A 55,630-nucleotide genomic window follows, 5' to 3' on the forward strand; every position below is an offset into this window, starting at 1 on the left:
GCACCTCGCTCAGAACGGGTGCATCGATTTTAATTTTGGAAGAGCGAGACTGGAAGTCTTTTCACACAGCCTCGGCCGACTGTAGCCTGTCGGCTACTTGGCGCTTCGGGCCCGAAGCGGCTGTACGCTCTCCTCCGAAGCCGACGTTCGGTGGAACGGCAACCGTTGCACGTGCAGTCGAAAAGTCATTGGGGGTGATGCTCCCGTGCGAGCTTTTCGTGCGAGCAGCCATCAACGGCACGGAATGCAAAGTTGATTCCAGGCCAACCGCAGACTGCTTGGTCGGAGACAATTCAACATGACCCCGCCGGCTTCATCCACTTTGCGACAGATTCCGGCGGGGGTCTGGGTACTGGGTTTTGTCAGCATGCTGATGGACATCTCCTCTGAGATGATTCACAGCCTGCTTCCCTTGTTCATGGTCACGACGCTCGGTACCAGCGTGCTTGCGGTCGGGCTCGTGGAGGGGCTGGCCGAATCGACCGCCCTCATCGTCAAGGTCTTCTCCGGCGCCCTGAGCGACTATTTGGGCAAGCGGAAAGGCTTGGCAGTAGCAGGCTATCTGCTCGGAGCCATCAGCAAGCCCTTGTTTGCATTGACGACAAGCCTCGGCGTGGTCGTCACGGCGCGCTTGCTAGACCGGGTCGGCAAGGGAATTCGAGGCGCACCGCGGGATGCTCTGGTGGCAGACCTCACCCCCAAGCACATGCGGGGAGCAGCATTCGGCTTGAGGCAGTCGCTCGATACGGTCGGCGCGTTCGTTGGTCCGTTGATTGCCGTCGGCCTAATGCTGCTCTGGGCCAACGATTTTCGAGCGGTGTTCTGGGTCGCGACGATACCCGCACTCCTCGCCGTAGCGCTCCTGTTGTTTGGACTGCGCGAGCCAAAGCGCGATGAGTCGCTTCCCAGAACCAATCCCATTCGCCGAGAGAACATCAAACGGCTACCTAAGGCCTACTGGTGGGTGGTCGGGGTCGGCACCATTTTCACGCTGGCACGATTCAGCGAAGCGTTTCTGGTCTTGCGCGCCCAACAGAGCGGCATACCGCCCGCGCTAGTCCCGCTGGTGATGGTCGCCATGAGCGTCGTTTACGCTGCGTCCGCATATCCATTCGGAAAACTGGCGGACGCGATGAGCCACCGCCGGCTCTTGGGCCTAGGCCTCCTCGTGCTATTGGCCGCCGACCTCGTCCTCGCCAGCGGCATGAACTGGATTGCCCTGTTCAGCGGCGTTGCACTGTGGGGAGTTCATATGGGCATGACGCAAGGCCTGCTTGCCACCATGGTGGCTGACACTGCACCTGAGGATTTGCGCGGTACCGCATATGGAGTGTTCAACCTCGCCGTCGGCCTTGCGATGCTTGCAGCCAGCACACTCGCAGGCGTCCTGTGGGACGCCTTTGGAGCGGCCTCGACCTTCTATACCGGCGCGGCAATCTGCTTGGTTGCGTTGTCTGCCATAGGCTGGCATGCTAAGGAACGCTCGGAACTCGTCTAAGCGACGTACTACGCTGTCGTTGTTACGTGTGCGATGCCAGTGAAATGTCCGCTGCTGGCCGAGGCTGTGTGAAAACTCGATTCGCTGGGCATCACTCCGAAACTCGACCTCTCAGATAGGCGCAGGCTGCGCTTTTTCGAATGCGCCAAGGGGTCAAGGACCCCTGAAAACATTGCCCAACAGGGTTTTCACACAGCCTCGGCCGAATTTTGCCTTTTTGAACGCCCGCCGTGCGGGCGTCGCGAACATCATGCGTCAGTTTGCTCGGCCATCTCCAGCGCATCTTCCACCTCGATGCAGAGGTAGCGCACGGTGCTTTCCAGCTTGGTATGTCCGAGCAAAAGCTGAACTGCGCGCAGATTCTTGGTTCGGCGATAGACCAGTGAGGCCTTCGTGCGCCGCATCGAATGCGTGCCGTAGGCCGCCGGATCCAACCCGATCTCCTCGACCCATCCGTCGACTATGCCCGCGTACTGGCGTGTTCCAGGGTGCGGAGATGTACTCACCCGGCTCGGAAACAGAAAGTCCTCGGCGCGAAGGTGGGCGACCTTCATCCAGTTCGCTACAGCTTCTCTTGTTGGGTCCGTAAGCTCGAATTGAACAGGACGCCCGGTCTTTTGCTGGATCACGCTGGCCCGTGCGGCAGCACGGTCACCGGTGGCAACGTCGCGCACACGTAGCTTGACCAGATCGCATGCTCGAAGCTTGCTGTCAATGCCCAAGTTGAACAGCGCCAGTTCGCGGGTTCGGCAGGAAAGCTGCAAGCGCACGCGGATCGCCCAGATCTCCTTGAGCTTGAAAGGCCTCTTCTGTCCGACGAGCTTGTCCTTGTTCCATGGAGGGCGGGGTGTTGAGACGGTCGGGGATTCCATGTCGGTCTCCTACGCAGTTTGGGGACCGACACTTTGCCCCTGCCCACATGGCTTCGCTGGGCCCAAGGCGGTCCGTCACCTCATCATCCGGTTCGCAGCCGAAAAGCCGACACCCGGAACATGCGCTGATGGACGCGAGCCCTTCGCTCAATATTTTCTGGGCTGAGTGAATTCACTCAGCCCCCCCCCTGACAATCCCTGCCCAACACCAACTTGTGTCGTTGATATCCATGAGTCGCCTTCCTGGTCTGGACCTGCTTCGTGCCATCGCCATCGTTTGGGTCATGTTTTTCCATTCATTCCTGGTTGGCGGGATGGGTCCAGCCTTCGAGTGGCTTTCGCGTTTTGGCTGGGCCGGCGTGGATATTTTTTTCGTACTCAGCGGCTTCTTGATCGGCACGCAGGTGCTCCGGCAGCTGCCGCGGAGCGCAGCCTTTTCAGTGCGCGACTTTTACGCGCGACGTGCTTGGCGCATCCTGCCGCCCTTTGCCGTGGTGTTGGCGCTCTATGCGTTCTTCCCGACTCTGCGCGAAGCGCCAGGGCTTCAGCCGTGGTGGCAGTTCGCTACGTTCACGATGAACTTGCTGATCGACTACGACCGCAACCAGGCGTTCTCGCACGCATGGTCCCTCTGTGTGGAGGAACACTTCTATCTCGTCTTTCCGCTTCTGGCGTGGTGGCTGACGAGGCGAGCATCCGCGTCGCGATTCCTAGGCGCTTGCGCGACCGCGGTGATACTTGGCATTGCACTGCGGGGCGCAACTTGGCTGCACTATACGGCGATCGATCCGCCGCGCAACTGGTTCATTGAGGAACTCTACTACCCCACGTGGATGCGCTTGGACGGCCTGCTAATGGGCGTGATGCTGGCAACCCTGCGGGTGTATCGGCCGCAGATTTGGACACGTCTGCAGCTACGTTCCAATGCCTTCTTGCTGGGAGGAGTGGTGGTGTGCTGCCTGGCGTTCTGGTTGTTTCGCGACCGCACGGGTCTTCTCGCCAATACGCTCGGCTGGCCATTGCTGTCATTCGGGTTCGGGCTGCTGGTGTTTGCCGGTGCAGATCGCCGTAGTCTTATCGGCCGTTGGCGGGCGCCAGGCGTGGGCTGGATTGCCACAATCTCGTACAGCCTCTATCTGAGCCACAAGATCGCTTTTCATGTCGTGCACGCGGTGGTCGCACCGTCGATGCAGGGTTACGATGTACTCCTGTTTCTGACATATTCGCTCGCCGCTCTTCTGCTTGGGGCAGCTCTGCACTACCTCGTCGAGCGCCCGTTCTTGCGCTGGCGCGATCAGCGGGTAAACGCATCAAAATCCGACCCGAAGCCCGCTACGGTGTAACACGGCCAGTGTTGGATCCCGCCTCAGTTCGCGGCGCGACATGACTGCAAAACATCCAGCCTCCGATGCGACAGCCCCGGGGGTGAACCCTGGCGGGCCGTGCCGCGACGCCCGCCCGGAAGCTGCCCATCGCCACCGACCGTTGATGGCCGAATTTTGCCGGTCGCCTCAGGGACTGCTCGCGTGGTCGAACGCTTTGGGCTCCGAGCCGTTCCTGTCTCGGTAGGCGGTGATGACCTCTTGGGCCTGAACGCGTTCACCCGCAGCCATCCTCCGCACGAAAGGTACGAGCCAGCCGGCATCAGCGCTCTCGAAGTGTGCGGCCCATGACGGCTCAAGAGCCTCGGCGGCGGCAAGGAAGGCCGCAGCCGCTCCGTGTCCAACCCCTTCCGCGACCCCGACCGGATGCTGCGCGCCCTCGAACGCCAGTGAAACCTCGTAGGGCCACAGAAAGTCCCCAGATGTCGGAAGCGGCTTGGTCGCGGTGGCAAGGACGTAGTAGGTAGCCATGGGCTTCAGTTGTAGCGAATTGAGAGGCTCTGTCGAATGGCCGGTTGTGGCCGAGAGCAGCCATCGCATTTACGATTGCCATTCCAGGACTTCATCACAATGGAAATCAAGATCAAGGCGAAACCGGACAGAGATGACTACTCATCGCTCCGGTATAGGGTGACCCCGTTCAGCGCTGCGGGCCACTACCCGCGGGGCATCTTCAGTTTTCCAACTGCCGCATTCGTCGCTGACGAAGAGGTCGTATTTGCTGTCACACATTGCTCAACCTGGCGCTCGCAGGAAGATCTCCCGTACAGCGAAGTCGATTGGATGAAGCCGGAGATCGTTCGACTGCTCGGCTCACTCATGTTCTGCGAGAGGTTCACCGAGCGTCGCTGCTGTTTCTATCCTCGAGTTCACGCTGATGTGATTCTCGGCAACGATCACTTGGATTTGCAGGATCATGGCTGCATCAGTCAGATCAAGGCCGCCGTCATCGGCGACAAGCGCTTCACGTCTCCGGCACTCTCTAAGAGTGAATGGCAGGGCGTCGGGGCGGAAGGCTACCTGTTCGATCCAGGTGAGTTGAACATTGATCTATGCGACGCCTATGCGCCGCAGGTGGTGCGCGACGCGATGCAGCCCGTCATCCAGCAGGTGCTGGCCCAGCGCAACCAGGCGCTGCTAACGATCGGCGTGCTCGCCACGCTGTGGACCGCATCGTCCGGCATGCAGGCGGTGCGCTCGGCGCTGAACCGTGCCTACGGCATCGAGCGGGGCCTGCCGTTCTGGAAGGCGCGCATCAAGTCGACCCTGTTCACGGTCGTCGTGGGTGCCGGCGTGCTGGCCGCCTTCAGCTCGGTGGTGGTCATGCCCTATGTGTGGGCGTTGCTCGAGAAGAGCGTCGGTGCCGGGCAGGACACGGTATGGCTGCGCAACAGCGTGCGCTACGGCTCGGCCTACGTCGTGCTGACGGTGCTGTATGCGCTGCTGTACGGCTGGCTGCCCGACATCCGCCAGCGGATCTACACCGTGATGCCGGGCGCCCTGATGGGCGCTGCGCTGTGGGTGGCGGCCGCCGCGACGCTGTCGTACACCCTGCGCAGCGCCGGCAAGCTGGCCTTGCTGTACGGCAGCTTCGCGGGCGTGGTGGCCACGCTGGTGTTTCTCTATATCAGCGCGACCACGCTGATCTTCGGCGCGGAGATCAACGGGGTGCTGCGCGAGAAGGTGGGGGGGCCTTCGCATGCGAATCCATGAACTCAAGCAGCGGCTGCGCGCGGCCGGCGCGGGGCCCAGCCATGAGCAGCGCATCCTCCGGCTGTGGTCGCATGCGCTGCCCCGCAACAGCGGCCGGCGGCTGCCCGCGAGCTTCTTCCCGTCATCGCTGATGGCAGTCCTGCCGGCCATCGAGGCCGAGCTGGCCGGGCTCGCACGCATCCAGTCCGTGCATCCGGGCGACGGTGGCGCCGAGCGACTGCTGGTCGCGCTGGCGGACGGGCAGACGGTGGAGAGCGTGCTGCTGCCCGGCGGCGGGCTGTGCGTCTCGTCGCAGGTGGGGTGCGCCGTCGGCTGCCGCTTCTGCATGACGGGCCGCGACGGCTTGCTGCGCCAGGTCGGCAGCGCCGAGATCATCGCCCAGGTCGCGCTCGCGCGGCTGCGCCGGCCGGTGCGCAAGGTCGTGTTCATGGGCATGGGCGAACCGGCCCACAACCTCGACAACGTGATGGAGGCCATCGAGCTACTGGGCACGGTGGGCAACGTCGGCCACAAGAACCTGGTGTTCTCCAGCGTCGGCGACCCGCGCGCGTTCGAGCGACTGCATCGGGAGCGCGTCAAGCCGGCGCTCGCGCTGTCGCTGCACACGACCCGGGCCGAACTTCGAAGAGAACTGCTTCCGCGCGCGCCGGCCATGACGCCCGAGGAACTGGTCGACGCCGGCGAGCGCTATGCCCGCGCCACCAGCTACCCGATCCAGTACCAGTGGACGCTGCTCGAAGGCGTCAACGACGGCGACGACGAGATCGAGGGCATCGTGCGGCTGCTGTCGGGCAAGTACGGCGTGCTCAACATGATTCCGTTCAACGCCGTCGATGGCGTGGCCTTCAGCCGCCCCGCGCTGGCGCGTTGCGAAGGGATGGCCCGCACGCTGCACGCGCGCGGCATCCTCACGAAGCTGCGGCACTCGGCCGGGCAGGACATCGACGGCGGCTGCGGTCAATTGCGCGCGCGCGCCGGCGAGGTGCCGATCGCGTTTCGCCGAGGTGTCGCGGCCCCGCCGATCGCCCGCTGAGGACCCGGTTGCACCCGCATCGCGCGCTGGCGGCAGCGGCGACTGTCACGCCATCTACGCGTAAACGCTGTACCGTGCCCGATTGTTGCTAGGGAAGAATTCCCGACGCACCGTCGCACTGGAATTCCGGCACAGCATGACCTCCTTCCGCGTTACCTCCGCCGTCGCACGCACCCTGGCGACCGCTGCCCTGACCCTGGGCGCGCTCGTTGCCGCGCATGCCGCGGCCAATCCGCCGATCCGCATGGCCGACGGCGTCGAATACATGTGCGGCGGCGCGGACAAGACCGAGGCGCAGTTCCTGCAGATGGTGTCGCCGCGCTGGGCCGCGACGCTCGAATTCGCCCTGGGGCAGGGCGCGCACGGAACGCTGCCGTCCGACGTGCAGGTCCTGGTGCGCGACAAGTACAACGGCAAGCTGGTGATGGAAACCACCGCCACCGGCCCGCTGATGCTGACGCGGCTCGAGCCTGGCTCTTACGACGTCGAAGCGACCCTCGGCGGCATCACGCTGACCCAGCAGGTGAACGTGTTCAACGGCATGCCGGTCAAGGCGCGCTTCGTCTGGCCGTCGAACATCGACGTGCCGCCGCTGGCCGGCAGCACCATCGTGACGCAGGACGCCTCGGCCGCGCGCCGCTGACGCACCGAAGGGGTCCGCCGCGGCGACCCAACCCGGGCACCCACACGCTCCCCGGCGCCTTCCTGGCGCCATTCTTCCCACCGCTCCCCTCGACGCTGGCACGGGCCTTGAATGCGCCCCTGCCGCCTCGCATCTGCGCCCCCTCGGGTTTCTCCCTTGCGCCACCCGCGCACCGCTCCGTCTCGTTCGCCGTCTCCGATCGCTCCCGCATGCCGCTACGCCCCCTGTCCATCCTCACCGCCCTGCTGCATGTCTACATCGGTCTGCGGCTGCTGCCGGCGCTGGCCGCGCTCACGCCGGTCGGGGCGCTGCTCCTGCTGGCCGCACTGGTCGTCTCCGCGGCGACCATCCCGCTGCCCTTCGTGGGCCTGCGCACGGCGCGGCCGCCGCTGCCCGATGCCTGGCGCTGGCTCGGCCTGATCAGCATGGGCTGGTTCTCGTCGATGTTCGTCCTCACGCTGGCGCGTGATGCGGGGCTCGCGCTCACCTGGGGGGGCCAGTGGGCGGCCGGCGGCCAGGTCGACTGGCCGGGCACGCAGGGGTGGAGTGCCGTCGCCGTCGTGCTGCTGGCCACGCTGGTCACGACGATCGGCTTCTTCAACGCACGCCGCACCGCGCGGGTGCGGACGGTCGAGGTGCCGATCGACGGCCTGCCGCCGGCCCTCATCGGCTTCACGATCGCGCAGCTCAGCGACATCCACGTCGGGCCGACCATCCGGCGCGGCTACATCCAGCGCATCGTCGACGCGGTGAACCGGCTGGAAGCCGATGCCATCGCCATCACCGGCGACCTGGTGGACGGCAGCGTGGCCGAGCTGCGCGACCACATCGCGCCCCTGGCCGACCTGCGCGCGCGACACGGCACCTTCGTGGTGACCGGCAACCACGAGTACTACGCGGGTGCGCACGCCTGGATCGACGAACTGCGCCGGCTCGGCCTGCGGGTGCTGCTCAACGAGCATGTGCTGCTGGCGGCCCGGCGCGCCAAGGGGGCGCAGACCGATGAAGAGGTCGGCGCGATGACGCTGGTGCTCGCCGGCGTGACCGACTACACCGCAGTGCACTTCGACGCCGCGCATGCCAGCGACCCGCAGGCCGCGCTCGCCGGCGCGCCCGACGCGATCACGACGCGGGTGCTGCTGGCGCACCAGCCGCGCAGCGCCCCGGCCGCGGCGGAAGCGGGCTTCCAGCTGCAGATCTCCGGCCACACGCACGGCGGCCAGTTCTTTCCCTGGAACCTGTTCGTGCCGCTGCAGCAGCCCTTCACCGCTGGCCTGAACCGCCTGGAGGGCATGTGGGTCTACACCAGCCGAGGCACCGGTTACTGGGGACCACCGAAGCGTTTCGGCGCGCCGTCGGAGATCACCTTGCTCCGACTGGTCGCGCGCTGATCAGGCCTCGGGCTGGGCGCCGAGCCGCCGCGCGTTGGCCGTGGCCTTGGCGTGGATCGGCTTGAGCCCGCGCTGCACGACACGCGCACTGGCACTGCTCACCTGCGTGGCCGTGGCGATGGCGCGGTGACCGGCGTTGAACAGCTCGTGGCTGTGCACGGCGGCCTGCGCCGGCGTGACACTGGTCGCCAGCCCTGCCCAGGCGGTCGCGCCACTGAGCCAGTGGCGTATCGAGCGGTTGAGCAATGCATAGCCCGTGGTGTGCATCTGGTTGACGATGGCCGTGCCGGATTCGCTCGCGGCAGCGAGTTTTTCCTGGCCCATCAACTGGAACTCGACCAGGTCGTCCTCACTCGGCGTGAGGCCGGCCCGGGCCATGCGTTCGGTGCGAATCTGGATGACGGAGCTGGAGGACAGGAGCATCTCCTGGGTCTTGAGCGCAACGTCGACCCACAGCATGAGGGGATTGAAAAAACGCGAGGAAAACGAGGAGGACATGGGCGTTTTTGCGGTGGCGAAGGGGCCACTATAGGCCGCGCCCGCCTTTTTTGCTGCGGTGCAGCATTCAAAAGGCGGGCGTCCTACGCATGCCTCGGCGAATCGCCAATTTTTTCGCGTTTTGCGATCGCATCGGGCATTCGCGGCAGCGGTCGGTCGCCTGCTTCAGCGGGGCCAAGGCTTCGACGGGGTCGGATGACAGGGTCCTGATGCAGCCAGGGCCTGCGCCTCGTCGGGAACGCCGGCCGCAGCGCGCTGCAGCGGCTGGTAGCAGGTGAGCCACGGCGCCTCGCCCGCATCGGGCGGCGGTGCATCCTCGCGCCGTGCGCCGGGGCCGATGTCGAGGTGGCCACCCTTGGCATCCTCACCGCCGTCCTCCGGCGGGAACCAGCGCGCCGACCGGCGCGGTGTGAGGATGGCCCAGTGCATCTGCGTGAAGCGCCGCACGAAGAAGGGCGCCACCGCCTCCACGATGTGGTGCTCGGGCTCGAACCACGCGATGTGCAGCGGCGGCAGCCCCTCGCCTCGGGCAAGGGGCCTGAAGCGCACGAAGGCCTTCATCTTGTGCATCTCGCGGCGCACCGCCTGCGCCATGTGCTGCGCACGCACGCGCTCCGCGTCGAGCGGGTCGTGCCGCAGTCCGGGCTCGTACACCAGACGCCACAGCAGACGGTAGAGCATGCCGAAACGGGCCGGGTCCGCATGCAGCACCACGATCTCGCACAGCCGAACGAAAGCCGGTGGCACGACGGCGGATGCACTGCTGTGACCGACCACGGTGCGTCGCGCCTCCAGCGCGGCGAAGAGGTCGCCCTCCGCGCTGGCCCGCGTGTGCCAGACGACCGCCTCGGGCGGCACCTGCCGCGCCAGCAGGCTCCGCGCTTCGTTGCGGAAGCCGGGCCAATCGGTGTCGCCTGCGAGCGTGACGGTCTGCGTTGTCATGCAGGCAATCTCGCGTGCGTGCCGCGCGCGCCTTGTAGGCGCTCAGGTGGAAAAGAGCGAGGCCTGCACCGGCGCGGCGCGCAGCGATCCATCGCTCGAAGCCGACGGCCGCCGTGGTGGGCACGCTGATCGAACCGCTGGTGGCCGCCCTGCCGGCCTGGCTGCTCGGGGCCGCGCCGATGCGGCCGCGTCAGTGGGGAGGCGCCTTGCTGCTGGGGGTTGCGATGGGGCTGCTGGCGCGGCGCGCGCGCAGCTCCATCGCCACGTAGGCGACGGTCGCGATGGCGAGCGGGGCCAGGTAGTAGAGGGCGCGATACCCGATGAGCCCCGCGAGGATCTGGCCCTGCGGCAGCCTGTGCGACAGCAAGGCCACGAACACCGCCTCCAGCACGCCCAGGCCGGCCGGCACGTGCGTGATCACGCCGGCCACCGCGCCGACCAGCAGCACGGCCAGCACCTCGGGATACGCCACCTTCTGCTGCAGCAGCAGCCACACCACGCCGCCCATCAGCGACCAGTTGGCACACGACAGGACGAGCTGCAGGAGCGCCATGCGCAGCGTGGGCACCTCCAGCGCGTGGCCGCGCAGGCGCAGCGTCTTTTCGTGCGCGGTGGCGCAGAGCACGAGGTAGCCGATGCCGATCGCGAGCAACACAGCGCCGAGCACACGCAATCCGCCGCTGCCGATCTTCCAGTCGGCCGGCAGCTCGAGCGGCCAGAAGCAGAAGGCCGCGCCAGCCACCACCAGATAACCGAACCAGTTCGTCAGCATGCTGAAGCCGAGCACGCGGGTGATCGTCGGGGTGTCCAGCCCGAGCCGCGAGTAGAGCCGGTAGCGGAAGGCGACGCCACCGACCAGCGACCCGAGGTTGAGGTTGAAGGCGTAGCTCACGAAGGTCACGCTCATCACCTTGGCGGCGCCGAGGGGGTGGCCGGTGAGGCGGCGGCCCAGCAGGTCGAAGGTGCTGTAGAGCGCGAAGCTGGCCGCGGCCAGTCCGGCCGCCAGGGCGAGCGTACTCGTCGGCAGTTTCGCGAAGGCGCGCAGCACATCGTCCCAGTCGATGCCGCGGGCCTGCTTCACCAGCAGCCAGACGACGAGCGCGAAGAAGACCCAGGTGCCGATGCGCTTGACCCACGGCCACCAGGGCCGCCGGCCGGATGAGGTCGTCTTGGCGGCGGCAGCGACCGGGGCCGCGGCCATCACGCGGCCGTCTCGGTGTGCGTGGCACCGCCGGCCGGCTCGGGCGGCGGATCGAGCGGCTTGAGCCGGGGCGCGTGGCGCGGCAGCCAGCCCGTGAGCGAGGGGTACCAGCGCAGGATGTGGAAGATGACGAAGCTGCGCACCAGGCGCCAGGCGCTCCACTCCGTGAGGTCTTCGGTCTGGATCTGCTTGCAGCCGTGTTCCATGAGGTGATCGAGCCGCTCCGACAGCACCTGGTTGAAGGCGCGGTCGCGCACGATCACGTTGGCCTCGAGGTTGAGCGACAGGCTCAGCGGGTCGAGGTTGCTCGAGCCCACCGTGCTCCAGCGGTCGTCCATCAACGCCACCTTGCCGTGCAGGGGACGCTCGCCGTATTCATAGATGCGCACCCCCGCATTCAAGAGGTGGTGGTAGAGCAGACTGGCCGCGGTCTTGACGATCGGCATGTCGGGCTCGCCTTGCAGGATGAGGCGCACATCGACGCCCCGACGCGCGGCGCGCCGCATTTCCTTGATGAGCCGGTAGCCGGGGAAGAAGTAGGCGTTGGCGATGACGATGCGCTCGCGCGCCGTGCGGATGGCCGCGCGGTAGTGGCGCTCGATGTCGTTGGTGTGGCGCCGGTTGTCGCGCGTGACGAGCTGCACTTCGGCCTCGCCGACGGGGCTGTTCAGCGCCTCGTGGTGGGCCGCCTTCAGGCGCCGGCGGAACCAGCCCGGGCCCTTGCCGCCGACGGCGATGGCATGGAGCACGAAGCGATGGATCTCGGCGACGATCGGGCCCCGAAGCTCGACCGCATAGTCCTGCTTGGCCTTCGGCCCGAAGTCCATCAGGTGGTCGGCCGAGTAGTTGATGCCGCCGACGAAGGCGCGATGCCCGTCGACCACCACGATCTTGCGATGCATCCGGCGGAACACGTTGAGGCGTTGGCCGAAGAATCGCCGGCCCGGGTCGAACACGCGCACCCTCACGCCCACCGACGTGAGCCCGCCGATGAACTCGGGCGACAGGTCGGGCGAGCCGAAGCCGTCGATCATCAGGTCGACCTTCACGCCGCGCTGGGCCGCCGCGCGCAGGACCGCATGCAAGCCTTGCCCGACCTTGTCATCGAACAGGATGAAGGTCTCGACGACCACCTCGCGCTGGGCCTCGCTGATCGCCTGGAAGACACGCGGGAAGAACTCCTCGCCGTTCTCGAGCAGCGCGAGCGCGTTGCCGCTCAGCCATCGCCGCGCGTTCACAACTCGATCTCCGCCACCAGGGGCGCATGGTCCGACAGGTGCGACCAGGGCTTGCGCGGCAGCACGATGGGCGCGTGCACGCCGGCGTTGCGCACGTAGATGCGGTCCAGCGGCAGCAGCGGGAACCGCGCCGGAAAGGTCTTGGCGGCCGCGCCGTGGGCGTGCACGAAGACTTCGCGCAGGCTCGCGCCTTCGGCCAGGACGTCGTGCGCCCGGCCGCGCCAGTCGTTGAAGTCGCCAGCGACCACCAAAGGCGCGTCCGCCGGCACCTCGTCGCGCACGATGTGGCAGAGCAGCTCGAGCTGCTGCTGCCGGTGCGACTCGGCCAGACCGAGGTGCGCGCAGATCACGTGCACCTCGCCCACGCGCCCCGGCACGCGCAGCGCGCAGTGCAGCAGACCCCGTTTCTCAGGCCCGGCGATCGACACGTCGTGGTTCGTGTAGCTCGCGATCGGGAACTTCGACAGCACGGCATTGCCATGGTGCCCCTTCGGATAGACCGCATTGCGCCCGTAGGCGAACTGCGGCCACATGGTGTCGGCCAGGAATTCGTAGTGCGGCGCCTCGGGCCAGTTGCTGTGCTTGCGAGCATGGCGGGCATGCGTGCCCTGCACCTCCTGCAGGAAGACCACGTCGGCACCGACCGTCCGCACCGCCTCGCGCAACTCCGGCAGGATGAACCTGCGGTTGAGCGCCGTGAACCCCTTGTGGGTGTTCACGGTCATGACCTTGAGCGACAGGGGCATGCGCTGCTCGGGGTTCGGGGGGGCGTCGCTCACGGCAGCAAAAGAGAAAAAGGCATGGCTTCGTTTGTAGGGCGATGCCCTCTCTCCCGCTGTAGGACGCCCCAGCGTCTTCGCCCGACCGATGCCCCGTCCTACAGGCCCGCGCCCCGACGCCTCACAGCGTCATGCAGCACCGGCTTCTACGGTGGGCTTCAACGGCGCGAAGAAGCTGTCGACACCCATCCCTTTCATCACCCTTCAAGGAAGACAACCATGACCAGAACCCTGACCCCGGCCATCGCATTCGCCGCCCTGCTGAGCGCAGGCGCCGCCTTCGCACAGGCGCCCGCGGCGGTGATACCGCCTTCGACCGCCGGCCAGGCCAGCACCGAATCGCGTGCCGGCGTGCCCAACCCCACCCAGCGGCCGGACGGCAGCATGCCCGCCTCGCGCGACGCGGTGAAGGCCGAGGCCCGCGCGAACAACCGCAACCCGGCCAACACCGCAACCCCGGGCGGAGAGCCCAGCACCCGGATGAACAACCAGCCCAACACCATGCCGCCGATGATGAGCGGAACGACCCGCGCCGAGGTGCGCCAGGACGCCGTGAAGCCCAAGCCGCAGTTCGGCCAGAAGGGCGAGCGCCCGGACGTGCCGACCAACCCGAAGAATTCGACCGGCACGCCCAAGTAAGCACGACGCCCCCGTGAAAAAGCCCGCGGCATCGCTGCCGCGGGCTTTTTCGTGGGTGCCACCGGCCGCAGGCCGGCGTGTCGATCAACCCTTCGCGGGCGGCTGACGATGGCCGTGCGGGCCCTGGTGCGGGCCGTGCTCGCCGTGGGCGCCGCGCGGACCGAAGCGCATCGCTTCCGCGTCGAAGGTCTTCTGCTGCGCCGGGTTGAGCGCCGCGTAGAAGGTGCGCGTCGCATCGGCACGCTGTGCGAAGCGCGCGGCGCGTTCGCTCTGGCGGGCCTGCATGCGGTCCAGGCGCTGGGGCGTCGTCAGCTTCTCGAACTCGGCGCGCATGGCGGCACGGTCCGGGCGCTGTGCGGGCGGTGCCGGCGGCTGGATGGCGCTGGTGAAAGCCGACCAGGCGCCTTCCTGCGAGGCCTCGATCTTCAGCTTGGTCTTGAGGTCGGCCAGGTGCTTGGCGCGGCGCTCCTGCATGCGCTCGAAGCCCTTGCCGTCACGCGGCTGGTGGCCGCGCACCTCCGGCTGGGCCGGCGAGGCGGCCTGCGTGATGGCGGGCGGCACATTGGAAGGCGGCGGCGTCTGGGCCGATGCGGCGAAGGTGGCCGAGGCCAGCAGGCTGGCCCACAGGATGCGTTGACGTGCGGTGATCATGAGAGCGTTTCCTTTCAGAGTGAGGACGCTGGCCTGCCGCGGGATCGTTCATCGAGGCTGCGGCGCCGGGGTCCTGCCTGTCGCCGTTGGGCAGCAGGTGAAGGGAAGTGTGGCGTCCGGATGTTTCGCCGGCTTGCCGCTGCGGTCAACGCTCGGTCAGCGCGCGTAAAGATGCGTGAACGGCGCTCAGCCCGCAGCGATGCGCGCCAGGGCGTCGCGGATGGCGGCCGGGTCGGTGGGCCGCACCAGCCGCTCGACCTCCTGGCCGTCGCGCAGGAAGACCAGCGTGGGCCACAGCTTGACGCGGAAGCTCCGGCCCAGCGGGCGGCCGCTGCCATCTTCGACCTTGAGGTGACGCACCTCGGCGTGCGCGGCGAAGGCCGCGTCGACCAGCGGCTGCGCCGCCTGGCAATGGCCGCACCAGTTGGTGCCGAAGTCGACCACGGCGGGGCCGCGCCATTGGTCGATGTCGGCGCGGGTCTCAGTTTCGGGGGTGTAGGGTGTGCTCATACGCGCTCCGTGTTCCCTCGATGGTGGCACGGGTGGCCTGCCCCCGTTGTCGGCCAGGATCTGAACGCCCGGGTGGCGCCGGTCATTCGAGCGCGGTCATTTCCCACGACACGTTCTGCCAGGCCACGCCGAAGCGTTCGTCGGCCCCGGCCGTCGTCTTGCGGCGCAGCGCGTCGAGCGCCCATTCCGCGCCAGCCTGCACGCTGTCGATCAGCGGCACCGGCACCTGCGACGCGATGTCCGCCGCGATGCCGGCCAGCCCGGCGCCGCCGAGGATCACGGCCTGCGCCTTGAAGCGCTCGGCCGCCTGGCAGCAGGCGTCGGCCAGCAGCTGGCGCGCGCCGGCCGGGTCGGCCATCAGCTGCGCACCGGTCGGCGCGACCGTGTGGATGCCCGCCAGCGTCTGCGTGTGGCCCAGCGCGCCGGCCAGGCGCGACAGCATCGGGCGCCAGCGCTCGCCGCCGGTCACGATGGCGAAGCGGCCATGCCAGGCGGCCGCCGAGAAGGCCGCCTCGGCCAGACCGCCCACCGGCACACCGGCGCCTTCGCGCAGCGCGAAGAGACCCGGGTCGCCGAAGCAGCCGATCAGCACCGCGTCGGGCTTGCCGCCGTCCTTGGCGACGGTGGCCGCCCAGGCGTCGATCACCGAGTGATTCGCCACCGCGTAGGTGGCCTCGGACGAGATGTACGGCGCGCCGAAGCGGGCCGTGACGCTCTGCACGTCGACCGCTGCACCGACCGCCTTCTGCACATGTTGCTGCAGCAGGGCGGTGACGGACGCCGAGGTGTTGGGGTTGATGACGAGCAGGCGCGGCACGGGAACCCTTCAGCGACGGCGGGTGGCGCGACGGCGCAGCAGCGAGGCCGCGCCGAGCGCGGCCGCCATCACGCCCAGCGAAACCACGGTGGTGACCGTGCCCAGCGCGTAGATCGACGGCGTGGTCACGGTGGAAGTCAGGCCCTGCAGCTCGAGCGGCAGCGTGTTGACGTCGCCGATGGCCTGCGAGGTCCGCGCGATCTCGTCCCAGCTCAGCGTGAAGCCGAACATGCCGATGCCGACGATCGACGGCCCGATCAGCGGCAGCACGACGTGGCGGAAGGTCTGCCAGGGCGTGGCGCCGAGGTCGCGTGCGGCTTCCTCGTAGGCCGGGTTGAAGCGGTTGAACACCGCGAACATGATGAGCAGGCCGAAGGGCAGTGTCCATGTCAGGTGCGCGCCGAGGGCCGAGGTGAACAGGCCGAGCGCGGTGCCGTAGTTCTCGAGCGTGCTGGTGGCGTCGATGGCGGTCAGCGCCTCCTTGATGCCGGTGTCGAGCAGGCGGAACTGCAGGCCGATGCCCAGCGAGATGATGATCGACGGCATGATCAGGCTGGCCACCGTGACGAAGAAGAGCAGGTTGCTGCCCGCGAGCTTCTTGCGGAAGGCCAGGCCCGCCAGCACCGACAGCACCACGGTGAAGGCCATCACCACCGCGCCCAGCGCCAGCGAGCGCCGGAAGGCCGCGCCGATGTCGACCGTGCCCAGCCCCTCGGCCAGCTTGTAGAACCAGTGCAGCGACACGCCGCGCAGCGGGAAGGTCAGGCCGCCTTCGGGGCCCTGGAAGCTGAGCACGAAGATCGTGATCATCGGGCCGTAGAGGAACAGCACGAAGAGCGCGAAGACGAGCGCCAAAGGCCAGAAGCCGGCTGCGCGTTTTTCGCCGATGCGGTTGCTCATTTTTCTTGTACCCGGTTGGCGCGTGCCGAGGCCACGGGGTATCCCCCTCCGCGAATGTCCCCCGCCGACTGCGTCGGCTCCTCCTTTATTTCGCTGCGGGGGACACCCCATGCCCTCGGCACGGGACGCGCTGCGTCGTACTGGCCGTGGATCAACCATCGCCGTGACGGATCGCGTCGATGGCGTGCTCTGCGCAGCGAAATAAAGGAGGAGGCCGCAGGCCGGGGGACATTCGCGGAGCAGAGGACGCCGTCGGCGCGATCCCGCCCACAGTCGATCGAAGGACTCCGTCGCACCTAGAGCTCCTTCCGAATGTCAACGAGCCGCGTCAGGCCCCAAATGATCATCAGCACCACCGCCAGCAGAATCATCGCGTTGGCCGCCGCCAGCGGGAACTGCAGGTAGGACGTCTGCACCTGGATGATCTTGCCGATGGAGGCGATCTGCTGGCCACCCATCACGCCGATGGTGACGAAGTCGCCCATGACGATCGTGATGACGAAGATCGAGCCGATCAGGATGCCGGTGCGCGAGAGCGGCACGATCACGTTCCACAGCGTCTGCCAGCCGGTGGCGCCCGAGTCGTTGGCGGCTTCGAGCAACGAACGGTCGATGCGCATCATCGAGTTGAAGATCGGCACGATCATGAACATCGTGTAGAGGTGCACGAAGGCGAGCACCACCGAGAAATCGGAGAACAGCAGCCACTCGACCGGTTCGTTCACCAGGCCGATGCCCATCAACCCCTGGTTGACCAGCCCGTTGCGGCCCAGCAGCGGCACCCACGAGATCATGCGGATCACGTTCGACGTCCAGAAGGGCACGGTGCACAGCACGAACAGCACCGTCTGCATCGTCGACGAGCGCACATGGAAGGCCAGGAAGTACGCGACCGAGAAGCCGACGAGCAGCGTGATGCCCCACACCAGCAGACAGAACTTGAGCGTGCTGAGGTAGGTGCTGAGCGTGACGCACAGGTCCCCGTTGTCGGTGAGCTGCGAGCAGCCTTCGAACAGGCTGAAGTAGTTGCGCAGCGTGACCGCGGGGATCAGCTCGTACTCGTTGAAATTCCACAGGCTGACCATCGCGATCAGTGCCAGCGGGATCAGGAAGAACAGCAGGAACACCAGCGCGAACGGCGCCGCCTGCCACCACGCCTTGACGGCATGGACAGAGGGGCTGGGCGCGTGCGCGCTGGTGGTGGGGGCGCTCACGGGATCAGGCTGCGACGAACTCGTTCCACTTGCGGACCATGTACTCGTTCTCGTCCATGACGGCGTTCCAGCAGGCGATGCTGCCCATGCGCTTTTCGTAGCTGCCGCCGTCGCGCACCGAACCGGCCTTGGCCAGCACGTCGCCGTTCGGGCTCTTGATGTCCTGCGAGGCGGCCTTGCCTTCCATCCAGTAGGCCCACTCGTAGGCTTCCATCTTGGCCTTGGCGGTGTCGAGCACGGCGCTGTAGTAGCCCTGGCGGTTGAGGTAGGCACCGGCCCAGCCGTCGAGGAACCAGTTGATGAACTCGTAGGCGCCGTCGAGCTTCTTGCCGCTCAGCGTGGCCGGCAGGCCGAAGCCGGCGGCCCAGGCGCGATAGCCTTCCTTGAGCGGCTGGAAGTTGCAGGCGATGCCCTTGGTGCGCACGGCGGTCACGGCGGGCGACCACATCGATTGAATGACGACTTCGCCCGAAGCCATCAGGTTGACCGACTCGTTGAAGTCCTTCCACAGCGCGCGGAACTGGCCCGCCTTCTTGGCTTCGATCAGGGTCTTGATCGTCAGGTCGATCTCGGCCTTGCTCATGTTGCCCTTGTCCTTGTACTTGTGCAGGCCCTTGGCTTCCACCACCATCGCGGCGTCCATGATGCCGATCGACGGGATGTTCAGAATCGCGGCCTTGCCCTTGAACTCGGGGTTGAGCAGCTCGGCCCACGATTCGATCGGGCGCTTGATCAGGTCGGGGCGGATGCCCAGCGTGTCGGCGTTGTAGACGGTCGGGATGAGCGACATGTACTGCGTCGGCGCGGTCGCGAACTTCTTGCTCTTCTCGCCTTCGAGGTAGATCACCTTCTTGGGCGCGGTGCCCTGGTCGCCCACGGCCTTGCCGGCGACCATGCCCTGCGTGAACAGCGGCGTGATCTTGTCGGCGTTCTTGATCTTCTTGGTGTCGATGCCCTTGAGGTTGCCCGTCGGCACGATCTTCTTGAGCGAGAAGAACTCGGTGTCGATCAGGTCGAAGCTGTTGGGCGCGGTGACGGCGCGCTTGGTCACGTCGTCGGTGGTCACGGCGACGTACTGGATCTCGATGCCGGTGTCGGCCTTGAACTTCTCGGCGATCGCCTTGTCCTGGTTCACTGCGGTGCCCAGGTAGCGCAGCACGACCTTCTCTTGCGCGTGGACGAAGGGCGCCATGCCGCTGGCCAGGATGCCGGCCAGGCCGGCGCCGCCTTGGATGAGGGTGCGGCGCTGCAGGCCTTGGCTGGACGTGTCGATGGGTTCGGACATTGGGAGGTCTCCGGTTGCGGGTTTGAGAAGAATGGGGGGCTCAGAACGTGTGAAGGAACCGTCGCGAGCGCCCCGAGCTTGCGTTGAGGACCGGAGCCGCACTCGCGTGCGGTGAGGACCGCAGATGCGAGATCGGGGGGCGCAGCAGGTTCATTCGCACGTTCTCAGGCCACGAAGGCGGCGATGGCCGCGGTGTCGTCGCGCGCTGCCGGTGCAGCGGCCGCCCGGTCGGGCGGGCGCTGGGCGCCGGGGCCGAGCACCCGCGCGTCGGCCTCGGCCCAGCTCAGGCGCACCGCGTCGCCCGACGCATAGGGCCGCGCCAGGAAGGCGGCTTCGCCGAGCAGCACCGAGACGGTCTGGCGCGCCTTGGCCACACCGTCGAGCGCCAGGCCGAGCAGCACGTAGGTGCCCTGGTATTCGACGTCGGTCACGCGTGCGGCAAGGCCTGGGCCGGCGCCGTCGGGCGTGATCTGCATGTGGTCGTTGCGCACGGCGATCGGGCCGGCGGGCGTGTCGAGCACGTTGTGGCCGCCCATGAAGCGCGCCACGAATTCGCTGGCCGGGTGGTTGTAGACCGCGTGCGGCGAGCCGACCTGCTCGATCAGGCCGTGGTTCATCACGACCATGGTGTCGGCCAGCGCCATCGCCTCTTCCTGCGAGTGCGTGACGTGGATGAAGGTCAGGCCCAGTTCCTTCTGCCAGCGGCGCAACTCGGCGCGCATCTGGATGCGCAGGAAGGGGTCGAGCGCCGACAGCGGCTCGTCGAGCAGCAGCACGCGCGGCTCGGTGATGAGGGCGCGCGCCAGCGCCACGCGCTGCTGCTGGCCGCCGGAGAGTTCACCCGGCTTGCGCTCGGCCAGATGGCCCATGGCCACCCGTTCGAGCAGGTCGCCGGCGCGCTTCTGGCGCTCGGCCTTGCCGACGCCCTTCATCTTCAGGCTGAAGGCCACGTTGTCGAGCGCCGAGAGGTGCGGGAACAGCGCGAAGCTCTGGAACATCATGGCCGTGCCGCGCGCGGCGGCGGGCAGGTCGGTGATGTTGCGGTTGTCCAGCAGGATGTCGCCGCTCGACACCGACTCGTGGCCCGCGATCATGCGCAGCGTGGTGCTCTTGCCGCAGCCCGAGGGGCCGAGCAGGCAGCAGTAGCTGCCGCTGCCGATGCGCAGGTCGATGCGGTCGACCGCGGCGGGCGTGCCGGCCGCGTAGCGCTTGGTCAGCGCGATCACTTCGACGGCGGCGGGGGGCGGGGTGACGGCGTCCATGCTGGCACTTTCGCAAGACATGTGCCAGTCGGGCGCGCACCGAGACGGTGCGCAAGTTTCAGTTCAGATCGACTCGTTACCATCTGCATCTTTCACTGCCGACCCCGGGCCCCTCGGCATCCGACCTGCCCCCGCAGCGCACACCCATGGACCTCCAAGCGATGATCGGCCTCGGCCTGCTGACACTGGTGCTCGGAGCCATCGCCGTGATGGGCACCCACCCCGAGAACCGCGTGCCCTACGCGATCCACATCACGCTCGTCACGAGCCTCGCCTACATCGTCTCGCGGCTGGGTTGAGCGACCGTCAACGCGCTCACGACGGCGCCGCGAACCGCGCCGCCGCCGCCCCCCGCAGCAGCGCCTCGCGCTGCGCCCGGCTGATCCCGCGGATGCCTTCGGCCACGCGCTTGAAGCGCGCCGCATCGATGCTGCCCGTCGCCTGCCACTGCGACAGCTCGGCCGACGGCTTGTGCAGCATCGCGGCCATCCAGGCCGCCTGCGCCGGCTCCAGCGTGCGGGCGCTGCGCCCGAAGTAGCGCCGGGCCGCAGCCTCGGCGCCGCACAGGTTGCCGCCCCAGGGGGCGTTGTCGAGGTAGAGCTGCAGGATGCGCGCCTTGCCCAGAGTCTGTTCCATCTCGACCGCGTAGAGCATCTCGCGCAGCTTGCGCTCGCCGCTGCGCTCCGAACCGGTGATGGCCAGCTTGGCCAGTTGCTGGGTCAGCGTGCTGCCGCCGCGCTCCACGCCACCGCTCTTCTGGTTGGCCGCCAGCGCGGCGCCGAGTTCTTCCAGGTCGTAGCCCGGGTGCTGGAAGAAGCGCTGGTCTTCCGCAGAGATGACCGCTCGAGCGAGCCAGCTGTCGGCCGCCAGACGGGCCGAGGGGCCGCAGCTGCTGCGCGCGCCGAGCAGAGCCTCGGAGCCCAGGCCCTCCACGGTGAAGGCCGCGATGCGCGGACGCAGCGCGATGGCGCCCTCGGGCAGGCCGAGTTCGGCGTGCAGACCGAGCGTGCCGCCGATGCGCGCCTGCTTCAACTCGGGCAACGACGGAGCAATGACCCGGTACCAGCGGGCGATCGGCGCGTCTTCGGCGTCGAAGGCCAGCTGCAGGCCCTTCTGCGACAGGCGCCCGTCCCAGCGGCCCGCGAGCGGCGGCTCGGCGTCGCCGGCGGGCGTGGCCTCGAAGCGCCCGTTGAGCAGATGGCCGTCGCGCCGCACGGTCGCGCTCAGCTGCGCGACCTGAATCGGCTGCGCGCCGAGCGCGGGGACATCGACGACGCAGGGTCCGCAGCGCAGCGCCAGGCTTTGCGTCGCCTCGCTCCAGTCGAAATGCAGGGTGCCGTGCGCGGTGGCGATCGAATGGCCGGCGAGGTGCGGGGCAAACCAGGGCGAGGTCGCCAGGCGCACGGCGGTTGGCACGCCCACGGAGAGGCGCAGCGCCTGCGGCCCGACGCTGGCCACCCATTCGCCGGTGGACGGTGCCAGCACGAACTTCACGATCAGCGCGAGTGCGATGGCAGTGGTCACGACCAGGGCCAGCAGGCTCAGCAACAGCAGGCGCAATGCTCTTTTCACAGCGAATGACTCACAAATCTCCCCTCGATCGTGCCACGGTCACGGCCTGCCAGGGCCCGGGCGATTGCCCGGCCGCAGCGGCCCAGTACCAGGCCGAAGTGTCGGTGAAAGCGCGGCCCTGCGCGTCGACGATGCGCTCGCACACGCGCAGGGTTTCTCCGTGCTTGCGTACCGCCGAGAAGCAGCGCCACAAGCGCTGCTGCGCATCGTTCTCCAGCCGGACCTGGGCCACACGGTAACCCAGCGCACGGTAACAGTCGGCCGCCGGGTGGAGCATGCGTGTCGGCGACGCGACATGGCGCAGCACGAAGACGCCTTGCCCGTCGGTCATGCGCGCGATGGCGCCCGGGAAGCGCTGTGCGAAGCGGTGTTCGACCTCGCTGAGCGCCAGCGGCCGCAGCGGCGCGTCGTCCCAGGTCGAGGGCCATTCGTGGAAGGCCTGCGCCGGCAGCGATGCCGGGGCCTGCCAGGCCTGCGCCACCGAGGCGACCGCGCACACCGCCATCGCGACGCCGAACAGCGCCTTGTGCGCGATGCGGTGGACAAAGCGGTTGGCCAGCCAGCGTTCCAGCCAGGGCATCGACAGCCCCCCATGCGACGCCGATGCGTCGGCGGGCGTGGCCCGCCCCATCGCCCGGGCGATGCCGGCGCAGACCAGCGCCAGCACGAGCAGGCCCAGCGCATCGTGCAACCAGGGCGCCGGGGCCCGGCCCGCGCCTTCCAGCGCCACCAGCGCGCTGTTGCGCACGACGTTGCCGGCCAGCACCAGCAGCCCCACGATCGGCAGGCGCGCGGCGAAGCGGCGGTCGCTGCGACGCGCCCACAGCGCCACCGCGCAGGCGGTGAAGTAGCCCAGCCACACCATCTGCACGCCGGAGCAGGGCGCATCGACGATGACGAGCCGGCCGTCGACCCACAGCGTGCTGCCTTCGCGCGACACGTCGAAGCCCGGCATCAGCAGCCAGCGGCTGGCCTCCGCCGTCAGCACGCGCAAGGGGTAGCCGGCATAGAACTGCAGCGACGACAGCAGCGGCAGCGCCAGCACGGCCAGGCCCGCCACGGGCAGCGCCGCCACACGGCGCGGCAGGAAGGCCAGCAGGCCGCAGGCCCAGGCCAGCACGGCCACCAGTCCGGACAGCAGCGGCGGCAGCACGCCGTGCAGCGCCGTGGCGGCCAGCGTACCGAGCGATGCCAGCAACAGCCAGCCGAGCCGGGGCGCCGCGCGCAGTTCGCCACGCAGCGACACGACCAGCGCCACGAGCGCGGCGACGGCCAGCAGGCCCAGCGGGTCGTCCGACCCGTCCGCCACGCGGCGGGCCATCCAGGTCCACGTCGGCCACAGAGCCACGGTCTGCAGGGCCAGCCAGGCGGCGGCCGGTACGCGGTCGAGGCGGATGCCGCCGTCGATGACGCGCGGGTGGGCGGAAGCGATGTGCGCCAGGTTCATGTCAGTTCTCCATCGTGCAACGACTGCGAAAACCGGCGCAGCCAAAGACCAGGGATACCGCGGAACCGGCTTCGCCGGGCCGCCGGTATCGCCCCCTTGAGGGGGAGGCGCCGCAGGCGCATCGGGGGTGTTCCACTTCAAGCGGTGAAGCGGCGCACGTTCTGCCGACGCGCCCGGCGGCGCAGCATGGCCAGCATCGACAGCACCACGGCCACCGCGCCGAGCATCTCGGGTTCGGGTGTGCTCGGCACCTCCGCGCCCAGCGCCTGCCCGACGGCGAGCTCGCTCACGCCCTGGGGCAGCGGCGAGGGCTGATCGACGCTCGCCGCGTTCTGCGGCGCGACGTTGCGCACGATCTTGTCCACGGCGATGAAGCTGGTGTACTGCGTCAGCAGGCTGTACTTCAGGCCGAGTTCGGTGATCGCCTTCGCGAAGCCGTCGCCGCCTTCCAGGGCTTCCTGGTCGCTCAGCGCCGCAATGCGATGGCGTGCCCACAGCGCGCGCAGCGCGGCGGCGTTCTGCGGCGTGCGGCCGTCGATGGCGATCTCTTCGCGGTACGGGCCGCTCGCGCTCTGGCCTTCGATCACGACACGGCCCTGGGCCTCGCCACGCCATTTGCCGAACACGATCACCGGGCGCTCGCCCAGCACATCGGGCAGCACCACCGGCTCGACGTCGTACACGTCGAGGCCGCCGAAGGTGGCGCGCACGTTGGTCAGCACCGGCGACTCGACCATGCGGCGGAAGCGCGCGGCCTGCTCGGGCGCCTGGATCGGGTCGGTGATGATGAAGGGCTCGCCCATGCCGGCACGAGCCAGGCCTTCCATCAGATGGCGGTTGACGGACGAGCCGATGCCGAAGGCGAACAGGTTGGCTTTCGACAGGTTCCGGCGCACCAGCTCGAAGGCTTCGCGCTCGACCGTGACGTAGCCGTCGGTCACCACCACCACCGTGCGCGACACGTTGGGCGCCTTGGGTTCGGCGTACACCCGCTTCAACGCAGGAATCAGCTCGGTGCTGCCGCCGCCGCTGTAGTTCTGGATCGTCGCCAGCGCCTGTTCGATGTTGGCGCGCGTGGCCGGCACCGACTGCGGCGACAGCATCTTGTTGCTGCCCGAGAAGAGCAGCACGTTGAAGGTGTCGCTCGGGCGCAGGCCGCCGATCAGGCGCTCCAGCACCGTCTTCGCCGTGTCGAGCGGAAAGCCATGCATCGAGCCCGAGATGTCGACCACGAAGATGTAGTCGCGCGGCGAGATCGCGCTGGCCGCCACCGACTTCGGCGGCTCGACCATCGCAAGAAAGAAGTTCTCCGCGCTTCCATCCGCGTTCTGGCCCTGGCCCTTGTAGAGCATCAGGCCCGACTCGATCTTCTCGCCCGCCAGGCGGTAGTCCAGTACGAAGTCGCGGTTGGCCGCCGGCTCCGGCGTGGGCGTGAGGGCGACGCTGGCATGGCGGTCCTCGTCGCTCTTCTTCACGTCGATCGCGTGGGTGGCCGAGCGCACTTCCTTCAGGCCCATCGGCGTGTCGAGCGCGACCTTCAGCTGGAAGCCCGCCTTGGGCGGCACACCGGCACGCAGCACCGGCTGCGCCACCCACTTCGCATCGGCCTGTTCCGACTGCGGGCTGTTGTAGCGCGGTCCGACCACCGTCGGGAACACGAACTGATAGTTCCCCGCGTTGGGCACCAGCAGCTCGGTGTAGCGCAGCTCGACCTTCACCTCGTCGTTCGGCAGGATGTTCGCGACGTTCATCTGGAACACGTTGGGCAGGTGCTGCTCGAGCAGCGCCGCCGTCTTGCCTTCCTTCTTCGCGGTGTCGTACTCGATGCGCGCCTGCTGCTTCTCGCGGATCTGCGCCGTGATGAGCCGGTCGGCCAGCCGCACGTTGAGCCCGCTGACGGCGGCCTTGGTGGAGCCGGGGAACACGTACTTCGCCTCGATGGCGCGCTGGCCCTCGTTGCGGTAGGTCTGCGTCACCGTCACGTCGGCGATGACGCCGGAGATCTTCACGTCGACCGCGGTGTTCTTCAGCGGCAGCGCATCGACGCCGGGCTCACTGCTCTTCACAAAGAAGTACGGGCTCTCGGTCTTCAGGCGCGGGCCCGTGGCCTCTTCCGCATGGAGCGGCCGTGCGGTAAGTGCCAGGAAGGCAGTGGTGGCCAGGGCCAGGGTGCCGGCCCAGAGCCAGGGGCTCCAGCGGCCCGGCTGCGCGGTGGTGTGTTGCATGGCGTTCGTCCTTTTGTTCCCGTTGCTCCGCGAGATGCGGGATGCACGGGAAGGACTGTCGAAGCGCTGCGCGAAGCCGGTGCGAAGCGAATTCGTGCTGTGTGAAGTCTGTGTGAAGTCCGTGTGCGCGAAGCCGCCGCCCGACTTCATCGGGCCTTCGAACGGGCGCGCGAGCATCGGTGCTCCGCCACACGGCCCATGCCCTTCAGGGACAAAAAAATGCTTCAGATGCTTCGCAACTCCATCGTCATCAAGGTGCTCGGCCTCGTCGTGCTGACCTTGCTGCTGTGCATTCCGCTCGACCGCATCGATGCACTCATCCGCGAGCGAGGCGAGAGCCAGCGCGAGGCCGCCGCCGAACTGGCCAGCACCTACACCGGCGCGCAGACCGTGATCGGCCCGGTGCTCGCCGTCCCCTATGTCGAGCGCTGGATGGAGACGCAGCGCAACAGCAAGGGCCAGGTCACCGGCGTCGAGCCGCGCAGCGAGGAAGGCCTGCACCTGGTGTTCCCCGACACGCTGAACATCGAAGGTTCGCTCGCGCCGCAGCAGCGTTACCGCGGCATCTTCCGCATCCCCTTCTACACGCTCGATGCGAAGCTCGACGGGGGCTTCGGTGCCTTCGATCCCGACACGGTGGCGCGCAGCGTCAGCGGTTCGAAGCTGGAGTTCCGCACGCCCTACGTCGTGTTCAACCTGAGCGATCTGCGCGGACTCGACGGTTCGCCCGCGCTGAGCATCGGCGGCGCGACGCTGCGCTTCGCGCAGCGCATGCCGGGCCTGTCGGAGCAGACCTTCGGCAGCGGCATCCACGCGCCGTTGGAAGGCACGGCGCTGTCCGCCTGGCTGGCCGGCAAGCCGCTGCCCTTCGAGATGAAGCTGGCCCTGGTCGGACAGGAGACGCTGTCGATCGCTCCGATCGCCGACGAGACCACCGCGCACCTGCAGTCGCCGTGGGCGCATCCCAGCTTCGGCGGGCGCTTTCTCGCGGCGGAACGCCGCATCGATGCGCAAGGCTTCGACGCACGCTGGCGCGTCTCGTCGCTGGTGACGTCGGCGCGCGACCAGGTGCGTGCGGGGCTGCTCGACCCGGCCGCCACGGCGTTGACGTCCGACAGCGCGGCGGTGCGGATCGATGCCGCGCGCCCGGCTTCCGCCCGCCGCCAGGCCGTGGCCGACGGCCCGCTGCAGACCTTCGACGTGTCGCTGGCGCAGCCGCTCAACGTGTATTCGATGTCCACCCGCGCGGGCAAGTACGGCGCGCTCTTCATCGCGCTGGTGCTGATGGCCGCCTTCATGTTCGAGCTGTTCCGCACGCTGCGTCTGCACCCGGTGCAGTACGGCCTGGTGGGCCTGTCGATCGCGCTTTTCTTCCTGCTGCTGCTCGCACTGTCGGAGAAGATGACCTTCGCCGCCGCCTATGCTTCGGCCGCAGCCGCCAGCGTGCTGTTGCTGGGCGTCTACTTCAGCGCCGTGCTCGGCGGCTGGCGGCGCGGCCTGTCGTTCGCGGCCTTCGTGGCCGTGCTGTACGGTGCGCTGTATGGCCTGCTCGCCTCGGAGAGCAATGCGCTGCTGCTGGGCGCGCTGCTGGTCTTCGGCATGCTGGCGTTGATGATGCTCGCCACGCGCAAGGTCGACTGGTACGCCCTTTCCACCACGGCCGGGGCCACCGCCACCGTTGCGGAACCGATGCCCGGCATGGTGGCTCCTACCCCTTCGAACGCTCGCTGATCACCCATGTCCTCCTTCCCTCGCTTTCCTCGACTCTCGCAGCGTGCGCGCCGCCTCGTGCGTATCGGCCTTCTCTCGGGCACCGCCCTGGCGGTGGTGCTGCTGTGCGCCGGCGGCGTGGCCGTCGCGGTGATCTCCGCCCGCCTGCCCGACGTGTCGGCCCTGTCGGACTACCGGCCCAAGCTGCCGCTGCGCGTGTACACCGCCGACGGCGCGCTGATCGGCGAGTTCGGTGAGGAGCGGCGCCAGCTCGTGCCGATCGACCAGGTGCCGAAGGTGCTCAAGGACGCGGTGCTGGCGGTCGAGGACACGCGCTTCTACGAGCATGGCGGCGTCGATGCGAAGGGCATCGCACGCGCCATGCTGTCGAACCTGCAGCACGGCACGCGGCAAGGCGCGTCGACCATCACGCAGCAGGTGGCGCGCAACGTGTACCTGAGCTCGGAGCAGACCTACTCGCGCAAGCTGTACGAGGCCCTGCTGGCGCTGCGGCTGGAGCGCCAGCTGAGCAAGGACCAGATCCTCGAGATCTACCTGAACCAGATCTACCTGGGCAACCGTTCCTACGGCTTCGCCGCCGCATCGGAAGCCTATTTCGGCAAGCCGTTGAAAAATCTCAGCATTGCCGAGGCGGCGATGTTGGCCGGATTGCCGAAGGCACCGCGCACCGGCAACCCGGTGAGCAACCCGCGGCGCGCGCGCACACGGCAGCTGCATGTGATCGAGCGCATGCGCGAGACCGGCGCCATCACCGTCGCGCAAGCCGACGAGGCGAAAGCCGAAGCCCTGCACCTGCGCGACCCCGCCGACCCGAAGCAGCTGCATGCGGAACACGTCGCCGAGACGGTGCGCCAAACGATGGTGGCGCAGTACGGCGAGAGCGCCTACACGCGCGGCTTCAAGGTCTACACCTCGCTGATCGCGACCGACCAGGCCGCGGCCTACCGCGCGCTGCGGCGCGGCATCATGGACTACGAACAGCGCCAGCCCTACCGCGGCCCGGAGAAGTTCGTGAGCTTGCCGGACGACCCGGCGGCGCTCGACGAGACGGTCGACGATGTACTGGCCGACCGGCCCGACAACGGCGACCTGATGTCCGCCGTGGTGCTGTCGGCCACGCCGCGCGAGGTCGTGGCGGTGCGCGGCGACGGCGACCCGATCACGATCACCGGTGCCGGCCTGCAGATCGCGCGCGTGGCGCTGTCCGACAAGGCCGCCCCGACCGTGAAGCTGCGGCGCGGTGCGGTGATCCGCATCGTGAAGGGCGCGCGCGACAGCTGGACGATCACGCAGCTGCCCGAGGTCGAAGGCGCCTTCGTCGCGCTCGACCCGCGCGACGGCGCCGTCCGTGCGCTGGTAGGCGGCTTCGATTTCGAGAAGAACAAGTTCAACCATGTGACACAGGCCTGGCGCCAGCCGGGCTCGAGCTTCAAGCCCTTCATCTACTCGGCCGCACTCGAGAAGGGCTTCACGCCCGCCACGGTGGTCGACGACGCTCCGCTCTTCTTCGATGCGGCGACGACGGGCGGCCAACCCTGGGAGCCGAAGAACTACGACGGCACCTTCGAAGGCCCGATGAGCCTGCGCAGCGCGCTGATGGCCTCGAAGAACATGGTGTCGGTGCGGGTGCTGCAGTCGATCGGCGCACCGTATGCGCAGGACTGGATCACGCACTTCGGCTTCGACCGCGACAAGAACCCCGCGGTGCTGCCGATGGCGCTCGGTTCGGGTTCGGTCACGCCGATGCAGATGGCCTCGGCCTATGCGGTGTTCGCCAACGGCGGCTACCGCGTGGCCCCGCGGCTCATCACCCGCGTGACCGACCACCGCGACCAGGTGCTGACCGAGTACGCCGCACCCGCACTCGACGAGAGCGCACGCGCCATTCCCGCACGCAATGCCTTCGTGATGAACACGCTGCTCAACAGCGTGATGAAGGGTGGCACCGGCACCAAGGCCTGGCAGGCGCTCAAGCGCGACGACCTGTACGGCAAGACCGGCACCACCAACGATTCGCTCGACACCTGGTTCGCCGGCTTCCAGCCGTCGATGGTCGGCGTCGCCTGGATCGGCTACGACACGCCGCGCCGCCTCGGCGTGCGCGGCGAGACCGGCGGCAGCCTGAGCCTGCCGGTGTGGACCGACTTCATGCGCACGGCCCTGCAGGGCGTGCCCGTGGCCGAGCCGGCCGCACCGGACGGCGTAGTGCAGGTCGACGGCACCTGGTACTTCGACGACTATGCGCCGGGCCGCGGCATCGCGTCGCTCGGCGCGGAGAACGGCGAGATGCCGCCGGCCGAAGCGCTCGCCGGCCCGCCGGTGGGAAAGATGCCGACGCCCGAGGAGCGCAAGAGCATCCTCGACATGTTCCGGTAGGGCCTGTCAACGCGGGCCGAGCGGCAGCGAGAGCGTCGCCAGCGCACCGCCGCCCTTCGCGTTGACCAGCTCGATGCGCCCGCGGTGCAGTGCGGCGATCTCCTTCACGAAGGCCAGGCCGAGCCCGGTGCTCTTGCGCTTGCTGTGCGGCCGGGCCAGCGAATAGAACTTCTCGAAGACCTTCTCGCGCGCGTAGTCCGGAATGCCGGGGCCGTGGTCGCGCACGACGATGCGCGCATGCCGCGCGTCGGCCTCCAGCCCCAGAAGCACCGCACTGCCCGACGGTGCGAAATCGATCGCGTTGTCGAGCAGGTTGCTGACCGCTCGCCGCAGCAGGAAGGGGTCGCCTTCGACCGTCGGCTGCGCGCGCAGATCGAGTGTCACGCGCACCTCGCGCGCGGCGGCCGCCGCCTGCGCACCGGCCGCCACGTCGTCGAGCAGCGTGGCCAGCGCCACCGGCTGCGTGCGCTGCAGGACGCGCCGCGTCTCGAGCGCGGTGAGTTCCATCATGCGGTCGACGATTTCCTGGATGCGCTGCGTCTCGCTCGCGATGTTGGCGAGGAAACGTTCGCGCTCGGCCTGCGGCATCGACGGTTCCTGCAGCAGCTCGGCCGCGCCGCGGATGGCCGACAACGGGCTCTTCACCTCGTGGGTGAAGGTCTGCACGTAGTCCGAGACATAGTTGCGTCCGGTAAGCGCGTCGCGCATCTCGCTGAAACCGCCGCGCAGCGCGTCGAGCACACGCCGCGCCATGCGGCCGACGCTCAGCGTCTTCTGCGCGCGGGCCCAGGCGATGTAGTCGGAGATCAGCCCGAAGGGCCGCACCAGCCACACCGACACGATGATGGCCAGCACCAGCAGCGCGAAGGCCGAGCCGACGCCGACCCACAGCGTGCGCGCCCGCGCGTCCTCGACGAACTGGCCGAAGCTCTGCACCGGCTTGCCGACGCTCACCATGCCGACGATCTCGTTGTTCCAGCGGATTGGCGCGCCGACGTACATGACGGAGGTGCGCGGGTCCACCTCCACGTCGCGCGAGGTGCGCGCGCCATAGAGTCCCGCGAGCGAGCGATTGACGTCGGCCCATCGGGAATAGTCCGCGCCGACGGCACGGCCGAGCGAATCGAACAGCACCCGGCCGCTGCGGTCGGTCACGTACACGCGCAGCTCGACGCGGTTCTTGTGCAGGTTGTAGATCTGCGCCGAAAACTGGCGCGCATAGACCGAGCGGAACAGCGGCTCGAGCCGCGCCGTGTTGATGGCGCCGGCGATCACGTCCTGCTCGACCAGGCTGGCCATGAACTGCGAGCTTTCGACCAGCGATTCTTCGGCCGACTCGCGGTAGCGCGGATCGATGTCGCTCACCACGCGGTACAGCAGGAAGGCGATGCCTGCGGCGTAGATCAGCAGGATGCCCAGGAAGATGCGCGAGCGCTTCGTCACGTCACGCCGCGTCAGGCCGCGGTGGGCAGGTCTTCGTTCAAGGCGTAGCCGGTGCCGCGCAGCGTGCGGATCGGCTCGACCTCCGGCGCCACCGCCTTCAGCTTGGCGCGCAGCGTCTTGATGTGCGCGTCCACCGTACGGTCGAAGCTGTCGCCGGGGTCGTCCCAGACCATTTCCAGCAGTTCGTCGCGGGTATAGACCCGGCCCGGCCGCTGCACGAAGAGGCACAGCAGGCCGTATTCGTAGCGCGACAGTTCCAGCGCCCGGCCGTAGTAGCGGATCTGTCGCCGCTCGCCATCGATCAGGAAGGGCTGTGGCGGCTTGGCCGCCGCCGGGGCAGGGGGGGCCACGGGCGCGGCCGCGGCGGCCCGCACGCTGCGTCTGAGCACCGTCCTGACCCGTGCCACGAGCTCCCGCGGGGAAAAAGGTTTGGCGATGTAGTCGTCCGCACCGAGTTCCAGGCCGACGACCCGATCGATCTCGTCGCTGCGGGCGGTCAGAAAGATCATCGGCACGTCGGCGCCGCCCGGGAGCGCCTGCAGCCGCTTGAAGAGTTCGAAGCCGTTGAGGTCGGGCAGACCGACGTCCAGGATGGCCAGCGCCGGGCGCTGCTGCGCGAACGCGGCCAGCGCCTCTTGCGCGGTGGCGCACCACACGGGCGTGAAACCGTCGCTGCGCAGCACGTACTGCACGGTGTCGGCGATGCCGGACTCGTCTTCCGCGATGAGGATGCGGGGGTGGGGGGCCGGGACGGGAACGCTCATGCGGGAATGGTAGCGATGCGGCAGCGAGCCGATTCGGCCTTTTTCCGGCAGCGCCGGTCACGGGGCGGCGGGGGCCTGACGGCCACACTCGCCAAAGATTTCTGCGAAACGCGCGGCGTCTCTATCTTCTTCTTATCTCTCTTATTCAAATTAGTAGTAGTAGATAGGGGTCGCGCCTTTCTGTGGACAGGGCACTATTTCATTGGTGTGACAAGGACTTGCCGGTGCCCGACCCATGTGCGCACCCCTGCTTCTCTGCTGTCGCGCGCGCAGGGACAACTTCGGCGCTTCGAACCGGCCTGTGGACAACCTCCTGCTTGTGCCGGAACTCTCCCCAGAGTTGTCCTTTGACAGGGTCGCGGAAATCTGGGAAAGGAGGGTCGCGCGTGAAGACATCCACTGCTCAATAATTGGGCAGAATGTTGTTTCTCTTTTAAAAACAATGAGTTAGGAGGCCTTTACAAGAAAGTGCTTGAGTTATTCACAGAGTTACCCAAGGTTTGTGGGGAGAAGGTTCGACGTCGCGCGCTTCGGCGTCAACATCGGCCGAATCGCTTCGAAGAACCCAACATCCGAAAAAGGAACGTCCCGTGAGCCCCTCCGAAACCCGTGCCATCGTGACCCTGAGCCTGCTGGCCGCCTTTGTCGATGGCGACAAGCACGAGCGCGAACGTGCCGAGATCAAGCGCATCGCCGAAGGCCTGTCGCAGGCCGATGGTGTGCATCTGCCGACGCTCTACCAGGATGTGCTGATGAAGCGTGTGTCGCTGGCCGAAGTGGGCACCGCGCTCACCAGCACCGAATCACGCCAGCTCGGCTACGAGATGGCGGTGTGCGTGTGCGACGCCGACGGCGCCCAGTCGGAAGCCGAACGCCACTTTCTCGCCGACCTTCGCACCTCGCTGGGCCTCGACGCGCCGACGGCCGTGCAGTTCGCCGAGCAGGCCGAGGCGATCGTCACGACGCCGCTGGCGAATACCGCCACGGTGGCGGCCGCCGCGGCGCCGTCCGTCGACAACGCCGAACTCGACCCCTCCATCCTGAACGCCGCCATCCTCAACGGTGCGCTCGAACTGCTGCCCGAAACCCTGTCGACCATGGCGATCATTCCGCTGCAGATGAAGCTGGTCTACCGCATCGGCAAGGCCCACGGCTACGAACTCGACAGCGGCCACGTGAAGGACTTCATCGCCACTGTCGGTGTGGGCCTGACCTCGCAGTACCTCGAGCAGGCCGGCCGCAAGCTGCTGGGTGGCTTGCTGGGCAAGGTGGGCGGTGGTCTGCTGCGCGGCCTGGGCAATCAGGCCGTCAGCTCGGGCATGAGCTTCGCCACCACCTATGCGCTGGGCCATGTGGCCAAGCGCTACTACGCGGGTGGCCGCACGCTGTCGACTCAGATGCTCAAGGAAGCGTATGCCAGCGTGACGAAGGAAGGGCAGGGGCTGCAGACGCGCTACCTGCCGGCCATTCAGGAGAAGGCGCGCACCTTGAACCCCTCGCAGATCCTCTCGATGGTTCGCGGGGCCTAAGCCCGTGTCATCGCCTCGGTACCCGCCAGGTCTTCCAGGATCGGGCAGTTCGGCCGTGCATCGCCATGGCAGCAATGCACGAGGTGCGACAGCGTGCGCTGCATCGCCTGCATGTCGGCGATGCGTTGTTCCAGTTCGCCCAGGTGCTTCTGCGCGATGCGCTTGACGCTGGCGCTGGTGCGCCGGCGGTTGTGCCAGAGGCCGACCAGCTCGGCGATTTCTTCCATCGAGAAGCCGAGGTCGCGCGAGCGTTTGACGAAGCGCAGCGTGTGGATGTCGGCGGCGCTGTACTGCCGGTAGCCGCTCTCGGTGCGCGCCACCGCCGGCAGCAGGCCCAGCCCTTCGTAGTGGCGCACCATGCGGGCCGAGACGCCGGAGCGGCGCGCGGCTTCGCCGATGTTCCACGGTCCGGCGCTTCGGGGGGGTGTCATCTCACTGGACTTTGTAGCCGGCGTTCTCGATGGCCGCCACGATGTCTGCGCGCGGCTGTTCGCTCAGCACGTCGACGTGGCCGGTGGGCAGGTCGACCGTGACCTGCGCTTCGGGGTCGACGGCCTGCACCGCGTTCTGGACGGCGCTCGCACAATGGCCGCACGTCATGCCGGCGACCTGGAATTTCTGGCTCATGGTTTTGCTCCTTGCAAGGGGAATGTCGGATGAAGAGAGAACACCGCAGTGTGAACCTTGACGCTGTGGCAAGGTCAAGTGCCTGGGGTCTTGACCTTGCCACGATGTGAGGCTTTAGGCTCCCGACCATGAACGATGCACACACCCTTTCGCCGCACACCGTCGATCTGTCCGTCGGCGGCATGACCTGCGCGTCCTGCGTGGGCCGCGTGGAGCGCGCGCTGCAGCAGGTGCCCGGCGTGCGCGAGGCCAGCGTGAACCTGGCCACCGAGAGCGCCCGCATCGTGGTCGATGCCAACGGCGACGAGGGGATCGACGCGCGCCTGCGCCGGGCCGTGCGCAGCGCCGGGTACGAGCCCCGCAGTGCCGAAGCCGCGCAGGCGGCGGCCGATGCATCGTCGTGGGAAGGCTTCCTGCCCGTGGCGGCGGGCCTGGTGCTGTCGGCGCCGCTGCTTGCACCGATGTTGCTGCAACCCTTCGGGGTGCACGCGATGCTCTCGCCGTGGTGGCAGTTGCTGCTGGCCGCGCCCGTGCAGTTCTGGCTGGGCGCGCGCTTCTACCGCGCGGGTTGGCACGCGGCGCGCGCGCTCACCGGCAACATGGACCTGCTCGTGGCGCTGGGCACCAGCGCGGCCTTCGGCCTGTCGCTGTGGCTCTGGTGGCGCGCCGTGCCGGGCGAGATGCCGCACCTGTATTTCGAGGCGTCGGCGGTGGTCATTTCACTCGTGCTGCTGGGCAAGTGGCTGGAGGCGCGCGCCAAGCGCCAGGCCACGTCGGCCATCCGCGCGCTGCAGCAGCTGCGGCCCGAGGTGGCGCACCTGGTCGGGCCACGGAAGGAAACCGACGTGCCGATGGCGGAGGTGATGAAGGGCGACACGCTCGCCGTGCGCCCCGGCGAGCGCGTGCCCGCGGATGCGCGCGTGCTCGAAGGCCGCTCGGAGGTCGACGAGTCGATGCTCACCGGCGAGCCACTGCCGGTGGCCAAGGGGCCGGGCGATGCGCTCACCGGCGGCTCGGTGAACGGGGCGGGCCGGCTGGTGGTCGAGGTGCGTGCGGTGGGTGCCGAGAGTGTGCTGGCCCGCATCATCCGGCTGGTGGAAGACGCGCAGGCCGCCAAGGCGCCGATCCAGCGTTTGGTCGACAAGGTGGCGGCGGTCTTCGTGCCGGTGGTGCTGGGCATCGCGCTGCTCACGCTCGTCGCGTGGTGGATGGCCGGCGCGGGCAGCGAAGCCGCGCTGGTGCATGCGGTCGCGGTGCTGGTGATCGCCTGCCCCTGCGCGCTGGGTCTGGCCACGCCGGTGGCGGTGATGGCCGGCACCGGTGTGGCGGCGAAGCACGGCATTCTCATCAAGGACGCGCGCTCGCTCGAGCTGGCCCACAAGGTCGACACCGTGGCCTTCGACAAGACCGGCACGCTGACGCTGGGCACACCGGCCCTGACCGAACTGGTGCCGAACGGACTACCGCGTGCCGGTGAGGCGACGAACGACCTGCTCGCCGTGGCGGCGAGCCTGCAGCGCGGCAGCACGCATCCGCTGGCGAAGGCGGTGCTCGATGCGGCGGCGAAGGCGGGGCTCGACGCTGCCGCGGCGCGCGACCTGCAGTCCGAGTCGGGGCGGGGCGTGCGCGGCGTCGTCGACACCGGCGAATGGGCGATCGCAAGTCTGCGCTGGTGCGAGGAACTCGGCGCCGTCCCGGACGCTTCCGTCGTGCAACGCCTGCAGCAGCGCGGCGCCACGGTCTCGGCACTGCTGTCGTTCGCGGCCGGCGGGGCGCCGCAGGTGAAGGCGCTGCTGGCCTTCAGCGACGAGCCGAAGCCGCAGGCCGCCGACGCCGTCGCGGCGCTGCAGGCGCGCGGGCTGCGCGTGGTCATGATCTCCGGCGACAACGTGCATGCCGCGCAGGCCATGGCCGCGCGCGTGGGCATCGCGCCCGACGACGTGCGCGCCGAGGTGCTGCCGGCCGACAAGGCGGCGCAGGTCGCGGCGCTGCGCCAGGGCGGCCGCATCGTGGCGATGGTCGGCGACGGCGCCAACGACGCGCCGGCCCTGGCCGCGGCCGATGTCGGCATCGCCATGGCCAACGGCACCGACGTCGCGATGGAGGCGGCCGGCATCACGCTGATGCGCGGCGACCTGTCGCTGGTGGCCGATGCGCTCGACCTCTCGGCGCGCACGGTGGCGAAGATCCGGCAGAACCTGTTCTGGGCCTTCGCCTACAACGTCGTCGGCATTCCCTTCGCGGCCTTCGGCCTGCTCAGCCCGGTGGTGGCGGGTGCGGCGATGGCGGCATCGAGCGTGAGCGTGATGGCCAACGCGCTGCTGTTGCGGCGCTGGCGACCGGGAGATCGCCGCCTCGCGGTTTGAGGTGGTGTAGAAACGCGGCACCACGCCCACCGACCATTTCATGCGAATCCTGTTGATCGAAGACGACGCCGTGCTGCACGACGTCATGCTGCGCAGCCTGCGCGATGCCGGCCACCGCGTGGACCTGGCGACCAATGTCGAAGATGCCGACCACCTCTGGCGCGTACAGCCTTTCGACGCGGTGCTGCTCGACCTGAATCTGCCAGCCACGTCGAGCCCCACCAGTGGGCTGGCCAGCGGCCTGCAGGCGCTGCGCCAGGCACGCAGCCGCGGTGACCGCACGCCGGTGCTGGTGCTGACCGCGCGAGACCGCACCGACGAGCGCATCGCGGGCCTCGACGCCGGTGCCGATGATTACCTGGGAAAGCCCTTCGATCTGGCCGAGGTCGAGGCACGGCTGCGCGCCCTGGCGCGGCGCGCGCAGGGCACCGACGATGTCTCGACGCTCGGCCAGTTGCGGCTGGACCGCAAGGCGCGGCGCTTCGGCGTGGCGGGCGTGCCGCTCGACCTGCCGGCGCGGGAGTTCGAGGTGCTGTGGGAACTGATGAGCCCGCCCGGCCGCACGGTGAGCAAGCGCGAGCTGTCCGACAAGCTGTCGAGCTTCGACGAATCGCTGGGCGCCAACGCGCTCGAAGCCTTCATCTCGCGCCTGCGCAAGAAGTTGTCCGGCAGCGGCGCGAGCATCCGCACGCTGCGCGGCATCGGCTACCTGCTCGAAGCCGAGGCGCCGTGACAGCGGAGGTACGCGCAGCGGCGCCGTCGCTCACGCGGCGCGTGCTGCGCGGCGTGCTGCTGCCGCTGGCGCTGACCTGGCTGGTAGGTACTGGCGTGGCGCTGGGGGTGGCCAACAGCTTCACGGAACAGGCCTTCGACCGCACGCTGCTCGACGATGCCTATGCGGTGTCGTCCAACGTGCGCGCCACCGCGGGCGGCATCGAGCTGCTGCTGACGCCGCGCGAGGTCACGGCGGTGCTGTTCGACCAGACCGAGGCGGTGCACTTCGCGGTGCTGCAGATGGATGGCCGGCGCCTGGCGGGCGAGGCCGGGCTGGACGCGCCCGTGCCCGAGGGCGATGCGTCCCATCGCTTCTCCGACATCGTGTTCCAGGGCCAGACCTTGCGGGCGGTGGTGCTCAACCATGCCGAAGCCAATCCGTACCGCGTGCTGGTGGCGCAGACCACGCGGGCGCGCTCGGCGCTGGTGGAGCGCCTGCTGGTCTACGCGCTGGTGCCGCAGATCCTGCTGCTCGCCGTGCTGGCGGTCTGGCTGTGGCGCCGCATCAACCGTGAGTTGCGGCCCCTGGGCGAACTCGAGGCCACGCTGGACCGTCGCGATGCGAACGACCTGTCGCCGGTGCCGGTGGCGCGCAGTTCGCGCGAACTCGAGCGGCTCGGCGAGGCGATGAATGCCCTGTTCGTGCGGGTGGCGCACAGCGTGCGCGCGCAGCGCGAATTCGCCGGCAACGTGGCGCACGAGCTGCGCACGCCGCTCGCCGGCATCCGCGCGCTGGCGGACTACGGCCTGGCGCAGAAGGATTCGGCCGTGTGGCGCGAACAGCTCGAACGCATCGCCGCGAGCCAGGCGCGCGCCAGCCACCTGGTCGACCAGTTGCTCGCCCTGGCCCTGGCAGACGAAGGCCGCACGGCGCTGCAACGTGCCCCGGTGCGGCTGGATCTGCTGGCGGAAGAAGCGGTGATGCGCCATCTGGCGCGGGCCGACGTGAAGGGCATCGATCTGGGCGCCCAGGGCCTGGATGCCGGGCCGGTGACGGTGCAGGCCAATGCCGCGCTGGTCGAAGGCATCCTCGACAACCTGCTGGACAACGCGCTGCGCTACGGCGGCCGCACGCTCACCGTCGAACTCGACGGCGGGGTGCTGAGCGTGGTGGACGACGGCCCCGGCATTCCTGCCGCGTCGCGGCAGGCGCTGATGCAGCGCTGGGCGCAGGGCGCCGACGGGCAGAAGCTGGGGCAGGGGGCCGGGCTCGGGCTGTCGATCGTCGCGCGCTATGCGCAACTGCTCGGTGCCCGGCTGACGCTGGACGATGCCGATGCGCGCGGCGGGCTGCGCGTGAGCCTCGCTTTCCCGCCGGGGTCTGCGCCGGGGACCGATCAGCCGAGCGTCGGATAGTCGGTGTAGCCCTTCTCGCCGCCACCGTACATCGTCGCCTTGTCGACCTCGTTGAGCGGTGCGTTCTCGCGCAGGCGGCGCACCAGGTCCGGGTTCGAGATGAAGGGCTTGCCGAAGGCCACGAGGTCGTCGCCTTCCTTGACGGCCGTCTCGGCGAGAGGCTTGTCGTAGCCGTTGTTCACCATCCAGGCACCCTTGCCGCCGGCCTGGCGGTAGGCGGCCTTGAGGGCCTCGTAGTCGAAGGGGCGGTCGGCGATCTCGCGCGGGCCGCCGGTGGCGCCCTCGATGACGTGGATGTAGGCCAGGTTCATCGTCGCGAGCTGCTTGACCACGTACTCGAACAGCGGCTGCGGATCTTCGTCATAGGCATCGTTGGCCGGCGTCACGGGCGACAGCCGGATGCCGGTCTTGCCCCCGCCGATGGCGTCGGCGATGGCGCGCGTCACCTCCAGCAGCAGGCGGGCGCGGTTCTCGATGCTGCCGCCGTAGTCGTCGGTGCGCTGGTTGCTGCCGCGCTTGAGGAACTGGTCGAGCAGGTAGCCGTTGGCGCCATGCACCTCGACGCCGTCGAAGCCGGCCGTCTCGACCGCGTTGCGGGCCGCGGCGGCGTAGGTGTGGACGATGCCGGGCAGTTCGTCGGCCCGCAGCGCGCGCGGCTCGGAGGTCTCGACGAAGCTCGCCACGCCGTTCTTGATGAGCACGGTCTTGCTCTTGGCCGTGATGGCGGAGGGGGCGACGGGCTTGCCGTTGTCGGGTTGCAGGTCGGTGTGCGAGATGCGGCCGACATGCCACAGCTGCACCACGATCTTGCCGCCCTTGGCATGCACCGCGGCGGTCACGCGCTTCCAGCCGTCGAGCTGTTCGGTGCCGTACAGGCCCGGCACGTCGGCGTAGCCCTGGCCCTGGTGGCTGATGGCCGTGGCTTCGGTGATGAGCAGGCCGGCGCTGGCGCGCTGCGCGTAGTAGGTGGCCGTGATCGGCAGCGGGATGGCGTTGGGCGAACGGTTGCGCGTCAGCGGTGCCATGACGATGCGGTTGGCCAGATGCAGGTCACCGGCCTGGACGGGATCGAAGAGCGTAGGCATGGGTCGTGTTCGTGTTGTCGTGTGGTTGCTGAGGAAAGCGTGCGCCAAGCGTAGGCCGCAGCGACCAACCGTGCTGCTGCGAGGTTGTCGGTCTTGGTGTAGCTAGGCCGGCCGGGCGCACCGTTGCGCTTACTTGCCGGCGCTCTCGGCCTTCATGGCTTCCTGCACAGCCGGGCGGGCGCCGACGCGGGCATGCCAGGCGCGCAGATGGGGGTAGGGGGTGAGGTCGAAGGCCAGCGGCTTGGCCCAGTTGGTCACCGTGAAGAGGTAGCCGTCGGCCACGGTGAAATGCTCGCCCATCAGGTAGTCCTTGCCCTCGATCTCCTTGTCGATCCAGGCGAAGCGCGCCTTCAGGCGTTCCTTCGCGATGGTCTTCGCTTCCTCCGGCATCGACGGGTTGAACAGCGGGCTGAAGCCCTTGTGGACCTCGGTGCCGATGAAGGTGAGCCATTCCTGCAGGCGGTAGCGCTGCAGCGTGCCGGCGGCCGGTGCCAGGTTCTTCAGGGGCGCCTGGTCGGCGATGTACTGCACGATCGCAGGGCCTTCGCGCAGGCGCGTGCCGTCGTCGAGCTCGAGCAGCGGCACGTAGCCGAGGGGGTTGATGCCGTAGTAGTCGGTGCCGTCCTGGAGCTTGTGGCTCTTGGTGCTGGCCAGCACCGGCTCGAAGGCGATGCCGGCCTCGTGCAGGGCGATGAAGGGCGAGAGCGAACAGGCGCCGGGGGAGTAGTACAGCTTCATGCGAAGGCTCCGATCGGATGGTGGGAAGGGCTTGGCGAGAGGCGCCGCCGGGGGCGGACCTGTCGAAGAAGGCCGATCGTAGCGGGTGGATCGCGGCCTCCGCCGGCACCGCGTTTTTGTCCTACGGCGGCTCGCGGAACGCGACTATCCGCCGGATGGGCCGGGTTTTCTACGCTCGTCCCCCAGGCGGTACGGTGCTGCCGACAAGGAGTTCGCATGTTGAAGTACGCCATCATTTTCGCGATCGTCTCGCTGGTCGCCGGTGCGCTCGGCTTCGGCGGCGTCGCCGCCGGCGCGGCCGGGATCGCCAAGGTGCTGTTCGGTCTGTTCCTGGTGCTGGCCGTGGTCTTCCTGGTGCTCGCTGCGCTGGGCGTGGGAGCCGTGCGAAAAGCGATCGATTGAGGGGCAGACGGCATCGGAGCACCCCGGGGGCTGGTGCGGCGGTAGAGCGGCCGAGGGATGCTATAAAAAGCATAGCAACACAGCACGTCGGCAAGAGGCTCGCAGCGTTGTTCCTGGGAAACGGCCGGGTGCCCACACAGGCGGCATTGGCGGGCGGCGGCGCTTAAAATCACCGCCCCCTCTCTTGCAGAGTCCCGCCGCGCACGCGTGAGTGCGCCCATCCAGATGCTGTATCCCCAAGAATTCGATGTGATCGTCGTCGGCGGCGGCCATGCCGGCACCGAAGCCGCGCTCGCGGCCGCCCGCATGGGCGCGAAGACCCTGCTGCTCACCCACAACATCGAGACGTTGGGCCAGATGAGCTGCAACCCGTCGATCGGCGGGATCGGCAAGGGGCACCTGGTGAAAGAGGTGGACGCGCTGGGCGGCGCGATGGCGCTGGCCACCGACGAGGCGGGCATCCAGTTCCGCATCCTCAATTCGAGCAAGGGTCCGGCCGTGCGTGCCACCCGGGCGCAGGCCGACCGCGTGCTCTACAAGGCGGCGATCCGGCACCGGCTGGAGAACCAGCCGAACCTGAGCCTGTTCCAGCAGGCCGTCGACGACCTGATGGTGGAGGGCGACCGCGTCGTCGGCGCCGTGACGCAGGTGGGCATCCGCTTCCGGGCGCGGACCGTGGTGCTCACGGCGGGCACCTTCCTGGACGGCCGCATCCACGTCGGGCTCGACAACTACCAGGCCGGGCGCGCGGGCGATCCGCCGGCGATCAGCCTGTCGGCCCGCCTCAAGGAATTGAAGCTGCCGCAGGGCCGCCTGAAGACCGGCACGCCGCCGCGGCTGGACGGGCGGAGCATCGATTTTTCCAAGTGCGCCGAGCAGCCGGGCGACGGCATGCCGGGCGGTGCGACCGACGTGATGCCGGTGTTCAGCACCATGGGCCGTGCCGACATGCACCCGCGGCAGATGGCCTGCTGGGTCACCCACACCAACGCCCGCACGCACGAGATCATCCGCTCCGGCTTCGACCGCAGCCCGATGTTCACCGGGAAGATCGAAGGCGTGGGGCCGCGCTACTGCCCGAGCGTCGAGGACAAGATCAACCGCTTCGCCGACAAGGACAGCCACCAGATCTTCCTGGAACCGGAAGGGCTGACCACGAACGAGTACTACCCGAACGGCATCTCGACCAGCCTGCCTTTCGACATCCAGTACCAGCTGGTGCGCTCGATGGTGGGGCTGGAAAACGCGCACATCCTGCGGCCGGGCTACGCCATCGAGTACGACTACTTCGACCCGCGCGAACTCAAGAGCAGCTTCGAGACGCGGGCGATCCAGGGGCTGTTCTTCGCCGGCCAGATCAATGGCACCACCGGCTACGAAGAAGCGGCTGCGCAGGGCTTGTTCGCGGGCATCAACGCCGCGCTGCAATGCCGCGGCGAGGAGGCCTGGCTGCCGCGACGCGACGAGGCCTACCTCGGCGTGCTGGTCGACGACCTGATCACCAAGGGCGTGACCGAGCCCTACCGCATGTTCACCAGCCGCGCCGAGTTCCGGCTGCAGCTGCGCGAGGACAACGCCGACATGCGCCTGACCGAGACAGGGCGCCGCCTGGGCCTGGTGGACGATGCGCGCTGGGAGGCGTTCTCCCGCAAGCGCGATGCTGTTTCACGTGAAACACAGCGCCTGAAGTCGATCTGGGTGAATCCCCGCAACCTGCCGGCCGCCGAGTCGACCCGGGTGCTGGGCAAGGCGATCGAGCACGAATACAACCTGGGCGACTTGCTGCGCCGGCCGGACGTCGACTATGCGACGCTGATGTCGCTGGACGGCGGCAGGTACGCGCCGGCCCAGGCGCTGGATGCGGCCGAGGTCGAACAGGTCGAGATCTCCGCCAAGTATTCCGGCTACATCGACCGCCAGCACGACGAGGTCGAGCGTGCGTCGCATTTCGAGAACCTCAAGCTGCCGGCGGACTTCGACTACGGCCAGGTGGCCGCGCTGAGTTTCGAGGTGCGCCAGACGCTGGCACGCCAGCGCCCGGAGACGCTGGGCCTGGCCTCGCGCATTTCGGGGGTGACGCCGGCAGCCATTTCGCTGTTGATGGTGCATCTGCGCAAGGGCGGCCATCGGGCGTTCGCGAAGACGACCGAGGCCACCGAGGCGACTGCGGCATCCGCGACGTCCGACACCGAATGAGCGGCGAGGCGACCCTGCGCGCGGGCGCTGCGCAGCTCGGGCTGGCACTGGACGATCGGCAGTGCGAGCGGCTGCTGGCCTACGGCGCGCTCATCCTGAAGTGGAACAAGGTCTACAACCTGACGGCGCTGCGCGACCCGGCGACGGTGATGACGCACCATCTGCTGGACAGCCTGTCCGTCATCGCGCCGCTGCAGCGTGAGCGGCCGGGCGCGACGCGCCTGCTGGATGTGGGGGCCGGCGCCGGACTGCCCGGTGTGGTGATCGCCATCCTGCGGCCCGATATCGATGTCACCTGCCTCGACGCGGTGGCCAAGAAGACCGCCTTCGTCCAACAGGTCGCGGCGGAATTGAAGCTGCCCAACCTCCGGGGCTTGCATGCGCGCGTCGAGACGCTGACAGGCCGCTACGACGTCATCAGCAGCCGCGCCTTCGCCTCGCTGCCGGACTTCTACAACGGCTCGATGCAGTTGCTGGCCGAGGAGGGCGTCTGGCTCGCCATGAAGGGCAAGGTTCCGGCGGATGAACTGGCCGCACTGCCGCCTGGCGTGGACGTGTTTCACGTGGAACAACTGACGGTGCCCGGCCTCGATGCCGAGCGCTGCATCGTCTGGGCGCGAAAAGCCGCCGGCTGAAGCCTGAAGAGGGCGCCGCGGCGCCGGGGCTGACTTAGACTCGACGCTCCCTTTCTTCAGGCACTTCCCATGTTCGGCATCGCTGATTACGGCGCTTTCGTTGCGGCCATCGTTCTGTTCCTCGCGATTCCGGGCCCCGGCAACCTGGCGCTGATCACCTCGACAGGGAAGGGCGGCATTCGCGGCGGGCTGGCCGCCACGCTGGGTGTGATCGCCGGCGACCAGGTGCTGATGTGGATGGCGGTTGCCGGCGTCGCCGCGCTGCTGGCCGGCTACCCGGCTGCCTTCCACGCGGTGCGCTGGCTGGGCGCCGCCTACCTGGCCTGGCTGGGCTTCAAGATGCTGCTGGCCAGGCCCGGTGCTGCGCCCATCCTGAACATCCGCCCGCGCCAGTTCGCGCGGCAGGCCTTCTTCATCACGCTGCTGAATCCCAAGGCGATCGTCTTCTACATGGCCTTCTTCCCGCTCTTCGTCGATCCGGTGCGCCATCAGGGTGTGGTCACCTTCGCCGCGATGGCGCTCACGATCGCGGTGCTGACCTTCGCCTATGGCCTGGCCGCGACGCTGCTCACGCACTTTCTGGCCGAGCGCATGCGCGCCAACCCGCGCATCTCCATGACGCTCGAGAAGCTGGCCGGCGTCTTCCTGATCGGCTTCGGCGTCAAGCTCGCCGTGTCGCGCTGAAAGGGACCGGACGATGGCCAAGATTTTCTGCATCGCCAACCAGAAGGGTGGCGTCGGCAAGACCACCACCACGGTGAATCTCGCCGCCGGGCTGGCCAAGGTCGGTCAACGGGTGCTGATGATCGACCTGGACCCGCAGGGCAACGCCACCATGGGCTCGGGCATCGACAAGCGCCAGCTCGAGACGACGGTGTACGACGTGCTGCTGGAGTCGTCGTCGGTCGCCGAGGCGCGGGTGAAGTCCGAATCATGCGGCTACGACGTGCTGGGCGCCAACCGCGAGCTGGCCGGCGCCGAGGTCGAGATGGTGGCGCTGGACCGCCGCGAGAAGCGCCTGCGCACCGCCCTGGCCGCCGTGGGTGCCGAGTACGACTTCATCCTGATCGACTGCCCGCCCAGCCTCAGCCTGCTGACGCTCAACGGCCTGTGCGCCGCTCACGGGGTGATCGTGCCGATGCAGTGCGAGTACTTCGCGCTCGAGGGGCTGACCGACCTGGTCAACACCATCAAGCAGGTGCACGCCAACCTCAACAAGAATCTGCAGATCATCGGCCTGCTGCGCGTCATGTTCGATCCGCGCATCACGCTGCAGCAGCAGGTGAGCGAGCAGCTCAAGGCGCACTTCGGCGACAAGGTGTTCGACACCGTGATCCCGCGCAACGTGCGGCTGGCCGAGGCGCCGAGCTACGGCCTTCCGGGCGTCGTCTTCGACCCCGCCGCCCGCGGCAGCCAGGCCTTCGTCGCCTTCGCCCAGGAACTGGTCACGAAGATGCTGCCGGCCAGCGCCTTCGCACCGTCGGCCCCTGCCGCCCCTGCGCCGATCGACCTGCCCGCGACGCTGCAGGGGGCGGACGGCGGCCTGCAGCCATGACCGCCCCCGTCACGCCGGCCACCACCACGCTCCTGCTGCCCGGGTGGAAGAACAGCGACGCGACCCATTGGCAGAGCCGGTGGGAAGCCGTGCACGGCGACCGGCGCGTCGAGCAGCACGAGTGGATGCGCCCCCGGCGCGGTGACTGGTCGGCACGGCTCGAGGAGGACGTGCTGGCGGCGCCGGGCCCGGTGGTGCTGGTGGCGCACAGCCTCGGCTGCATCCTGGCGGCCGCCTGGGCCGCGCATTCGCGCCACACCGGCCGCGTGCGCGCCGCCTTCCTGGTGGCCCCGGGCGACCTCGAGCGCGACGACTTGCGCCAGATGATTCCCGGCTGGGCGCCGATCGTGCGGCAGCCGCTGCCCTTCCCGGCGCTGATGGTCGCCGCCGCCGACGACCCGTACTGCGATGCGGCCCGCGCCCGCGGCATGGCTGCCGACTGGGGCGCACGCTTCGTCGACCGCGGCGCGGGCGGCCACCTCAACGGCGAGTCCGGCCTGGGCGACTGGCCCGAAGGCCGGGCGCTCCTCAACGAATTCCTGAACGACAACGAAGATTGACCTCGATGGCCACCAAGAAACCCAAGGGCCTCGGCCGCGGACTCGAAGCCCTGCTCGGCCCCACCTACAACGGCGGCAGCGACGGTGGAAGCGGCGACGCCGGCACGGCCGCTGGCGGCGCCTCCGCCGCGAACCCGACCGTCCTGAAGCTCGACCAGATGGTGGCGGGCGTCTACCAGCCGCGCACCCGCATGGACGAGGGCGCGCTGTACGAACTGGCCGAGAGCATCAAGGTGCAGGGCATCATGCAGCCCATCCTCGTGCGCCGGCTCGATGCCGAATCGGCCGCGGCGAAGGACGCCGAATACGAGATCATCGCCGGCGAGCGCCGATTCCGCGCCGCCAGGCTGGCGGGGCTGGACAGCGTGCCGGTGCTGGTGCGCGACGTGCCGAACGAGGCCGCGGCCGCGATGTCGCTCATCGAGAACATCCAGCGCGAAGACCTGAACCCGCTGGAAGAGGCTCAAGGCCTGCAACGGCTGGTCTCGGAGTTTGGGCTCACTCACGAAATGGCGGCGCAGGCCGTGGGGCGGTCGCGCAGCGCGGCCAGCAACCTGCTGCGGCTGCTCAACCTGGCGGAGCCGGCGCAGGCCATGCTGATGGCTGGCGACATCGACATGGGGCATGCCCGCGCGTTGCTGTCGCTGGATCGCGGCACGCAGATCACCGCGGCGAACCAGATCGCCGCCAAGAAGATGTCGGTTCGGGAAGCCGAGGCGCTGGTCAAGAAGCTGGCCGCCGAGTTCAGCCTGACGCCGTCGCCGCGGCGCGGCAACAGCGCCGAGAAGTCGCGCGACCTGCAGCGGGTGGAGGAAGAGCTGGCCGACCTGCTCACGGCCGAGGTCGAGGTGCGCATCAAGAAGCGCAGCAAGCGCGGCGGCAAGGTGGAGGAGAGCGGCGAGCTCGCCATCCACTTCGGCTCGCTGGATGCGCTCAACGGCTTGATCGACCGCTTGCGCAGTACGGCGAGCTAAGCCGTCAGAGCGAGAAGATCTTCCCGGGGTTCAGGATGTTCTTCGGGTCGAGCGCGCGCTTGATGGTGCGCATCATGTCGACCGCGCCGGCGCCGGCTTCGTCCACCAGGAAGCCCATCTTGTGCAGCCCGATGCCGTGCTCGCCGCTGCAGGTGCCTTCCAGCGCGATGGCGCGCGACACCAGCGCGTGGTTGAGCACCTCGGCCTTGGCGCGCTCCTCGGCGTCGTCGGGGTCGATCAGGTAGCCGAAGTGGAAGTTGCCGTCGCCCACGTGGCCGACCAGGAAGTAGGGGATGCCGCTGGCATCGGCCTCGGCCACCGATTCGAGCAGGCAGTCGGCCAGCCGCGAGATCGGCACGCAGGTGTCGGTCGAGATGGCGCGGCAGCCCGGGCGCGACTGGATCGCCGCGAAGTAGGCGTTGTGCCGCGCCGTCCACAGGCGCGTGCGTTCTTCCGGGGTGGTGGCCCACTCGAAGGCGTTGCCGCCGTGGCCGCTGGCCAGTTCCTGCACCGTCTCGGCCTGTTCCTTCACGCCGGCGGGCGAGCCGTGGAATTCCATCAGCAGCATCGGCTCCTCGCGCAGGCCGAGCTTGGCGTAGGTGTTCACCATGCGCACGGTATTGCTGTCGATCAGCTCCACGCGCGCGATCGGCACGCCGAGCTGAATGGTCTCGATGGTGGTGCGCACCGCCGCCTCGATGCTCGGGAAGGAGCAGATCGCGGCCGACACGGCCTCGGGCAGCGGGTAGATGCGCAGCGTGATCTCGGTGATGACGCCCAGCGTGCCTTCGCTGCCGACCATCAAGCGCGTGAGGTCGTAGCCGGCCGAGGACTTGCGCGCCCGCGTGCCGGTGCGGATGGTCTCGCCGCTGGCCGTGACCACCTCGAGGCCCAGCACGTTCTCGCGCATGGTGCCGTAGCGCACGGCGTTCGTGCCACTGGCCCGGGTGGCCGCCATGCCGCCGATGGAGGCGTCGGCGCCCGGGTCGATCGGGAAGAACAGGCCGGTGCTCTTGATCTCTTCGTTGAGCTGCTTGCGCGTCACGCCCGGCTGCACGGTGACCGTGAGGTCGTCGGCATTGACGGACAGCACGCGGTTCATGCGCGAGAGGTCGATGCTGATGCCGCCCTGCACGGCCAGCAGGTGGCCTTCGAGCGATGAGCCGACGCCGAAGGGAATCACCGGCACGTCGTGGTCGCTGGCCAGCTTCACCGCATCGGCGACGTCCTGCGTGCTCTCGGCGAAGACCACGGCGGCGGGCGGCGGCGCCTCGAAGGACGACTCGTCGCGGCCATGCTGCGTGCGCACGGCCAGCGCCGTCGAGCAGCGCTCGGCGAAGCGGGCCTTGAGTGCGTCGAGCAGTGCCGCAGGCACCTCGCGCAGATGGAGTTCGGGCAGCAATTGGGCTGCGGTGGTGGGCGCATTCATCGGTTGTCTCCTGAGGCGGTCTACCATTCTATGAACCGCATCCACGAAAGTCTTCGCCATGGGCAATCGCCTCACCCAGATCGCCACCCGTACCGGGGACGACGGCACCACCGGTCTCGGCGACAACAGCCGCGTGCCCAAGGACCATCGGCGGGTCCAGGCCATGGGCGACGTCGACGAGCTGAACTCGCACATCGGCCTCTTGCTGTGCGAGCCGATGCCTGCGTCGGTGCGTGAGCTGCTGGTCGACGTGCAGCACCAGCTCTTCAACCTGGGTGGCGAGCTGTCGATGCCGGGCTACACGCTGCTCAAGGCCGAGGCGCTGCTGCAACTCGACCAGGCCCTGGCCACGCACAACGCGACGCTGCCGCGGCTGGCCGAATTCATCCTGCCCGCCGGGACGCGCGCCGCCTCGCAGGCGCACGTCTGCCGCACCGTGGCGCGCCGGGCCGAGCGTGCCGTGGTCGCGCTCGGCGCCGACGAGGCGCTCAACGACGCGCCGCGCCAGTACCTCAACCGCCTGAGCGATCTGCTCTTCGTGCTGGCGCGGGTGCTCAACCGTGTGGACGGGGGCGATGACGTCTACTGGAAAAGCGAGCGTCTGACGCGCGCAGCGGCGGAGGCGGCGCAGCATCCAGGCACCGCATCGACAGAGACCGATGAATGAAGCAAGGAGCCTTCGAATGACCCGAACTGATTTCTCCCACGGCTGTGCGGCTGCAGCCCTTTGCATGGCGCTGGCCGCGCCCTTGGGCGCCATGGCGCAGAGCACCGACCACCCACCGCCGCGCAAAGGCACCGTCATGCATGGCGTCGAACGTGGCAGCAACGCAGCGGCCCGCGGTGTCGACCGTGCCGACCACGCCACGCGCCGCGACGTGGCGAACGTGTCCGAACGCGCGAGCCGCCCGGTCCGCCATGTCGGCGAGGCGATCGGCCGCAAGCTGCCCGGCGGCACGCGCCATCCCGCACCGCCGCCGATCGGCCCGCAAAGCACCACGCCCTCACCTGGCTGAAACGGGCTGAGCCGGCGCACGGGCGAATGCCTCACGGATACCCGCGCTTACCGCCTTCACCCGATGCGCATCTGCGCTGTGGTGGGCCGACACATACCGGGCCCACACTGGAACCCTCATCCACGCAGAAGGAGTTTCAGATGAACAAGACATCCAAGGGCATGACCCTCGTCGCAGCCGCCATGGCCCTGTGCATGGCCGGCAGCGCCTTCGCGCAGGATCGCCGGGGCGATGACCGCGGACCGCGCGGCAACGACCCGCGCTTCGAACAACGCGACCGACATGATGACCGCCGTGGCCCCCACAACGATGCGCGTCCCGACCGCCAGGACTTCCGCGATGGCCGCTTCGCCGATCGTCGCGGCTATCCGCAGCCGCATGTCGAATGGCGTCGCGGCGGGCGCGTTCCGATGGAATACCGGGGCCGCAACTATGTGGTCGAGGACTGGCGCGGTTACCGCCTGCAGCAGCCGCCGCGCGGCTACCAGTGGGTCGGCGTCGGCGGGGACTTCGTGCTGGCCGCCATCGCCACCGGTGTGATCGCGCAGATCATCTCGGCGCAGTAACCAGCAAAACCCAAGAAAAAGGCGCTGTCCGCGAGGGCAGCGCCTTTTTTGCGTCGTCGGCTCAGACGGCAGAGGGCGTGGTCAGTTGAGCGCATACGTTGCGCCCGGTGATGGTGAGGCGCAAGCCGCCCCCATGCCATTCCAGCCAGTTGAGGGCGACGAAGCCCTCGATGTCCTGATCGTCGATCAGGTCCGCCTGGCGATGGTTCAGCCGCTCGACCGTGAGCGGCAAGGCCTGCCGCAATCGCTCACGCAATGCAGCCGCTGCGGCTGCCTTCACTTCGATGCGCGTCTGCTGGGTCGATGCCATGGCGGATCCGTTTCGCAAGCTGAGGATGTCTTCCACTGTAACCTTTGAGCGCGACAGTGGATGCGACTATTTGCCGACGCCTCAGCCGAAGCGCAAGGAGCGCAGCCCCACTGTGCGATCGATCACGATCACGACCGCCAGCGTGAGCAGGATGCTCACCGTCGACACCGCCGCTGCCGTCGGGTCGAAGTCCCAGCGCAGGTAGTCGAACAGCTGCAGCGGCAGCGTCGTCATGCCGATGCCCTTGAGCAGCAGCGACATGTTGAACAGGTCGAAGGAGATCACGAAGGCGAACAGCGCGCCGGTGATGATCCCGGACTTGATCAGCGGCAGCGTCACGCGCATGAACGCGCGCACCGGCGAGGCCCCCAGGCTGCGCGCCGCCTGCTCGAGCGAGGCGTCTTGGTTGTAGAGCGTCGACGCCACGTTCGTGAACACGTAGGGCAGCGTCACCAGCACATGGCCGACCACGAGGCCGAACATGGTCCTGGTGCCGATGCCGCTCGCATACAGGAAGAACAGCAGCGCGATGGCCGTGAGGATCTCCGGCAGCATGAGCGGCAGCATCAGCAGCAAGCGCAGGCCTTCGCGAAAGCGCGTCGCGTAGCGCACCACGTACAGCGCACCGGTCACGCCGATCACCGTGGAACACACGGTCGCGATGGCCGCGATCTTCAGCGAGGTGCCGATGGCGCGCATGAAGGCCTCGTTGGCGAACAGCGTGCCGAACCAGCGCAGCGAGATGCCCTGCGGCGGGAAGGTCAGGAACTCCCCTGCGTTGAGCGACATCAGCACGATGATCACGATCGGCAGCAGCAGGAACACGTAGACCGCGCCGACGTAGGCCAGGCCCAGGCCGTCGGCCAATCGGCTGCCCATGGGGTTGCGCTTCACTGGATGCCTTTCGTGAAGAGGCCGGCGATGCGGGCATAGACGAAGACCGCCGCCATGCCGCAGAAAGCCAGCACCAGCGCCTGCGCGGCGCCGACCGGCCACTGGAAGTTGTCGATGAGGTTCTGCACCACCAGCACCGACATCGTCTTGACCTGTGCGCCGCCCAGCATCACTGGCGTGACGTAGGCGCTCAGCGTGAGCACGAAGACCAGGATGGTGCCGGCCTGGATGCCCGGCCACGACAGCGGCAGGATGAGCCGCCAGAACACCTTGAGCCGCGACGCGCCGAGCGAGCGCGCAGCCTGCTCCAGCGTCGGGTCGATGGCCTGGATCACGCCCACCAGCGGCAGGATCATGAAGGGCAGGAACACGTGCACCAGCGCGATGGTCACGCCCAGGCGGTTGTTCATCAGCTGCAGGCCGGTCTCGATCAGGCCGATGTCGATCAGCGCGCGGTTGATCACGCCGTTGCCCGACAGCAGGATCAGCCAGCCGAAGCTGCGCACCACCACGCCCACCAGCAGCGGCGATAGCACCAGCACGTAGAGCAGGCTGCCCCAGCGCGACTTCGTGCGCGCGAGGTGGAAGGCCACCGGGTAGCCCAGCAGCAGGCAGATCGGCACGGTCGTGAGGCCGAGCAGGAGCGTGTCGCCCAGCACGCCGAGCAGGTAGCCGTCGGTGAGTTGGGTCGCGTAGTTGCCGAGCGTGAAGCCCTTGCCGTACGGCGCGCCGACGGCCGGCGGGCGCAGGCTCATGCTCACGATGTTCAGGTAGGGCAGCAGCAGGAACACGCCGATCAGCACCAAGGCCGGCACGATGAGCCAGAAGGCGCGGCGCGACAGTGGTTGCGGGCGGCGCTGTGGGACGATCGCGGTCGTGCCCATGGGAAGCGTCACGGCGCTCATGCGTCGGCCGCGATGATCCAGGCATGGCCGGGATCGAAGGCGAAGGCGGCGCGCGCACCGGCGTCCACGCGCCGGCTCGGCGCGGTTTGCACCAGCAGGCGCTGGCCACCGGCGCACTGCACCGTGTGCTCGACCGTGCTGCCGAGGAAGTAGGTGGCCTGCACGCTGCCGGTGTAGGGCCCGTCGGCCTGGAAGCGGATCGCTTCGGGGCGGATCGTCACGTTCACCGGCTGACCGCTCGCGAGCGGCTGGTCGTAGCAGGCCGGCACGTCGCCCAGCGACGTGCGGATGCGGTACGTGGGGTAGGGCCCCGCTGCATCGGTCAGTCCCTCGACGCGGCCTTCGATCAGGTTCGAGCGGCCGATGAAGCTGGCGACCTCGATGCTGCGCGGACGCAGGTAGATCGCCTCGGGCACATCGAACTGCAGCAGCCGGCCTCCGAGCATCACGGCCACGCGGTCGGACATCACCATCGCCTCGGCCTGGTCGTGCGTGACGTACAGCGTGGTGATGCCCACGCGCTTCTGCAGCTCGCGGATGAACACGCGCATGTCTTCGCGCAGCACCGCGTCGAGGTTGGCCAGCGGCTCGTCGAGCAGCAGCAGGCGCGGCTCGATGACGAGCGCGCGCGCCAGCGCCACGCGCTGCTGCTGGCCGCCGGAGAGCTGGCGCGGATAGCGCTCGGCCATGGCCGTGAGCTGCACCATGGCCAACACCGCGTCGATGCGGCGCTTCATCTCCGCCTTGCCGACGCCACGCATCTCCAGCCCGAAGGCCAGGTTGCGATAGACCGTGAGGTGCGGGAACAGCGCGTAGTTCTGGAACACCATGCCGATGTCGCGCTTCTCGGGCGGCAGGTCGGTGATGTCCTCGTCGTCCAGCCGCACGCGGCCCGCATCGGGAAACTCGAAGCCCGCCACGCAGCGCAGCGTGGTGGTCTTGCCGCAGCCGCTCGGGCCCAGCAGCGAGATGAACTCGCCCTCCTCGGTCTTCAGGTCGAGGTGTCGGATGGCCGGCGCGGCCGCCGCGTTGAAGGTCTTCTGGATGCCTTCGAGCGACACCCGGGTGGTGCGCCGCCCGAGGGCCGGGCGCACGGGGCTGGCCACGCTCACTTCATCTCCCGGTTCCAGCGGTCGGTGATGGCGGCGACCTGCGGGTTCACCTTGCTCCAGTCGAACTGGAAGATCTTCTTCATGCCCTCGCCGGACACCGGCACGTCCTTGGCGAGCGCCGCGTCGAGCTTCGACTTGGTGTTGGTGGGCGAGGTGAAGAACTCCTTGGCCATCATCTCCTGCACGTCGGGGCGCAGGATGAAGTCGAGGTACTTGTAGGCCTCTTCCTTGGCCGGTGCGTTCTTCAGCACGTTGAACGACTGCTCGAAGGCCAGCACGCCCTCGGTGGGCACCACCATCTCGACCGGCACGCCCTTCTTCTGCAGTGCCACGACCTCGGGGAAGTCGATGACGGCCACCGTCACGTCGCCGCGCGTGAGCATGGTCGACAGCGTGCCGCTCCAGTCGGCCTGCGTGAAAGGCAGCAGCTTCTTGATCTCGGCGAAGGCGCGGTCGATCGCGTCCTGCGAGCCGCCATAGAGCTTGGCCGTCATCAGCAGGAACAGCATCGCCGCGGTGTTGCCGATCTGGTAGAGGCCGATCTTGCCCTTGAACTCGGGGTTGCTCCACAGGTCGCTCCACGATTTCGGCGGCGTCTTCACCAGGTCCTTGCGGTAGCCGATGCCGATGGTCGAGACGATGGCGCGCACGCCGTTGTCGCCAGGGTTCCGCAGGAACGGATAGGCGCTGGCGAGGTTCGGCACCTTGGCCGCGGGGATGGCCTCGAAGTAACCCTCGGCGCGCACCATGCTCGCGATGTTCTCGTTGAGCATGAGGATGCTGTAGGGCGGCTTCTCGACGCCGGCCGCACGCAGGTTCGCGACGAAGTTCTTGCCCAGGCCCACGTCCAGCGTGGTCTCCACGCCGGCGGACTTCTGGAACATCGGCATCAGGTCGGAGCGCCAGAACTTCTCCCAGCGGCCGCCGTAGGTGTTGACGACCAGGTTCTGTGCGGCGGCCGAGATGCCGGGGATGGCCAGCGCCGACATGCCGGCGGCGGCGGCCATGGCCTGCAGGTAGTCGCGGCGGGAGAGGTTTTTCATGGGGGTCCTTGAAGAAGAAAAAGGAAAAGAGGAGGCGTGAGGAAAGGGCGTCAGGCCGAGGCCTTCGACGTGTCTCGCCGGTAGTCGTAGTTCTTGTTGAGCCGTTCCATCAGGTACTCGCCGTAGGGCACCGGTGGATAGAGCGGCGGGTGCGTGGCGTCGGTGCAGGTCGGCAGGCATTCGATGAGCGCGTCCATCGACGGATCGAGGAAGTAGGGCAGCGAATAGCGGTCACCGCCCGAGCGGTTGATGACGCGGTGCGGTGTCGACACGAAGCGGCCGTTGGTCCAGCGCGCCAGCATGTCGCCGACGTTGAGCACGTAGGTGTTGGCGATGGGCGGCGCCTCGATCCAGTCGCCGCCGCGCGGGCGCACCTGCAGGCCGCCCGAGTCGTCCTGCGCCAGCAGCGTGATGATCCCGTAGTCGGTGTGCGGTGCCGAACCCATCTGGTCGTCGTCCGACGGTGGCTGTGGCGGGTAGTGCAGCGCGCGCAGGAAGGTGGTCGGGTGGTCGAAGTGGTGGTCGAGCGACGTGGCCGGCAGGCCGAGGCTGATCGCGATCAACCGCACGATGTAGCGGCCCAGCCCATCGACCTCGCGAACGTACTGTTCCATGGCGGGCTGGAAGTCGGGCAGCCACGTCGGCCACTGGTTCGGGCCCTGCATCGGCAGGCCGGCGAGCAGGCCGGGGTCGTCCGGCGGCAGCTCGTGCATCAGCATCAGCGACTCGCTCATGTTGGGCCTGGTCACCTTGGCCACGGACGAGGTGACGATGGTCGAGGTCGCCATGCCCATGTAGCCGCGGTGCGCCGCGTTGATGGCGAGCGACTGCTTCCGTTCGAGCGGCGATTCGTGGAAGCGCCTCGACGCCGCGAAGGCCGCGGCGCGCGTGGCGGGCGACACCGTGTGGCCGCCGATGTAGGCGAAGCCGAGGGTGCTCAGCGCGTCGTGCAGCGCGGCGGCACTGGCCCGCGCCGCGGGGCTCTGCGGGTCGAGGTTGCCGCCGAGATCGATGAGGGGAATGGACGTCAGCATCGGGTCGTTCAGGTGGAAGAAGAGGAGGGCCGCGAGGCACCGCGCCACTGGGCCAGCAGGTCCTGCGATTCCATGACCAGGCCCAGGTGCAGCGACACCATCGTGAGGGCCGCGGCTTCGAGCTGCGGGTCGGTGCCGCGCACCAGGTCGCGCAGCACGATCACGCGGTAGTTGTGGTTGTTGGCGTCGAAGGCCGTGTTGAGCACGCAGCAGTCGGTGAAGCCGCCGTCGAGCACCACGGTCGTGATGCGCTGGTTGCGCAAGAGGAAGTCGAGGTCGGTCGGGTAGAAGGCCGACAGCCGCCGCTTGTTCTCCACGCGCATGTCGCCGGGCTCGACGCGCGTGACCCACTCGGTCCACGGCGAGCCTTCGATGGCGTGCGCATCGGCATTGGGGATGTCGCCGACGTGCAGCGGGAAGGTGCGGCGCCACGCGGACGGGATGCCGCGGATGTCGTCCACGCCATCGGGCCGGAGCGTCGACTTCACATGCACGATG

The 55,630-nt window shown here is 68.4% G+C and carries 55 protein-coding genes and 1 pseudogene (1 of these 56 cut by a window edge); 24 read left to right on the plus strand and 32 right to left on the minus strand.

What is annotated here, in order from left to right; translation table 11 throughout:
- The first annotated feature begins 298 nt into the window (after positions 1 to 298).
- Positions 299 to 1,498, plus strand: a complete 1,200-nt coding sequence (locus tag N8A90_RS23295; protein ID WP_262077610.1) for an MFS transporter — start codon at positions 299 to 301, stop codon at positions 1,496 to 1,498.
- Between the two features lie 248 nt (positions 1,499 to 1,746).
- Here the strand turns inward: N8A90_RS23295 and N8A90_RS23300 are convergent, their stop codons facing one another.
- Complete coding sequence (locus tag N8A90_RS23300) at positions 1,747 to 2,370, minus strand: tyrosine-type recombinase/integrase (RefSeq protein ID WP_262077611.1); 624 nt, start codon at positions 2,368 to 2,370, stop codon at positions 1,747 to 1,749.
- Positions 2,371 to 2,600: 230 nt separating this feature from the next.
- Here N8A90_RS23300 and N8A90_RS23305 point away from each other — a divergent pair, with 230 nt between their 5' ends.
- Entirely contained in the window at positions 2,601 to 3,713 is a 1,113-nt protein-coding gene (locus N8A90_RS23305) for an acyltransferase family protein (protein ID WP_262077612.1), read from the plus strand.
- Between the two features lie 168 nt (positions 3,714 to 3,881).
- On the opposite strand, the gene N8A90_RS23310 is transcribed toward N8A90_RS23305, so the two are convergent.
- Positions 3,882 to 4,223: a hypothetical protein gene (locus tag N8A90_RS23310; RefSeq protein ID WP_262077613.1), complete on the minus strand. Its 342-nt coding sequence runs from the start codon at positions 4,221 to 4,223 to the stop codon at positions 3,882 to 3,884.
- A 99-nt stretch (positions 4,224 to 4,322) separates the two neighbouring features.
- Here N8A90_RS23310 and N8A90_RS23315 point away from each other — a divergent pair, with 99 nt between their 5' ends.
- From N8A90_RS23315 to N8A90_RS23330, 4 genes are all read left to right on the plus strand, one after another.
- On the plus strand, positions 4,323 to 5,465 hold the full coding sequence (locus tag N8A90_RS23315) for a YihY/virulence factor BrkB family protein (protein WP_262077614.1): 1,143 nt from the start codon (positions 4,323 to 4,325) through the stop codon (positions 5,463 to 5,465).
- Entirely contained in the window at positions 5,452 to 6,498 is a 1,047-nt protein-coding gene (locus N8A90_RS23320) for an RNA methyltransferase (protein ID WP_262077615.1), read from the plus strand. Before N8A90_RS23315 ends, N8A90_RS23320 begins: the two co-directional genes overlap by 14 nt.
- Before the next feature lie 136 nt (positions 6,499 to 6,634).
- Positions 6,635 to 7,141: a hypothetical protein gene (locus tag N8A90_RS23325; protein ID WP_262077616.1), complete on the plus strand. Its 507-nt coding sequence runs from the start codon at positions 6,635 to 6,637 to the stop codon at positions 7,139 to 7,141.
- A 209-nt stretch (positions 7,142 to 7,350) separates the two neighbouring features.
- Entirely contained in the window at positions 7,351 to 8,532 is a 1,182-nt protein-coding gene (locus N8A90_RS23330; protein ID WP_262077617.1) for a metallophosphoesterase, read from the plus strand.
- Here the strand turns inward: N8A90_RS23330 and N8A90_RS23335 are convergent, their stop codons facing one another.
- From N8A90_RS23335 to N8A90_RS23355, 5 genes are all read right to left on the minus strand, one after another.
- Positions 8,533 to 8,991, minus strand: coding sequence for a polyhydroxyalkanoate granule-associated phasin (locus tag N8A90_RS23335; RefSeq protein WP_262077618.1), 459 nt, complete (start codon positions 8,989 to 8,991; stop codon positions 8,533 to 8,535).
- 204 nt (positions 8,992 to 9,195) lie between these two features.
- Positions 9,196 to 9,972 (minus strand): TIGR03915 family putative DNA repair protein, encoded by a 777-nt coding sequence (locus N8A90_RS23340; RefSeq protein WP_262077619.1) that lies wholly within the window; start codon positions 9,970 to 9,972, stop codon positions 9,196 to 9,198.
- A 190-nt stretch (positions 9,973 to 10,162) separates the two neighbouring features.
- Positions 10,163 to 11,173, minus strand: a complete 1,011-nt coding sequence (locus tag N8A90_RS23345) for a lysylphosphatidylglycerol synthase domain-containing protein (RefSeq protein WP_262077687.1) — start codon at positions 11,171 to 11,173, stop codon at positions 10,163 to 10,165.
- A complete protein-coding gene (clsB, locus tag N8A90_RS23350; protein ID WP_262077620.1) occupies positions 11,173 to 12,411 on the minus strand; it encodes a cardiolipin synthase ClsB in 1,239 nt (412 codons plus the stop codon). The genes N8A90_RS23345 and clsB overlap by 1 nt, the downstream gene beginning before the upstream one ends.
- Positions 12,408 to 13,157 carry an endonuclease/exonuclease/phosphatase family protein gene (locus N8A90_RS23355; RefSeq protein WP_262077689.1) on the minus strand — a complete coding sequence of 250 codons (750 nt, stop codon included), beginning with the start codon at positions 13,155 to 13,157 and terminating at the stop codon, positions 12,408 to 12,410. The genes clsB and N8A90_RS23355 overlap by 4 nt, the downstream gene beginning before the upstream one ends.
- A gap of 252 nt (positions 13,158 to 13,409) precedes the next feature.
- Here N8A90_RS23355 and N8A90_RS23360 point away from each other — a divergent pair, with 252 nt between their 5' ends.
- Positions 13,410 to 13,829 carry a serine/threonine protein kinase gene (locus N8A90_RS23360; protein ID WP_262077621.1) on the plus strand — a complete coding sequence of 140 codons (420 nt, stop codon included), beginning with the start codon at positions 13,410 to 13,412 and terminating at the stop codon, positions 13,827 to 13,829.
- Positions 13,830 to 13,913: 84 nt separating this feature from the next.
- Here the strand turns inward: N8A90_RS23360 and N8A90_RS23365 are convergent, their stop codons facing one another.
- The 7 genes from N8A90_RS23365 to N8A90_RS23395 all read right to left on the minus strand — a co-directional run bounded on the left by N8A90_RS23365 (position 13,914) and on the right by N8A90_RS23395 (position 20,468).
- Complete coding sequence (locus N8A90_RS23365; protein ID WP_262077622.1) at positions 13,914 to 14,480, minus strand: Spy/CpxP family protein refolding chaperone; 567 nt, start codon at positions 14,478 to 14,480, stop codon at positions 13,914 to 13,916.
- Between the two features lie 186 nt (positions 14,481 to 14,666).
- Positions 14,667 to 14,990 (minus strand): thioredoxin family protein, encoded by a 324-nt coding sequence (locus N8A90_RS23370; protein WP_262077623.1) that lies wholly within the window; start codon positions 14,988 to 14,990, stop codon positions 14,667 to 14,669.
- 82 nt (positions 14,991 to 15,072) lie between these two features.
- Positions 15,073 to 15,807 carry an aspartate/glutamate racemase family protein gene (locus N8A90_RS23375; protein WP_262077624.1) on the minus strand — a complete coding sequence of 245 codons (735 nt, stop codon included), beginning with the start codon at positions 15,805 to 15,807 and terminating at the stop codon, positions 15,073 to 15,075.
- A gap of 9 nt (positions 15,808 to 15,816) precedes the next feature.
- Positions 15,817 to 16,707 carry an ABC transporter permease gene (locus N8A90_RS23380; RefSeq protein ID WP_262077625.1) on the minus strand — a complete coding sequence of 297 codons (891 nt, stop codon included), beginning with the start codon at positions 16,705 to 16,707 and terminating at the stop codon, positions 15,817 to 15,819.
- 296 nt (positions 16,708 to 17,003) lie between these two features.
- On the minus strand, positions 17,004 to 17,921 hold the full coding sequence (locus N8A90_RS23385) for an ABC transporter permease (protein ID WP_262077626.1): 918 nt from the start codon (positions 17,919 to 17,921) through the stop codon (positions 17,004 to 17,006).
- 4 nt (positions 17,922 to 17,925) lie between these two features.
- Positions 17,926 to 19,206, minus strand: a complete 1,281-nt coding sequence (locus tag N8A90_RS23390) for a PotD/PotF family extracellular solute-binding protein (RefSeq protein WP_262077627.1) — start codon at positions 19,204 to 19,206, stop codon at positions 17,926 to 17,928.
- Positions 19,207 to 19,370: 164 nt separating this feature from the next.
- Entirely contained in the window at positions 19,371 to 20,468 is a 1,098-nt protein-coding gene (locus N8A90_RS23395) for an ABC transporter ATP-binding protein (RefSeq protein ID WP_262077628.1), read from the minus strand.
- A gap of 146 nt (positions 20,469 to 20,614) precedes the next feature.
- On the opposite strand from N8A90_RS23395, the gene N8A90_RS23400 reads away from it, so the two are divergent.
- Positions 20,615 to 20,767, plus strand: a complete 153-nt coding sequence (locus N8A90_RS23400; protein ID WP_262077629.1) for a hypothetical protein — start codon at positions 20,615 to 20,617, stop codon at positions 20,765 to 20,767.
- 16 nt (positions 20,768 to 20,783) lie between these two features.
- On the opposite strand, the gene N8A90_RS23405 is transcribed toward N8A90_RS23400, so the two are convergent.
- The 4 genes and pseudogenes from N8A90_RS23405 to N8A90_RS25525 all read right to left on the minus strand — a co-directional run.
- A complete protein-coding gene (locus N8A90_RS23405; RefSeq protein ID WP_262077630.1) occupies positions 20,784 to 22,040 on the minus strand; it encodes a biosynthetic peptidoglycan transglycosylase in 1,257 nt (418 codons plus the stop codon).
- Positions 22,041 to 22,050: 10 nt separating this feature from the next.
- Positions 22,051 to 23,487 (minus strand): exosortase Q, encoded by a 1,437-nt coding sequence (xrtQ, locus tag N8A90_RS23410; protein ID WP_262077631.1) that lies wholly within the window; start codon positions 23,485 to 23,487, stop codon positions 22,051 to 22,053.
- A gap of 137 nt (positions 23,488 to 23,624) precedes the next feature.
- Positions 23,625 to 24,779 carry a vWA domain-containing protein gene (locus N8A90_RS25520; protein ID WP_410087741.1) on the minus strand — a complete coding sequence of 385 codons (1,155 nt, stop codon included), beginning with the start codon at positions 24,777 to 24,779 and terminating at the stop codon, positions 23,625 to 23,627.
- 417 nt (positions 24,780 to 25,196) lie between these two features.
- Positions 25,197 to 25,889: pseudogene (locus N8A90_RS25525) on the minus strand (VIT domain-containing protein); the annotation flags it as partial.
- Positions 25,890 to 25,931: 42 nt separating this feature from the next.
- Between N8A90_RS25525 and creD the strand changes: the two are divergent.
- Positions 25,932 to 27,443 (plus strand): cell envelope integrity protein CreD, encoded by a 1,512-nt coding sequence (gene creD, locus N8A90_RS23420; RefSeq protein ID WP_262077633.1) that lies wholly within the window; start codon positions 25,932 to 25,934, stop codon positions 27,441 to 27,443.
- 6 nt (positions 27,444 to 27,449) lie between these two features.
- On the plus strand, positions 27,450 to 29,819 hold the full coding sequence (locus N8A90_RS23425; protein ID WP_262077634.1) for a penicillin-binding protein 1A: 2,370 nt from the start codon (positions 27,450 to 27,452) through the stop codon (positions 29,817 to 29,819).
- 6 nt (positions 29,820 to 29,825) lie between these two features.
- Here N8A90_RS23425 and creC read toward each other — a convergent pair whose 3' ends face one another.
- Both creC and creB read right to left on the minus strand, forming a co-directional pair.
- Entirely contained in the window at positions 29,826 to 31,262 is a 1,437-nt protein-coding gene (gene creC / locus N8A90_RS23430) for a two-component system sensor histidine kinase CreC (protein ID WP_262077635.1), read from the minus strand.
- Between the two features lie 11 nt (positions 31,263 to 31,273).
- Positions 31,274 to 32,026 (minus strand): two-component system response regulator CreB, encoded by a 753-nt coding sequence (creB, locus tag N8A90_RS23435; protein WP_262077636.1) that lies wholly within the window; start codon positions 32,024 to 32,026, stop codon positions 31,274 to 31,276.
- Between the two features lie 500 nt (positions 32,027 to 32,526).
- On the opposite strand from creB, the gene N8A90_RS23440 reads away from it, so the two are divergent.
- Complete coding sequence (locus tag N8A90_RS23440; RefSeq protein WP_262077637.1) at positions 32,527 to 33,555, plus strand: YcjF family protein; 1,029 nt, start codon at positions 32,527 to 32,529, stop codon at positions 33,553 to 33,555.
- Here N8A90_RS23440 and cueR read toward each other — a convergent pair.
- A complete protein-coding gene (gene cueR, locus N8A90_RS23445; RefSeq protein ID WP_262077638.1) occupies positions 33,552 to 33,986 on the minus strand; it encodes a Cu(I)-responsive transcriptional regulator in 435 nt (144 codons plus the stop codon). The two genes, N8A90_RS23440 and cueR, sit on opposite strands and share 4 nt — an antisense overlap.
- A 1-nt stretch (position 33,987) precedes the next feature.
- Positions 33,988 to 34,182 (minus strand): heavy-metal-associated domain-containing protein, encoded by a 195-nt coding sequence (locus N8A90_RS23450; RefSeq protein ID WP_262077639.1) that lies wholly within the window; start codon positions 34,180 to 34,182, stop codon positions 33,988 to 33,990.
- A gap of 128 nt (positions 34,183 to 34,310) precedes the next feature.
- On the opposite strand from N8A90_RS23450, the gene N8A90_RS23455 reads away from it, so the two are divergent.
- The 3 genes from N8A90_RS23455 to N8A90_RS23465 are packed head-to-tail and all read left to right on the plus strand — an operon-like array spanning position 34,311 to position 38,678.
- A complete protein-coding gene (locus N8A90_RS23455; RefSeq protein WP_262077640.1) occupies positions 34,311 to 36,548 on the plus strand; it encodes a heavy metal translocating P-type ATPase in 2,238 nt (745 codons plus the stop codon).
- A 40-nt stretch (positions 36,549 to 36,588) separates the two neighbouring features.
- Positions 36,589 to 37,281, plus strand: a complete 693-nt coding sequence (locus tag N8A90_RS23460; RefSeq protein ID WP_262077641.1) for a response regulator transcription factor — start codon at positions 36,589 to 36,591, stop codon at positions 37,279 to 37,281.
- Complete coding sequence (locus N8A90_RS23465) at positions 37,278 to 38,678, plus strand: sensor histidine kinase (protein ID WP_262077642.1); 1,401 nt, start codon at positions 37,278 to 37,280, stop codon at positions 38,676 to 38,678. Before N8A90_RS23460 ends, N8A90_RS23465 begins: the two co-directional genes overlap by 4 nt.
- Here N8A90_RS23465 and N8A90_RS23470 read toward each other — a convergent pair.
- On the minus strand, positions 38,660 to 39,763 hold the full coding sequence (locus tag N8A90_RS23470; protein ID WP_262077643.1) for an alkene reductase: 1,104 nt from the start codon (positions 39,761 to 39,763) through the stop codon (positions 38,660 to 38,662). The genes N8A90_RS23465 and N8A90_RS23470 overlap by 19 nt on opposite strands.
- 129 nt (positions 39,764 to 39,892) lie before the next feature.
- Positions 39,893 to 40,501 (minus strand): glutathione transferase GstA, encoded by a 609-nt coding sequence (gene gstA / locus N8A90_RS23475; protein ID WP_262077644.1) that lies wholly within the window; start codon positions 40,499 to 40,501, stop codon positions 39,893 to 39,895.
- A 216-nt stretch (positions 40,502 to 40,717) separates the two neighbouring features.
- On the opposite strand from gstA, the gene N8A90_RS23480 reads away from it, so the two are divergent.
- The 7 genes from N8A90_RS23480 (at position 40,718) to N8A90_RS23510 (ending at position 46,823) form a co-directional block, all read left to right on the plus strand.
- Complete coding sequence (locus N8A90_RS23480) at positions 40,718 to 40,903, plus strand: DUF1328 family protein (protein WP_262077645.1); 186 nt, start codon at positions 40,718 to 40,720, stop codon at positions 40,901 to 40,903.
- A 225-nt stretch (positions 40,904 to 41,128) separates the two neighbouring features.
- Positions 41,129 to 43,099 (plus strand): tRNA uridine-5-carboxymethylaminomethyl(34) synthesis enzyme MnmG, encoded by a 1,971-nt coding sequence (mnmG, locus tag N8A90_RS23485; RefSeq protein WP_262077691.1) that lies wholly within the window; start codon positions 41,129 to 41,131, stop codon positions 43,097 to 43,099.
- Complete coding sequence (gene rsmG, locus N8A90_RS23490) at positions 43,096 to 43,734, plus strand: 16S rRNA (guanine(527)-N(7))-methyltransferase RsmG (protein WP_262077646.1); 639 nt, start codon at positions 43,096 to 43,098, stop codon at positions 43,732 to 43,734. Before mnmG ends, rsmG begins: the two co-directional genes overlap by 4 nt.
- A 69-nt stretch (positions 43,735 to 43,803) precedes the next feature.
- The gene (locus N8A90_RS23495) at positions 43,804 to 44,418 is read left to right on the plus strand and encodes a LysE family transporter (protein WP_262077647.1); all 615 of its coding nucleotides are present in this window, start codon (positions 43,804 to 43,806) and stop codon (positions 44,416 to 44,418) included.
- Positions 44,419 to 44,431: 13 nt separating this feature from the next.
- On the plus strand, positions 44,432 to 45,289 hold the full coding sequence (locus N8A90_RS23500) for a ParA family protein (protein ID WP_262077648.1): 858 nt from the start codon (positions 44,432 to 44,434) through the stop codon (positions 45,287 to 45,289).
- Positions 45,286 to 45,849, plus strand: coding sequence for an RBBP9/YdeN family alpha/beta hydrolase (locus N8A90_RS23505; protein WP_262077649.1), 564 nt, complete (start codon positions 45,286 to 45,288; stop codon positions 45,847 to 45,849). The genes N8A90_RS23500 and N8A90_RS23505 overlap by 4 nt, the downstream gene beginning before the upstream one ends.
- 5 nt (positions 45,850 to 45,854) lie before the next feature.
- Entirely contained in the window at positions 45,855 to 46,823 is a 969-nt protein-coding gene (locus tag N8A90_RS23510) for a ParB/RepB/Spo0J family partition protein (protein ID WP_262077650.1), read from the plus strand.
- Between the two features lie 4 nt (positions 46,824 to 46,827).
- Here N8A90_RS23510 and N8A90_RS23515 read toward each other — a convergent pair whose 3' ends face one another.
- Entirely contained in the window at positions 46,828 to 48,252 is a 1,425-nt protein-coding gene (locus N8A90_RS23515) for an FAD-binding oxidoreductase (protein ID WP_262077651.1), read from the minus strand.
- A gap of 58 nt (positions 48,253 to 48,310) precedes the next feature.
- Between N8A90_RS23515 and N8A90_RS23520 the strand changes: the two genes are divergently transcribed.
- From N8A90_RS23520 to N8A90_RS23530, 3 genes are all read left to right on the plus strand, one after another.
- Positions 48,311 to 48,919, plus strand: a complete 609-nt coding sequence (locus N8A90_RS23520; protein WP_262077652.1) for a cob(I)yrinic acid a,c-diamide adenosyltransferase — start codon at positions 48,311 to 48,313, stop codon at positions 48,917 to 48,919.
- 16 nt (positions 48,920 to 48,935) lie between these two features.
- Positions 48,936 to 49,268: a hypothetical protein gene (locus N8A90_RS23525; protein WP_262077653.1), complete on the plus strand. Its 333-nt coding sequence runs from the start codon at positions 48,936 to 48,938 to the stop codon at positions 49,266 to 49,268.
- Between the two features lie 140 nt (positions 49,269 to 49,408).
- Positions 49,409 to 49,834 carry an RcnB family protein gene (locus N8A90_RS23530; protein WP_262077654.1) on the plus strand — a complete coding sequence of 142 codons (426 nt, stop codon included), beginning with the start codon at positions 49,409 to 49,411 and terminating at the stop codon, positions 49,832 to 49,834.
- 61 nt (positions 49,835 to 49,895) lie between these two features.
- Here the strand turns inward: N8A90_RS23530 and N8A90_RS23535 are convergent, their stop codons facing one another.
- The 7 genes from N8A90_RS23535 to N8A90_RS23565 all read right to left on the minus strand — a co-directional run.
- Positions 49,896 to 50,144 (minus strand): hypothetical protein, encoded by a 249-nt coding sequence (locus N8A90_RS23535; RefSeq protein ID WP_262077655.1) that lies wholly within the window; start codon positions 50,142 to 50,144, stop codon positions 49,896 to 49,898.
- 81 nt (positions 50,145 to 50,225) lie between these two features.
- On the minus strand, positions 50,226 to 51,038 hold the full coding sequence (locus tag N8A90_RS23540) for an ABC transporter permease (protein ID WP_262077656.1): 813 nt from the start codon (positions 51,036 to 51,038) through the stop codon (positions 50,226 to 50,228).
- Positions 51,035 to 51,934, minus strand: a complete 900-nt coding sequence (locus tag N8A90_RS23545) for an ABC transporter permease (protein ID WP_262077657.1) — start codon at positions 51,932 to 51,934, stop codon at positions 51,035 to 51,037. Before N8A90_RS23545 ends, N8A90_RS23540 begins: the two co-directional genes overlap by 4 nt.
- A gap of 5 nt (positions 51,935 to 51,939) precedes the next feature.
- Positions 51,940 to 53,049, minus strand: a complete 1,110-nt coding sequence (locus tag N8A90_RS23550) for an ABC transporter ATP-binding protein (RefSeq protein ID WP_262077658.1) — start codon at positions 53,047 to 53,049, stop codon at positions 51,940 to 51,942.
- A 2-nt stretch (positions 53,050 to 53,051) separates the two neighbouring features.
- Positions 53,052 to 54,098, minus strand: coding sequence for an ABC transporter substrate-binding protein (locus N8A90_RS23555; RefSeq protein ID WP_262077660.1), 1,047 nt, complete (start codon positions 54,096 to 54,098; stop codon positions 53,052 to 53,054).
- Positions 54,099 to 54,148: 50 nt separating this feature from the next.
- The gene (locus N8A90_RS23560) at positions 54,149 to 55,132 is read right to left on the minus strand and encodes an isopenicillin N synthase family dioxygenase (protein WP_262077661.1); all 984 of its coding nucleotides are present in this window, start codon (positions 55,130 to 55,132) and stop codon (positions 54,149 to 54,151) included.
- An 8-nt stretch (positions 55,133 to 55,140) separates the two neighbouring features.
- Positions 55,141 to 55,630, minus strand: the 3' portion of a protein-coding gene (locus N8A90_RS23565; protein ID WP_262077662.1) for a cysteine hydrolase family protein. It continues 212 nt past the right edge of the window; 490 of the gene's 702 nt are visible here — the last part of the coding sequence; the start codon falls outside the window, past its right edge; its stop codon occupies positions 55,141 to 55,143.

Source organism: Variovorax sp. N23 (assembly GCF_025486315.1).
GTDB lineage: Bacteria > Pseudomonadota > Gammaproteobacteria > Burkholderiales > Burkholderiaceae_C > Variovorax.

Coding starts and splice junctions, on each gene's coding strand:
- N8A90_RS23295 (WP_262077610.1), top strand. CDS start 299: ATGACCCCGCCGGCTTCATCCACTTTGCGACAGATTCCGGCGGGGGTC.
- N8A90_RS23300 (WP_262077611.1), bottom strand. CDS start 2,370: ATGGAATCCCCGACCGTCTCAACACCCCGCCCTCCATGGAACAAGGAC.
- N8A90_RS23305 (WP_262077612.1), top strand. CDS start 2,601: ATGAGTCGCCTTCCTGGTCTGGACCTGCTTCGTGCCATCGCCATCGTT.
- N8A90_RS23310 (WP_262077613.1), bottom strand. CDS start 4,223: ATGGCTACCTACTACGTCCTTGCCACCGCGACCAAGCCGCTTCCGACA.
- N8A90_RS23315 (WP_262077614.1), top strand. CDS start 4,323: ATGGAAATCAAGATCAAGGCGAAACCGGACAGAGATGACTACTCATCG.
- N8A90_RS23320 (WP_262077615.1), top strand. CDS start 5,452: ATGCGAATCCATGAACTCAAGCAGCGGCTGCGCGCGGCCGGCGCGGGG.
- N8A90_RS23325 (WP_262077616.1), top strand. CDS start 6,635: ATGACCTCCTTCCGCGTTACCTCCGCCGTCGCACGCACCCTGGCGACC.
- N8A90_RS23330 (WP_262077617.1), top strand. CDS start 7,351: ATGCCGCTACGCCCCCTGTCCATCCTCACCGCCCTGCTGCATGTCTAC.
- N8A90_RS23335 (WP_262077618.1), bottom strand. CDS start 8,991: ATGCTGTGGGTCGACGTTGCGCTCAAGACCCAGGAGATGCTCCTGTCC.
- N8A90_RS23340 (WP_262077619.1), bottom strand. CDS start 9,972: ATGACAACGCAGACCGTCACGCTCGCAGGCGACACCGATTGGCCCGGC.
- N8A90_RS23345 (WP_262077687.1), bottom strand. CDS start 11,173: ATGGCCGCGGCCCCGGTCGCTGCCGCCGCCAAGACGACCTCATCCGGC.
- N8A90_RS23355 (WP_262077689.1), bottom strand. CDS start 13,157: ATGCCCCTGTCGCTCAAGGTCATGACCGTGAACACCCACAAGGGGTTC.
- N8A90_RS23360 (WP_262077621.1), top strand. CDS start 13,410: ATGACCAGAACCCTGACCCCGGCCATCGCATTCGCCGCCCTGCTGAGC.
- N8A90_RS23365 (WP_262077622.1), bottom strand. CDS start 14,480: ATGATCACCGCACGTCAACGCATCCTGTGGGCCAGCCTGCTGGCCTCG.
- N8A90_RS23370 (WP_262077623.1), bottom strand. CDS start 14,990: ATGAGCACACCCTACACCCCCGAAACTGAGACCCGCGCCGACATCGAC.
- N8A90_RS23380 (WP_262077625.1), bottom strand. CDS start 16,707: ATGAGCAACCGCATCGGCGAAAAACGCGCAGCCGGCTTCTGGCCTTTG.
- N8A90_RS23390 (WP_262077627.1), bottom strand. CDS start 19,206: ATGTCCGAACCCATCGACACGTCCAGCCAAGGCCTGCAGCGCCGCACC.
- N8A90_RS23395 (WP_262077628.1), bottom strand. CDS start 20,468: ATGGACGCCGTCACCCCGCCCCCCGCCGCCGTCGAAGTGATCGCGCTG.
- N8A90_RS23400 (WP_262077629.1), top strand. CDS start 20,615: ATGGACCTCCAAGCGATGATCGGCCTCGGCCTGCTGACACTGGTGCTC.
- xrtQ (WP_262077631.1), bottom strand. CDS start 23,487: ATGAACCTGGCGCACATCGCTTCCGCCCACCCGCGCGTCATCGACGGC.
- N8A90_RS25520 (WP_410087741.1), bottom strand. CDS start 24,779: ATGGTCGAGCCGCCGAAGTCGGTGGCGGCCAGCGCGATCTCGCCGCGC.
- creD (WP_262077633.1), top strand. CDS start 25,932: ATGCTTCAGATGCTTCGCAACTCCATCGTCATCAAGGTGCTCGGCCTC.
- N8A90_RS23425 (WP_262077634.1), top strand. CDS start 27,450: ATGTCCTCCTTCCCTCGCTTTCCTCGACTCTCGCAGCGTGCGCGCCGC.
- creB (WP_262077636.1), bottom strand. CDS start 32,026: ATGAGCGTTCCCGTCCCGGCCCCCCACCCCCGCATCCTCATCGCGGAA.
- cueR (WP_262077638.1), bottom strand. CDS start 33,986: ATGACACCCCCCCGAAGCGCCGGACCGTGGAACATCGGCGAAGCCGCG.
- N8A90_RS23450 (WP_262077639.1), bottom strand. CDS start 34,182: ATGAGCCAGAAATTCCAGGTCGCCGGCATGACGTGCGGCCATTGTGCG.
- N8A90_RS23455 (WP_262077640.1), top strand. CDS start 34,311: ATGAACGATGCACACACCCTTTCGCCGCACACCGTCGATCTGTCCGTC.
- N8A90_RS23460 (WP_262077641.1), top strand. CDS start 36,589: ATGCGAATCCTGTTGATCGAAGACGACGCCGTGCTGCACGACGTCATG.
- N8A90_RS23470 (WP_262077643.1), bottom strand. CDS start 39,763: ATGCCTACGCTCTTCGATCCCGTCCAGGCCGGTGACCTGCATCTGGCC.
- gstA (WP_262077644.1), bottom strand. CDS start 40,501: ATGAAGCTGTACTACTCCCCCGGCGCCTGTTCGCTCTCGCCCTTCATC.
- N8A90_RS23480 (WP_262077645.1), top strand. CDS start 40,718: ATGTTGAAGTACGCCATCATTTTCGCGATCGTCTCGCTGGTCGCCGGT.
- mnmG (WP_262077691.1), top strand. CDS start 41,129: ATGCTGTATCCCCAAGAATTCGATGTGATCGTCGTCGGCGGCGGCCAT.
- rsmG (WP_262077646.1), top strand. CDS start 43,096: ATGAGCGGCGAGGCGACCCTGCGCGCGGGCGCTGCGCAGCTCGGGCTG.
- N8A90_RS23495 (WP_262077647.1), top strand. CDS start 43,804: ATGTTCGGCATCGCTGATTACGGCGCTTTCGTTGCGGCCATCGTTCTG.
- N8A90_RS23500 (WP_262077648.1), top strand. CDS start 44,432: ATGGCCAAGATTTTCTGCATCGCCAACCAGAAGGGTGGCGTCGGCAAG.
- N8A90_RS23505 (WP_262077649.1), top strand. CDS start 45,286: ATGACCGCCCCCGTCACGCCGGCCACCACCACGCTCCTGCTGCCCGGG.
- N8A90_RS23510 (WP_262077650.1), top strand. CDS start 45,855: ATGGCCACCAAGAAACCCAAGGGCCTCGGCCGCGGACTCGAAGCCCTG.
- N8A90_RS23515 (WP_262077651.1), bottom strand. CDS start 48,252: ATGAATGCGCCCACCACCGCAGCCCAATTGCTGCCCGAACTCCATCTG.
- N8A90_RS23520 (WP_262077652.1), top strand. CDS start 48,311: ATGGGCAATCGCCTCACCCAGATCGCCACCCGTACCGGGGACGACGGC.
- N8A90_RS23525 (WP_262077653.1), top strand. CDS start 48,936: ATGACCCGAACTGATTTCTCCCACGGCTGTGCGGCTGCAGCCCTTTGC.
- N8A90_RS23530 (WP_262077654.1), top strand. CDS start 49,409: ATGAACAAGACATCCAAGGGCATGACCCTCGTCGCAGCCGCCATGGCC.
- N8A90_RS23535 (WP_262077655.1), bottom strand. CDS start 50,144: ATGGCATCGACCCAGCAGACGCGCATCGAAGTGAAGGCAGCCGCAGCG.
- N8A90_RS23555 (WP_262077660.1), bottom strand. CDS start 54,098: ATGAAAAACCTCTCCCGCCGCGACTACCTGCAGGCCATGGCCGCCGCC.
- N8A90_RS23560 (WP_262077661.1), bottom strand. CDS start 55,132: ATGCTGACGTCCATTCCCCTCATCGATCTCGGCGGCAACCTCGACCCG.